The 57671-nt window shown below is 57.5% G+C and carries 47 protein-coding genes, 1 tRNA gene, 2 pseudogenes and 1 other annotated feature (1 of these 51 only partly in view); of the genes and pseudogenes, 39 read left to right on the forward strand and 11 right to left on the reverse strand.

Annotated features, from left to right (window positions below):
• Positions 1–95 precede the first annotated feature (95 nt).
• From E0E20_RS10365 to E0E20_RS10385, 5 genes and pseudogenes are all read left to right on the forward strand, one after another.
• Positions 96–1784, forward strand: a complete 1689-nt coding sequence (locus E0E20_RS10365; protein WP_130838135.1) for an alpha-galactosidase — start codon at positions 96–98, stop codon at positions 1782–1784.
• Positions 1785–1803: 19 nt separating this feature from the next.
• Positions 1804–2412 carry an AraC family ligand binding domain-containing protein gene (locus E0E20_RS10370; RefSeq protein ID WP_130838136.1) on the forward strand — a complete coding sequence of 203 codons (609 nt, stop codon included), beginning with the start codon at positions 1804–1806 and terminating at the stop codon, positions 2410–2412.
• 123 nt (positions 2413–2535) lie between these two features.
• Positions 2536–3437, forward strand: a pseudogene (locus E0E20_RS14620) (carbohydrate ABC transporter permease).
• A 15-nt stretch (positions 3438–3452) separates the two neighbouring features.
• Positions 3453–4178: a carbohydrate ABC transporter permease gene (locus E0E20_RS10380; RefSeq protein WP_242622757.1), complete on the forward strand. Its 726-nt coding sequence runs from the start codon at positions 3453–3455 to the stop codon at positions 4176–4178.
• Positions 4179–4233: 55 nt separating this feature from the next.
• Positions 4234–6453, forward strand: coding sequence for an alpha-galactosidase (locus tag E0E20_RS10385; RefSeq protein WP_130838137.1), 2220 nt, complete (start codon positions 4234–4236; stop codon positions 6451–6453).
• 95 nt (positions 6454–6548) lie between these two features.
• On the opposite strand, the gene E0E20_RS10390 is transcribed toward E0E20_RS10385, so the two are convergent.
• From E0E20_RS10390 to E0E20_RS10400, 3 genes are all read right to left on the reverse strand, one after another.
• A complete protein-coding gene (locus E0E20_RS10390) occupies positions 6549–7574 on the reverse strand; it encodes an NAD(P)H-dependent amine dehydrogenase family protein (protein ID WP_442911483.1) in 1026 nt (341 codons plus the stop codon).
• Between the two features lie 111 nt (positions 7575–7685).
• Entirely contained in the window at positions 7686–8537 is an 852-nt protein-coding gene (locus E0E20_RS10395; RefSeq protein WP_130838139.1) for a MerR family transcriptional regulator, read from the reverse strand.
• A gap of 141 nt (positions 8538–8678) precedes the next feature.
• Positions 8679–8752 (reverse strand) — tRNA-Val (locus E0E20_RS10400).
• A gap of 315 nt (positions 8753–9067) precedes the next feature.
• On the opposite strand from E0E20_RS10400, the gene E0E20_RS10405 reads away from it, so the two are divergent.
• Both E0E20_RS10405 and E0E20_RS10410 read left to right on the forward strand, forming a co-directional pair.
• Positions 9068–10453 (forward strand): extracellular solute-binding protein, encoded by a 1386-nt coding sequence (locus E0E20_RS10405; RefSeq protein WP_165444071.1) that lies wholly within the window; start codon positions 9068–9070, stop codon positions 10451–10453.
• Between the two features lie 28 nt (positions 10454–10481).
• Positions 10482–12062: a helix-turn-helix domain-containing protein gene (locus E0E20_RS10410; RefSeq protein WP_130838141.1), complete on the forward strand. Its 1581-nt coding sequence runs from the start codon at positions 10482–10484 to the stop codon at positions 12060–12062.
• Positions 12063–12319: 257 nt separating this feature from the next.
• Here the strand turns inward: E0E20_RS10410 and E0E20_RS10415 are convergent, their stop codons facing one another.
• Positions 12320–13534 carry a DUF5067 domain-containing protein gene (locus E0E20_RS10415; RefSeq protein WP_130838142.1) on the reverse strand — a complete coding sequence of 405 codons (1215 nt, stop codon included), beginning with the start codon at positions 13532–13534 and terminating at the stop codon, positions 12320–12322.
• Between the two features lie 285 nt (positions 13535–13819).
• Between E0E20_RS10415 and E0E20_RS10420 the strand changes: the two genes are divergently transcribed.
• The 3 genes from E0E20_RS10420 to E0E20_RS10430 all read left to right on the forward strand — a co-directional run bounded on the left by E0E20_RS10420 (position 13820) and on the right by E0E20_RS10430 (position 17222).
• Complete coding sequence (locus E0E20_RS10420) at positions 13820–15196, forward strand: MATE family efflux transporter (RefSeq protein WP_242622758.1); 1377 nt, start codon at positions 13820–13822, stop codon at positions 15194–15196.
• Positions 15197–15276: 80 nt separating this feature from the next.
• Positions 15277–15651 (forward strand): hypothetical protein, encoded by a 375-nt coding sequence (locus E0E20_RS10425; protein ID WP_130838143.1) that lies wholly within the window; start codon positions 15277–15279, stop codon positions 15649–15651.
• A 14-nt stretch (positions 15652–15665) separates the two neighbouring features.
• A complete protein-coding gene (locus tag E0E20_RS10430) occupies positions 15666–17222 on the forward strand; it encodes an ABC-F family ATP-binding cassette domain-containing protein (RefSeq protein WP_130838144.1) in 1557 nt (518 codons plus the stop codon).
• A gap of 219 nt (positions 17223–17441) precedes the next feature.
• Here the strand turns inward: E0E20_RS10430 and E0E20_RS10435 are convergent, their stop codons facing one another.
• Both E0E20_RS10435 and E0E20_RS10440 read right to left on the reverse strand, forming a co-directional pair.
• Entirely contained in the window at positions 17442–18077 is a 636-nt protein-coding gene (locus E0E20_RS10435; protein ID WP_165444072.1) for a CPBP family intramembrane glutamic endopeptidase, read from the reverse strand.
• A 37-nt stretch (positions 18078–18114) separates the two neighbouring features.
• Entirely contained in the window at positions 18115–19686 is a 1572-nt protein-coding gene (locus tag E0E20_RS10440; RefSeq protein ID WP_130838146.1) for a DUF6056 family protein, read from the reverse strand.
• Between the two features lie 280 nt (positions 19687–19966).
• On the opposite strand from E0E20_RS10440, the gene yfbR reads away from it, so the two are divergent.
• A complete protein-coding gene (gene yfbR, locus E0E20_RS10445) occupies positions 19967–20575 on the forward strand; it encodes a 5'-deoxynucleotidase (protein ID WP_130838147.1) in 609 nt (202 codons plus the stop codon).
• A 23-nt stretch (positions 20576–20598) separates the two neighbouring features.
• Here yfbR and E0E20_RS10450 read toward each other — a convergent pair whose 3' ends face one another.
• From E0E20_RS10450 to E0E20_RS10460, 3 genes are all read right to left on the reverse strand, one after another.
• On the reverse strand, positions 20599–21993 hold the full coding sequence (locus E0E20_RS10450; RefSeq protein ID WP_130838148.1) for an MFS transporter: 1395 nt from the start codon (positions 21991–21993) through the stop codon (positions 20599–20601).
• Positions 21994–22027: 34 nt separating this feature from the next.
• Positions 22028–22606 (reverse strand): TetR/AcrR family transcriptional regulator, encoded by a 579-nt coding sequence (locus E0E20_RS10455; RefSeq protein WP_130838149.1) that lies wholly within the window; start codon positions 22604–22606, stop codon positions 22028–22030.
• A 333-nt stretch (positions 22607–22939) separates the two neighbouring features.
• Positions 22940–24235, reverse strand: a complete 1296-nt coding sequence (locus E0E20_RS10460; protein WP_130838150.1) for an O-acetylhomoserine aminocarboxypropyltransferase/cysteine synthase family protein — start codon at positions 24233–24235, stop codon at positions 22940–22942.
• Between the two features lie 271 nt (positions 24236–24506).
• Here E0E20_RS10460 and E0E20_RS10465 point away from each other — a divergent pair, with 271 nt between their 5' ends.
• Positions 24507–25274 (forward strand): ABC transporter permease, encoded by a 768-nt coding sequence (locus E0E20_RS10465; RefSeq protein ID WP_130838151.1) that lies wholly within the window; start codon positions 24507–24509, stop codon positions 25272–25274.
• On the opposite strand, the gene E0E20_RS10470 is transcribed toward E0E20_RS10465, so the two are convergent.
• Positions 25192–26334, reverse strand: a complete 1143-nt coding sequence (locus E0E20_RS10470) for a helix-turn-helix transcriptional regulator (RefSeq protein ID WP_130838152.1) — start codon at positions 26332–26334, stop codon at positions 25192–25194. The genes E0E20_RS10465 and E0E20_RS10470 overlap by 83 nt on opposite strands.
• Before the next feature lie 116 nt (positions 26335–26450).
• On the opposite strand from E0E20_RS10470, the gene E0E20_RS10475 reads away from it, so the two are divergent.
• From E0E20_RS10475 to tuf, 22 genes are all read left to right on the forward strand, one after another.
• Entirely contained in the window at positions 26451–26678 is a 228-nt protein-coding gene (locus tag E0E20_RS10475; protein ID WP_130838153.1) for a FeoA family protein, read from the forward strand.
• Positions 26678–28687, forward strand: a complete 2010-nt coding sequence (gene feoB / locus E0E20_RS10480; RefSeq protein WP_130838154.1) for a ferrous iron transport protein B — start codon at positions 26678–26680, stop codon at positions 28685–28687. The genes E0E20_RS10475 and feoB overlap by 1 nt, the downstream gene beginning before the upstream one ends.
• 80 nt (positions 28688–28767) lie before the next feature.
• On the forward strand, positions 28768–28899 hold the full coding sequence (locus tag E0E20_RS14355) for a hypothetical protein (RefSeq protein ID WP_278045073.1): 132 nt from the start codon (positions 28768–28770) through the stop codon (positions 28897–28899).
• Between the two features lie 73 nt (positions 28900–28972).
• Entirely contained in the window at positions 28973–29578 is a 606-nt protein-coding gene (locus E0E20_RS10485; protein WP_130838155.1) for an ATP-binding cassette domain-containing protein, read from the forward strand.
• On the forward strand, positions 29575–30177 hold the full coding sequence (locus E0E20_RS10490) for a hypothetical protein (RefSeq protein WP_130838156.1): 603 nt from the start codon (positions 29575–29577) through the stop codon (positions 30175–30177). Before E0E20_RS10485 ends, E0E20_RS10490 begins: the two co-directional genes overlap by 4 nt.
• A 20-nt stretch (positions 30178–30197) precedes the next feature.
• On the forward strand, positions 30198–31559 hold the full coding sequence (gene trkA, locus E0E20_RS10495) for a Trk system potassium transporter TrkA (protein ID WP_130838157.1): 1362 nt from the start codon (positions 30198–30200) through the stop codon (positions 31557–31559).
• A 38-nt stretch (positions 31560–31597) separates the two neighbouring features.
• Complete coding sequence (locus E0E20_RS10500; protein WP_130838158.1) at positions 31598–33058, forward strand: TrkH family potassium uptake protein; 1461 nt, start codon at positions 31598–31600, stop codon at positions 33056–33058.
• A gap of 17 nt (positions 33059–33075) precedes the next feature.
• Positions 33076–34329, forward strand: a complete 1254-nt coding sequence (glf, locus tag E0E20_RS10505; protein WP_130838183.1) for a UDP-galactopyranose mutase — start codon at positions 33076–33078, stop codon at positions 34327–34329.
• A gap of 88 nt (positions 34330–34417) precedes the next feature.
• Positions 34418–34582 carry a 50S ribosomal protein L33 gene (rpmG, locus tag E0E20_RS10510; protein ID WP_278045075.1) on the forward strand — a complete coding sequence of 55 codons (165 nt, stop codon included), beginning with the start codon at positions 34418–34420 and terminating at the stop codon, positions 34580–34582.
• 23 nt (positions 34583–34605) lie between these two features.
• On the forward strand, positions 34606–34818 hold the full coding sequence (gene secE / locus E0E20_RS10515) for a preprotein translocase subunit SecE (RefSeq protein ID WP_130838160.1): 213 nt from the start codon (positions 34606–34608) through the stop codon (positions 34816–34818).
• 252 nt (positions 34819–35070) lie between these two features.
• Positions 35071–35592, forward strand: coding sequence for a transcription termination/antitermination protein NusG (gene nusG, locus E0E20_RS14260; RefSeq protein ID WP_278045076.1), 522 nt, complete (start codon positions 35071–35073; stop codon positions 35590–35592).
• A 150-nt stretch (positions 35593–35742) separates the two neighbouring features.
• Positions 35743–36168: a 50S ribosomal protein L11 gene (rplK, locus tag E0E20_RS10525; protein ID WP_130838162.1), complete on the forward strand. Its 426-nt coding sequence runs from the start codon at positions 35743–35745 to the stop codon at positions 36166–36168.
• 68 nt (positions 36169–36236) lie between these two features.
• The gene (rplA, locus tag E0E20_RS10530) at positions 36237–36926 is read left to right on the forward strand and encodes a 50S ribosomal protein L1 (protein ID WP_130838163.1); all 690 of its coding nucleotides are present in this window, start codon (positions 36237–36239) and stop codon (positions 36924–36926) included.
• Between the two features lie 120 nt (positions 36927–37046).
• On the forward strand, positions 37047–38492 hold the full coding sequence (locus E0E20_RS10535) for a CapA family protein (RefSeq protein ID WP_130838164.1): 1446 nt from the start codon (positions 37047–37049) through the stop codon (positions 38490–38492).
• Between the two features lie 104 nt (positions 38493–38596).
• Positions 38597–38729, forward strand: a sequence feature (ribosomal protein L10 leader region).
• Between the two features lie 31 nt (positions 38730–38760).
• Positions 38761–39306, forward strand: coding sequence for a 50S ribosomal protein L10 (rplJ, locus tag E0E20_RS10540; RefSeq protein ID WP_130838165.1), 546 nt, complete (start codon positions 38761–38763; stop codon positions 39304–39306).
• A 98-nt stretch (positions 39307–39404) separates the two neighbouring features.
• The gene (gene rplL / locus E0E20_RS10545; protein ID WP_207302860.1) at positions 39405–39770 is read left to right on the forward strand and encodes a 50S ribosomal protein L7/L12; all 366 of its coding nucleotides are present in this window, start codon (positions 39405–39407) and stop codon (positions 39768–39770) included.
• A gap of 364 nt (positions 39771–40134) precedes the next feature.
• Positions 40135–44019, forward strand: a complete 3885-nt coding sequence (gene rpoB, locus E0E20_RS10550; RefSeq protein ID WP_130838167.1) for a DNA-directed RNA polymerase subunit beta — start codon at positions 40135–40137, stop codon at positions 44017–44019.
• Positions 44020–44036: 17 nt separating this feature from the next.
• Positions 44037–47732 carry a DNA-directed RNA polymerase subunit beta' gene (gene rpoC, locus E0E20_RS10555; RefSeq protein ID WP_130838168.1) on the forward strand — a complete coding sequence of 1232 codons (3696 nt, stop codon included), beginning with the start codon at positions 44037–44039 and terminating at the stop codon, positions 47730–47732.
• Between the two features lie 119 nt (positions 47733–47851).
• The gene (gene rpsL, locus E0E20_RS10560) at positions 47852–48271 is read left to right on the forward strand and encodes a 30S ribosomal protein S12 (protein WP_130838169.1); all 420 of its coding nucleotides are present in this window, start codon (positions 47852–47854) and stop codon (positions 48269–48271) included.
• A 150-nt stretch (positions 48272–48421) separates the two neighbouring features.
• Positions 48422–48892 (forward strand): 30S ribosomal protein S7, encoded by a 471-nt coding sequence (gene rpsG, locus E0E20_RS10565; protein ID WP_207302856.1) that lies wholly within the window; start codon positions 48422–48424, stop codon positions 48890–48892.
• 108 nt (positions 48893–49000) lie between these two features.
• Positions 49001–51124, forward strand: coding sequence for an elongation factor G (gene fusA / locus E0E20_RS10570; RefSeq protein ID WP_278045074.1), 2124 nt, complete (start codon positions 49001–49003; stop codon positions 51122–51124).
• Positions 51125–51238: 114 nt separating this feature from the next.
• A complete protein-coding gene (gene tuf / locus E0E20_RS10575; protein WP_130838171.1) occupies positions 51239–52432 on the forward strand; it encodes an elongation factor Tu in 1194 nt (397 codons plus the stop codon).
• A 332-nt stretch (positions 52433–52764) separates the two neighbouring features.
• Here tuf and E0E20_RS10580 read toward each other — a convergent pair whose 3' ends face one another.
• Positions 52765–54195, reverse strand: a complete 1431-nt coding sequence (locus E0E20_RS10580) for a hypothetical protein (RefSeq protein WP_130838172.1) — start codon at positions 54193–54195, stop codon at positions 52765–52767.
• 244 nt (positions 54196–54439) lie between these two features.
• Between E0E20_RS10580 and E0E20_RS10585 the strand changes: the two genes are divergently transcribed.
• From E0E20_RS10585 to E0E20_RS14790, 5 genes and pseudogenes are all read left to right on the forward strand, one after another.
• Positions 54440–54844: a DUF3592 domain-containing protein gene (locus tag E0E20_RS10585; RefSeq protein WP_130838173.1), complete on the forward strand. Its 405-nt coding sequence runs from the start codon at positions 54440–54442 to the stop codon at positions 54842–54844.
• Positions 54845–54884: 40 nt separating this feature from the next.
• On the forward strand, positions 54885–55274 hold the full coding sequence (locus E0E20_RS10590) for a DUF5684 domain-containing protein (protein WP_242622759.1): 390 nt from the start codon (positions 54885–54887) through the stop codon (positions 55272–55274).
• 49 nt (positions 55275–55323) lie between these two features.
• On the forward strand, positions 55324–56079 hold the full coding sequence (locus E0E20_RS10595) for a hypothetical protein (protein ID WP_130838174.1): 756 nt from the start codon (positions 55324–55326) through the stop codon (positions 56077–56079).
• A gap of 1 nt (position 56080) precedes the next feature.
• Positions 56081–57577, forward strand: a complete 1497-nt coding sequence (locus E0E20_RS10600) for a zinc ribbon domain-containing protein (RefSeq protein ID WP_130838175.1) — start codon at positions 56081–56083, stop codon at positions 57575–57577.
• Positions 57578–57627: 50 nt separating this feature from the next.
• A pseudogene (locus E0E20_RS14790) lies at positions 57628–57671 on the forward strand (zinc-ribbon domain-containing protein); its annotated part runs 25 nt beyond the window's last position; the annotation flags it as partial.

A 57671-nucleotide genomic window follows, 5' to 3' on the forward strand; every position in this document is an offset into this window, starting at 1 on the left:
GAGGCCGGGGCGGGTCTCTCGGATGTCCTCAGAATGCCTGTGCGTAGCCCGAAAGGCTGCGCACAGGCATTCTGCTGTCTGCAGGAGATGCTATAATGAAAAAATATGAAGTCATGACGGCTGCTCTCGCGGAAGCGGGCGGAAAGGGGAAGCATGGTATGAGAAAGCAGGAGCTGTCGCTGGGAATGCCTCACTGGATTGAAGTTCATACGGAGAAAGAGCATATCTCGGAGCATTTTCAGCCGGACAAGGCCTATGGGGCGCGCCGGAGAATCCGCGTTTGTTTAGAGGGAGAACCGGATACTACGGTCCGTGTGTCGGCTCCGGGAGAGGAGCTGCGCTTTGTAAGGCTCCGCTGGCAGACGAATCAGGCGAACGAGTCCAGAATACTCGGAGACGCGTGGGAGCGCAGCTACTGCGATCTGGCATGGAGAGGAGTCAGCGCAAGACGGCCTCTCCCGTGGTACTTTCTCATTTCAAAATATGAGGATGTCTACGGCTGCGGCGTGAGGGTGCAGCCGAATGCGTTCTGCTTCTTTGAGGCGGACCCGAAAGGGATTACGCTCTACATGGATCTGCGCTGCGGGGGCGACGGCGTTTCTCTCGGGAACCGGACGCTTGACGTCTGCACCATCATCTACCGGGAATACGGAGAGAGCGGAAGCTACGAGGCGGGACGGGATTTCTGCCGTGAGCTGTGCCCGGCGCCTCTCCTCCCAGATCGCCCGGTGTTTGGCGGCAACAACTGGTATTATGCCTATGGAGAAAGCTCGCGGGAGGAGCTGCTCCGGGACACGGATTATCTCATGGAGCTTTCCGCCCGCACCGTGCTTCCGCCCTATATGGTCATCGACGATGGCTGGCAGATTCGGCACGGCGCCGATTACAACGGCGGGCCATGGAGAGCCGGCGGCGCAGCCTACGGCGATATGGAGGGGCTTGCGGCAGACATCGCGGAAAGGGGAGCGATCCCCGGCATCTGGTTCCGTCCGCTGCATAACAGGGATGCGGCGGTTCCGAAATCGGGGCGGCTTGATACAGGGCACCTTGATCCCTCCGTTCCCGGAACGCTGGACTATATCCGGGAGGATATCCGGACGCTCTGCGGCTGGGGATATCGCCTGCTGAAGCACGATTTTTCCACCTATGACCTTTTCGGGAAATGGGGATTTGAGATGCATCCTCTTGTCACGGACAGCGGCTGGCATTTTCACGACCAGAGTCTTACCGGGGCGGAGATTGTAAAGCGTCTTTACGCGGCTGTCCGGGAGGAATCGGCGCCTTTCGGCGCTCTTGTGCTGGGGTGCAATGCGGTCGGACATCTCGGTGCCGGGCTTATGCATATCATGCGCACGGGAGATGACACCTCGGGACTTAGCTGGGAGAGGACGAGGAGTGTGGGCGTAAACACGCTGGCGTTCCGTCTGATTCAGAACGAGACTTTTTATATGGTCGACGCGGACTGCGTCGGCATCACGGAGCAGGTGCCGTGGCGCTTTAACCGGCAGTTTGCGGATGTGATTGCAAGGAGCGGGACGGCGCTGTTCCTTTCGGCCAAGCCGGGAGTGCTCTCCCCGGAGGAGAAGAAAGAGCTGTCGGAAATCATTGCGATGGCGGCCGAGGGGAAACGGCGGGCATATCCGTTTGACTGGATATTGAACGACTGCCCGGAACTCTGGCAGGACGGTAATAACCGTCGGATCCATTATGACTGGTACGAGGAGACGGGGACAAATTTTGATTCCGGGAAGCGGTTTGACACGCCGTTTATGGCGGGCGTCTGAATGACAGGAGCGGAAATATATGGAAATCATGGAGTGCAGTCTCGATGACATCAACGAACTGAAGCGCCGGTATTTTACCGGCAAGGTGCATCTGGCATACAGCGGGATATCGACCTGCGGCTCCGGTCACTCGTGGAACGAGAGGAGAAGCTTTTACATCATTCATATCATCCTCAGGGGAAAAGGAACCCTGATGAAAGGGAAAAAGCTCTGGCATCTCCATGCCGGTCAGGCGTTCGGGCTGTATCCCGGCGAGAGCTATGTGTATACCGCGGATATACAAAAGCCGTGGAAATACTGTTGGGTCGGCTTTCAGGGCTCGGAGGCGGAAAAGATCATGTACGAGATCGGCTTCTCACGGGACAATCCGGCGATCCGCCTGACGAGTGTGTCCCGTTACAGCGAGGTGATCCGGGAGATCGCCGAATATCGGGGCTTCGGCTACGCCGACGAAATGCATCGGACGGGTCTTCTCATGGGGCTGCTGACGGACATGATGGAGGGAAAGGCGGAGGATGCGCCGCAGAAGATCGTCGTTCCGGGAAAACTGCAGGAGAACAGTGGGGCGGCGCCGGAGAACGAGAAGATGAACGCCGATATTGCGAACGAAGCGGCAGCCAGCAACTGAACTATTATGACCGGGTAATATCCGGCGGAGCGCGTGGGAAAATGCCGCGCGGAGCGGAGCAGTCGGACAGGGTTCCGGCTGTTTCTCCGCTGCGGCTCCCGCCACCCCGCCATGGAGAAAGCTATGGAAAAACACAGTATCAAACGGAAACGTACGCCGTGGGAGCGCAGTCAGAACCGCTGGGGATGGATCTTTGTCCTTCCGACCATTGCGGGGCTGATGATTCTCAATATTATCCCGATGTTCATGTCCCTGTATCAGACGTTTTTCAAAACAGGAGATTTCGGGCGGGAAAATATCTTCATCGGGGGCAAGAATTACGAGACGCTGCTCCATGATTCCGAGGTGTGGCAGGCGGTGCTGAACACGTTCAAGTATACGGTCGTGGAGGTTCCGCTCTCGATTGCGCTGGCGCTGGTATTTGCCGTTCTTCTGAACAGGAAGATGCGCGGCCGGGGAGTGTACCGGGCGGTTTTTTCCTGCCGATGGTGGTGGCGCCCGCCGCGGTGGCCATGGTGTAGCGCTGGCTGTATAATTCGCAGTTCGGTCTGATCAATAACATGTTCCACATCAACGTGCAGTGGATATCGGATCCCCGGATCGCGTGGTTTTCCATCGGGATTATCGGCGTGTGGTCCGTCGTCGGCTACAATATGATTCTGTTTCTCGCAGGACTGCAGGATATTCCGAGGGACTACTATGAGGCGGCGCAGACGGACGGGGCGAGCGGCGTGTTCACCTTTTTCCACATCACGCTGCCGCTGCTTTCGCCGACCATCTTCTTTGTCCTTGTGACAAGAGTGATCGGAGGAATGCAGGTGTTCGACCTCATCTATATGGTCGAGGACAGGACGAGCCCTGCGCTGAAGCAGACGCAGTCCATCGTCTATCTGTTCTACCGCTATTCCTTTATCAATCAGAATAAGGGCTACGGGGCGACGATTGTGATTCTTCTTCTCGTCATCGTTTTGATTATGACGGCGGTGCAGATGTATCTTCAGAAGAAATGGGTATTCTATTCATAGGGGAAAGGGGTAAGCATGACGAACAGTATGAAGAAAAACAGGCTGCTGGTATCGCTGCTGATCCATGTCTTCCTGCTTGTATTTTCGATTGTGATGATTGTGCCGTTCGTGTGGATGGTGCTGACGTCGTTCAAGTCCATTACGGAAGCGACCTCCGTCAATCCCTTTGTGATTTTTCCGTCGGAGTGGCGGACGGCCTCGTTTTCCACGGTGTGGAAGAACATGAGCTTTCTGAGGCTGTACCGGAATACGCTGCTGCTGATCTTCTGGCGCGTCGTCTGCGCCTGCCTCACGGCGACCTTTGCGGGCTATGCGTTTGCAAGGCTCCGCTTCCGGGGAAAAAATCTGGCGTTCGGCGTGGTTCTGGTGCAGATGATGATACCGACGCAGATCTTCGTTATCCCGCAGTATCTCATGATCTCGCGCCTCGGGGCCAACAATACGATGTTCGCACTGGTGTTTCCGGGACTGGTCACGGCGTTCGGAACCTTTCTCCTCCGGCAGGCATACATGGGGCTGCCCGGAGAGCTGGAGGAGGCGGCGCGCCTCGACGGCTGCAATATTCCGCAGACCTTTATCTTTGTTATGGCGCCGCTTGCCACGATGCAGGGCCAGTATTCCACAAAATATCCGGAGCTTATGGCGGCGTCTTTGATCGCCTGCCTGCCGATGGTGGTGCTCTATCTGCTTTTCCAGAGACAGTTCATCGAGGGCATCGCCACCTCCGGAGGAAAATTATGACGCGGGATTTTTGATGTTTTCCGCACATCAACACAATGAGAGGTCAGGGACCGATATGTCGATACAATATTTTTCTGATACGCATATTTTTAAGCTGGACACGGAGCGCACAAGCTACGGGATCGGCGTGACGGAGGACGGCTACGTGGGGCATCTGTACTACGGCCCGCGGGTCCGGCGCCTTTCGGCGAGAGAGGGGCTTCGCCTCCATGAAGCGCCGCCGCCGGCTGAGCTTGGGAGGGAGAAGCTCGCGTTTCTGGCGTCGTTCCCCTTTGAGTATCCCACAGGGGGAGCGGGGGATTTCCGGGAGAGCTGTCTGGATGTCATCAGTGAACAGGGAAAGCCCGGCTGTGAGCTGTTTTACCGGGATTACCGGATCATGGACGGCAAACCGGGGCTGCCGGGACTGCCGGCAGCCTTTGGGACGGAGCGGGAGGTGCAGACGCTGGAGCTTGATCTGGAGGATCCGGTGCTGGGTCTTCTTGTGACGCTCCGCTACTCGGTCTTTGCCGCGGAGGATGTGATTGTAAGAAGCGTTCTCGTCCGGAACGGGGGAACACAGAGGCTCCGTCTCGGGCGCGTTCTCAGCGCGTCCATGGATATGGACAACCGGGGCTTTTCCGCGCTCGGCATGTTCGGCGCATGGGGACGGGAGTGCCACAAGGAGAGCATTTCGCTTCATCACGGAAGACAGGTGATCTCCTCGGAGCGCGGCGTGTCGAGCCCGCAGGCACATCCGTTCATCGGCCTGACGACGCCCGGAACCGACGAGGAAAAGGGCGAAATCTATGCCATGAATTTTATTTACTCCGGCGGCTTCCTTGCAGAGGCGGAGCTCTCGATGTTTGATCAGCTCCGCGTCGTCATGGGGATACAGCCGAGGGGCTTTCTATGGAGGCTTGCGCCGGGGGAGACATTTGCGGCCCCCGAGGCAGTGCTTACCTATTCGGCGGAGGGAACCGGGCGGATGACCCGGAATCTGCACCGCTTCTACCGGGAGCATCTGATCCGGAGCCCTTGGAAAAACCGGACGCGTCCGATTCTGATCAATCACTGGGAGGGAACGTTCTTTGATTACGACAGCAGCAGGCTCATCCGGATTGCCGCCGCGGCGCGGGAGTGCGGAGCGGAGATGTTCGTCATGGACGACGGCTGGTTCGGCGCGCGCGACAGCGACAACGCAGGGCTCGGGGACTGGTTTGTCAATGAGGAGAAGCTGGCCGGCGGGATCTGCGTGCTGGCGGAGAGCATCCGCGCTCTTGGCATGAAATTCGGCATCTGGGTGGAGCCGGAGATGGTGAATCCGGATTCGGAGCTTTTCCGGGCGCATCCCGACTGGGCGATTCAGCTGGACGGGAGAGAGCCGTCCCGCAGCAGGAATCAGCTGGTTCTCGATATCACGAGGCGCGAGGTCCGCGACGCGGTGATGGAGCCGATACTGAACGTTCTGCATGAGGCGGAGGCGGACTATGTCAAGTGGGATATGAACCGGTATCTCTCTGACCTTGGGAGCGCGGCGCTGGATGAGGAATCGCAGGGCGAGCTGCTGCACCGCTACGTGCTCGGCATGTATGAGATGCAGGAGAGGCTGCTAGCGGAATTTCCGGAGCTGCTCTTTGAGAACTGCTCCTCGGGAGGGGCGCGTTTTGATCCGGGGATGCTCTATTACAGCCCGCAGATCTGGTCCTCGGACGACACGGATGCCATCGAGCGCCTGCGGATTCAGGAGGGACTGTCCATGCTGTACCCGATGACCTGCATGGGGGCGCATGTGTCAGAGGTGCCGAACGATCAGGTCGGCCGCGTAACGCCGCTTGAGACACGGGCGAACGTCGCGATGGCGGGGAGCTTCGGTTATGAACTGGATATTACGCGGACACCGGAGGAGGAAAAGGAACTCATGCGGGCGCAGGTCGGGCGCTACCATCGCTATCATCCGCTGTATGAGAGAGGAGAGTATTATCGTCTCCGCTCATGGAGCGAGGCGGAGCCCTTTGACTGCTGGATGGTTGCTCTGCCGGACGGGTCGGAGGCGCTCATTACCTATGTTCAGGTGCTTGGAAGACCCAACGTCGGGGGAAGAAAAATTTATCCGAGAGGGCTGGATCCGGAGGCGGAATATCGGATCGCTCTGGTTTCGGGAGAGGGCGGAGAACAGAGGGAGCCGGTGCGCAGCGGAGACGAGCTGATGCGGGCAGGGCTTCTTATGCCGCCGCTTCGGGATTTTGAATCCCGGGTGCTCCATCTTGTCCGCAGCTGGGAAGACCGCATCTAGGAAGAAACGGGGCTGTGACCCGAAAGTCACAGCCCCGTATTGACTGCAGTCAAATCCACCCGGTTCATTGCCCGCGGGAATAGACGGACAGGCGATTAAAGATACAGCTCCATCGGGTAGGTGAGATAGCGGAGCTCTTCGAGCGCGTCCGCTGTCACATATCCTGCCGGCGCCCGCAGAATCGTGGGAATGCGGTTCACGATGGTCGCGCAGGTATGCTCAACCGTCGCCGGCTTGACGACATGGTACTCCACATTCGGGGTTCCCTCGATCTGCCAGTCGCACATGTCTCCGTCGTCGGGGCCGTAGACCTTGCCGATGGTTTCTTCTTCAACGGTAATGCCCTGCATTGTTTCGGCGCAGACGACTGCTGACATGCCGATGCAGCGGCCTGCCCGGATCTCCTTGCCCAGCGTTGCGCTGTACAGATTATGATCGATCACATACGGCACATGCTTCTGGGTAATCGAGGTGATGGTAAGGCCGAGCTTGCTGCAGATGCCCTCAACGGCATTCCAAGCATACGAGGGCTCAAACTCGGCCGGGTGCGCGATGTTCTCTTCAAACTCTTCCGGCGTCAGGTCGCAGCCGTGGGCCTTTGCCAGAGCAATTCCGTACTCATCCACGTTATAGCTGTAAGCGCCCTTGATCTTCTTGATGGAATGGCAGCCGGCGCAGGCCTGCGCCACCATATTGACCCAGAAGATATCCTGCATTCCGGAGCCTGTAATGGTGCAATGGTTCTCCTTTGCCAGCGCATCGAGACGATTCACCTGTCCTGCGTCCGTCGTCCACGGATACAGAGCCTCCTCGCATGTCGTGATCACGTTGATCCCGCGCGTCACACACTTCTCGACATGCGGATAGATATCCTTTACAAAGCTGAACAGTGTGACGATCGCGATATCCGCATCGCACTCGTCCAGCACCCGGTCTGCGTCGTCGGAAATCAAAACGCCGGTCTTCACCCCGAGCCCGGCAAAGTCTCCGACGTCCATGCCTACCACTTCGGGATTCACGTCAATCGCGCCGACGATCTGCGCGCCATGCTCATAGGCGTACCGAAGCGTGTACTTTGCCATCTTGCCGCAGCCATACTGAACAACTCTGATTTTTTCCATCATGATGTTTTCTCCCCTCTTTCTTTTTGGTCGGAAACGGTTCCTATAAATAATGTACAGCCTCCTCCAACAGGAGAGTCAAGCCCGTTCCGCTCCGGCAGGGATAAGCTTTCAGCTTTTCTCAAACCGAAGGGGAGCCTGCAGGCGCATGAACATCCCTCGCTGATTCTCATCAAATACATTGAACTCCGTCAGAATCTCACAGATATAGTCTCCGGCAATCACATATCCGTTCTTCTGACACCATGTATACAACTGATACGCGTATTCCTGCTCCCGTGCAAAATCGTCCGCGTAAATACATCCGTACATCCCGCTTTCCACAATATGAACGTCGCTGCGGGCCGCGCTCTGCGCATGTTCCACAAACACAAATACCCGGTCTGCGGAAAATCTCCCCATGGAAAAGAGCTCCTGCTTCACCGAAGTGCCGATATTATACGAATGGATCTGGCCGAAAGAATGCTTCAGCAATTCCTGCCGCAGGCGCGCCACATCCTTTTCAAAGCATTCCAGCCCGCCGGAATAAAAATCATTCGAGCATGGGATGCCCCAGACATACCTCTGCTCAATAAACTCGAGCGAAATCATGCCCGTCACCGGCGACTTCCGGAACCGTTCGATGCTCGTGATCGCACGCTGCACCGACTCCTGCCGCTCTTTCAGAGTCCTGCGCTGTTCATAGAGCTGTTCGTTCTTCCGGACGAGAATTTCTTCAATCAGGGCAATTTTTTTCTGCCTGAATATATCCCGGATTTCCTGCAGCGTCATGCCCAGCTCTTTCATATAAGCAATCATATCCAGACGGGCATTCTGCCCCCAGTCATAGTAGCGATACCCGGTATCGGGGTCTACATACCGCGGCTTCAGAAGACCCTTTTCATCATAGAGCCGCAGAGCAGCCACGGTGATGTGATTTATTTCTGCCATCTTTCCGATCGGAATCAGATCTGACTTCTCCATCTGCCGTCTCCTGTATGAAAACTCTCACGTATGATCAGGCTTTCTTATAAGCCTATTGTACCGCAGGAGGGGCTGCCCAGGTATTCGATTGCAACGAAAAAGGCTGCTGCACTTATATCAAAAAGTGCAACAGCCTCTTTATGGGACCAACAGGGATCGAACCTGTGACCTCCCGCACGTCAAGCGGACGCTCATCCCAGCTGAGCTATGATCCCAACAAAGGAAATTGTAAAGGATAGGTGAGGGTTTGGCAAGTCTTTTTTGAATTTTGATTTTACGGGTTGCTTTACGTGTTTGATGCCCGGAGCGTGTCCGCGAGCCGCCCGGCCCGTTTGGCGGGGCGAAACTGGCGGAATCCGCCGAAGTTTGCTATTCTGAATTTGATATCGGATCAGTCTGGTTGAGAGATGTTTCGCTCATTTTGGCAGGCGCCGTATACGCTGCGCGCTGCCGCGGGGGCATACGGCAGCTGCCGACTCGGGTGACTGCGCCGCGCGCCTCGCACAAAAATGCTTCGGAATGGGGATGCTATGAGATTTGGAAAACGAACGGAGAAGCCGGGCGCTCCGGCACGGAAAAAGAGACGGGAGGCAGGCCTTTTCTTTCGGCTGGCGCTTGTCTCCATGCTGCTTTGCGCTGCGGCGCTTACCGCCTGCGGTCGGGAAAACGCACTGGATCCACAGGAGCCTGTCACGCTGACGCTCTGGCATATTTACGGCGAGCAGGCCGATTCGCCGATGAATCGTCTGGTACAGGAATTCAATGAAACGGTGGGGCTTCAGAAAGGAATCATCATCGATGTGGCGCTGATGTCGAACTCCTCGACGATCGGGGAGCAGCTTCTTGCCGCGCAGGCAGACAAGCCGGGCTCGCAGGCGATGCCGGATCTTTTTTTCTGCTATCCCAGTACGGCGGACGCGCTGGGCAGTGATCAGCTTGTCGACTGGAATGACTGCTTTACGCCCGGGGAGCTGGAAAATTATGTGGGCTCCTTTTTGGAGGAGGGCGTGATAGACGGCAGGCTGGCGGTCTTTCCGGTGTCGAAATCGACGCGTCTCCTGTTTGTGAACGGCACGGAGTTCGGCCGCTTCTGTGAGGCGACCGGGGGGGCCTATGAGGATCTGGCTGATTGGGACGGCTTTTTTGCCACGGCGGAAAAGTACTATGACTGGTCGGGTGGAAAAGCGTTCTGTGCGTTTGACTATATCATTCAGAATGTTGATTTCTGCGCGCGTGCGAAAGACCCCGGCATCTGGAGTGAGGACGGCTGGTATGACACGGACAATGCGGTTCTCCGTGATACATGGATGCGCTTCGCCGAGGCGCTCGCAAAGGGGCATATCGTGATTTCCGAGCTGTATTCCAATACGCAGGTCATGACGGGCGATGTTCCGGCGGGAATGGGCTCCAGTGCGGCCATCCTCTATTATAATGATGTCGTGACCTATCCGGACAACACCTCGGAGCCGATTGATCTCCATGTGCTGCCGCTGCCGGAGGGAGAGGGGACAAGCCTTGCGCCGCAGACCGGAGCGGGTCTCTGTGCGCTTCGCACGACGGAGCGCAGGCAGGAAGCCGCGGCGGTGTTCGTGCGCTGGCTCACCGAGGGAGAGCGGAATCTCGTGTTCTGCGCGGAGACCGGATATATGCCGGTCAACAATGCGGCGCTTGCGTCGATGGAAGTCTATGAATTTGAGGATCCGGGCTACGCGGCGGTGTTCCGTGCATTGAAACAGGTGTGGGAGAGAGATGAGCTTCTCGCGCTTCCCTCCGATGCCGGTTATATTGAAAGGACCAATGCGGTCTATGACCGCTTGAAAGCGCTGCAGAGCGAGTTCTCTGCCCGGCTCCGGGCGGGGGAGAGCGCCGGGGAGCTGGCGGAGGAGACATGGGAGATCTTCCGGTCTTTCTCCTGAGGCCTGCTGCAGCCGGGAGAACGCAATCATGATGCTTCGCAGAACCGCACATGCAGAAAAATCAATGTACCGGAAGCTGGTCGGCTATATGATGGCGCTGGCGCTTCTGCTGCTCGCGTCCGTGGTCGCCGGTCTGTTTTTCTTCGGGCAGTTTTCCGATGCGAAAAAGAGTATTTACGAGAATCTCGATCTGCAGATGGATTTTTTTGAAAAGGATGTCGTCTCGCATTACGAGAGTCTTGCGTATATGGGCATCCTCCTCTCGGAAGATATGGCGGATGTTCTGGACCGCTACCTGAAAGAGAACGACATGCGCTTTTCCGATCTGGAAAACTCGGGCGAGCATATCTATGCCGTAGAGAAGCTCATGGTTGAGCCGCTGCGGCAGAAGCTCTTTCAGGCCGGCTGCTCCGGCGCGTTCGTCCTGCTTGATACGACGGTAAATACCTCGGTGGAGAACGCGGAGCTGTCGCGGAGCGGGCTGTATTTTCAGGTCAACGAGTACAATGCGGAGAGGCAGAATATGCTGCTCTACCGGGGAATTTCCGAGATCGGGAGAGAGTCCGGCATCATGCCGCACCGCAAATGGCGTCTGGAGTATCGGAGCGATGCGTTCCCCGGCTTTGACCGTCTTGCGAAGAGCGCGGAGCTCCCTCTGGAACGCGCCTATTATTTCACGGAGGTCTTTACGCTGCCGGGAACCTCGGAGCGGGCCATGCTGATGGAGATTCCCGTTGTTTCTGCGAACGGGACGATATACGGTCTGTGCGGCTTTGAGATCAGCGCTGCGTATTTCAGAAATATTTTTGCACAGTCCTCGAAGCTTCAGCGCCTGATCTGCCTTGCCGGAACCGGAACACCGGCCTCGGTCAGCTCGATCGATCTGCTGAGTACCGGAATCAAGGACGGATATTATTTCCCTCCGTCCGGAGTGCTCCGGCGCATCGGCGGGAGGGGAGGTCTTGCCTCTTATGCCGACGATCTGATGAAGTATGTGGGAACCGCCCGCTCGATCAGTATATCTCCGAATAATCCGAGATTTACGCTGATTGTATTGATGCCCCGGGATGATTTTGACCGCGCGATTTTCCGGAACACGCTCCAGCTTGTTCTGCTGCTGCTCCTCCTGCTGGCCTTTGCCGTATGGTGCTGCCTGCTGTTCAGCCGCCGGTATCTTTCGCCGATCATTTTGAGCCTTGAGCAGATGAAGACGGATGCCGGACATGCCAAAGCCTCGAATCTGCAGGAGATCGACAATCTGTTCGCGTTTCTTGCCGAGAAAGACAAGGCGCACGAAAAGGTTCTTCAGGATTATGAGAATGCGCAGAGGGAGATTGCGCGTCTTGCCTACTCGCGGATGAAAGAGGTGGATCCGGACAATTACGAACAGTTTCTTGCAGGTCTCGGCTCGCTGACGCCGACGGAAAAGGAGATCTTTGATCTGTATCTGGAGGGGAAAGGGACGAAAGATATCATGGAGATTGAAAATATCAAGGAGAGCACGCTGCGCTACCACAACCGCAATCTGTACAGCAAACTGGGCATCAATTCCCTGAAGCAGATGCTCCGTTACGCTGCTCTGATGAAGCACAGCGACGCCGGGGATTAAGCTGTGCCGGCTGGAGAAAACATATTCTTGATGAAATCGGTCAGCCAGTCCCTGCCGCCCCCGACGCCGGGTATCTCCTCCGGCTCGGGGGCAATATAGTCTTCCACCGGCTGATCCGCAAGAATCGCCTTGATGGTATCTGTGACCTTGTCGACATATTCGCCGCGGAGAACGGGGAGCTCGGCTGCGCCGCGGATACCCTTGCGGAGAACGCTGTTTTTGCTGACATCGATGCCGTCGGCGTCGTAGTTGACGCCCTACTCTCTGCCGGAAGCGGATGCATCGGAGGAGGCGCCGTCCATAGGATCCTCGCCGTCAAAGACCTCCGGCATCTCTCCGCCGTCCTCGATGAGGGGAAGATACCAGTCCTCATAGTAATAGGGAAGATTGTTCGGCTCGTCCTCCATGACGTCGTCCCAGCGCATGCCCCACGGGCGGAGAACAATTTCGTAATCAAAGGAACCGTCGCCGGCAGGGTCGTCATAGTGCCCCTCGATGTCGATTATGTGATCCCATTTGGAAAAATAGCATTCTGCGGCATCCACGGTCCATTCTTCGGGATTGATCGGCGCGTCAATGAAGTAGCCGCTGCCCCCGGCGATGGCCCCGTTTTCCGAGAAACCCTCCGTCACGTTGAGTGTGAGCATGGCCAGAGGAGAGGCCTTGGTATGGTTCTCATCCCATAAGACGAGAGCGCCGGAGCCGTCGGGGCCGACATCGATTCGGGCGAATGCGTCCCACCAGCTTCCGCTGGCATCCTCCCATGCGTCCTCTGCATCGCGGATGATCCACCAGCCGTACCAGTCGCCGCGCCAGAAGCTGACCGCCGTATCGCCGCCGGAAGGAGCCTCGGATTCCGTATCGTCCGAATCGGTGTCGAGGAGCTCTGCCCTGTCGGAAACAGGGGCTGCGGACTCGGCCCTTTCTACGGTGGACAGATCAATCGTGTGACTGTCCTTTTCATCTCCGATGAGGGCTTCAAAGCGCACCTCCACTGGCGTCGTAAGGTCGTTCAGCGCATAGGTGAGAATGACCTCCTTTGTCCTTCCGGGATCGATGTCGAGAGAGTTGTCCTCGCCCAGAATATCGTAGGAATCCTCACTGACAAAGAGCGGGGCGTACTCCAGCTCCTCTCCGTTCTGGAACACACTGTAAAACATGGACCACTCGAAGCTTGCCGCCTCTTTGCTGTTGTTGGTGTACTGATAGTAGATCGCGATGGCATCGTTCCCGTCGGAATCCGTCATGATCCGGCTCCCTGTGTACAGAGCCTCATGCTTGCCGACGGTGATGAGATTCGGGTCCTCCGGCTCTTTTTTGCCGCCGCAGCCGGTGAAGAGCCCGGAGAGGATAATCATCAGACTAAGAAGCAGGGCAAGTCTGTGGAAATGGTGAAAGCGGCGTTTTTTTTCGCGCTTTCCTGATACGATGAAACGCTCCTCCGCGGGAGTGTTTTGTGTTTGTCTGTTCATAAAGTAAGCTCCTCCTTGGCGTATTATGGCAGACGTTTCATGCTCCGTAGGTGGACCGATATCCGGATATGGAATGGGGCCGTCTGTGAATTTATCTTAGACATCAGAGAAAGGTTCCGCCCCGTCAGAAACGGAAAATTGAGGGCGGCCGTAAATTTTTTTTGCTTTTCCCATCAAATCAGGAGAAACAGATGGGATTTTCGCGGGTAAAATGAAACGGCGGATGCTATACTACTATTTGTTACGGAAGCGACTTTCGCAGGCGTTTCCGGCGTGGAGGAAAAAATGATGCAGAGCGTACGGGCAGGAGAGACAGAGTCAGAGGAGAGCCGGGCAAGGCTGGCCACCGTATTTCAGATCGCGTGGCCGGCGGTTCTTGAATCCTTTTTTCTGAGTCTTGCCGGAATGATCGATACGCTGATGGTGTCGTCGATCGGTTCTGATGCGGTGGCGGCGGTCGGGCTGACCACGCAGCCGAAATTTCTGGGTCTTGCCTGTTTTTTTGCGATGAATACAGCTGTAGCGGCACTGGTCGCGCATCGCAGGGGAGAGGGCAACCGGCAGGGGGCGAATGAAACGCTCGCTGCGGCGATGCTGCTCACGGCGGCTCTCGCGGCTCTGATCACCATCCTGTTTGTGAGCGGCGCGTCGGCCATCATGCGCTTCTGCGGCTCCAATGCGGACACGCATGATGGCGCGGTGACATATTTCCGCATCATCATGGGCGGAACGGTTCTGAATGTATTCGGCATGGTCATCAATGCGGCGCAGCGCGGTTCGGGGAATACTCGCGTCGCGATGGTCTCGAACGTGGTCTCCTCGCTCGCGAATATTTTCGGGAACTGGGTTCTCATCGGCGGTCATCTGGGCTTCCCCGCACTCGGGATTACGGGCGCTGCTCTCGCCACGGTGGGAGGAACGGTATTTTCGCTCATGATCAGCGTGCATTCGCTGTTCCGGAAAGATTCATTCCTGAGCTTTCCGTTCATTCTGGCCAACCAGTGCTGGCGCCGCTTTTCCGTGATCCGTTCCATCCTGCATCTGTCGGTCAGTACCTTTGCGGAGCAGGTTCTGATGCGCATCGGCTTTATGTCGACGGCCATCATGGCGGCGGATATGGGGACGGAGGCGCTGGCCGCGCATCAGGTCGGCATGAACTGTCTCGGACTTTCATTCAGCTTCGGGGACGGGCTCCAGCAGGCCGCGGTCTCCCTGATCGGGCAGAGTCTCGGGGAGGGCTCCCGGACGAAAGCAAAACGCTACGGCTGGCTCTGCGAGGGCATCGCGCTGTGCCTTGCGGCGATGATGTTTCTTGTCTACGGGTTCGGCGGCCGGTCGATCTTCGGGCTGTTTTTCGAGGAGGCGAGCATTGTGGAGATGGGGGTCGGGATCTCGCGGATCATCATGGTCACGGTGCTGTTCCAGATCTGTCAGGTGGTCTTTACGGGGTGCCTGAGGGGTGCGGGCGATGTGGTGTACACCATGCTCACCTCCATGATTTCCGTCACCTTTATCCGGACGCTGGTTTCCTATGTGTGCTGCTATATTTTAGGCTGGGGAATTTACGGGATCTGGATCGGCATTCTGGCGGATCAGTTCTGCCGTCTGAACATGTCCGGCTGGCATTTCAAGAGAGGAAAGTGGATGGAGATCCGCATCTGAGCCCGGCGGACGGTTCCGCGGCGTGAGAGGCGGGGCGGAGGGCCGGCCCGGGGGCACAATGCGGCGGCAGGAGAATGCGTATGGAAAACGATCGTATTACGGAAAGCAGTCATAATATGGAAAACAGTCATATCATGGATAATCAGCTTAATAATCAGTTTAATATCGAACAGTCGGTTCGGCTCCAGCAGGCGCTTTCGCTGATGCTGATTCCGGTCGTCGCCATGCTCGTGCTGTCGCTTGGCCTGTGTTCCGGCGGTGTGATACCGGCCTTTGTGTTCTGGATTCTTGCGGGAATTGCCTTTGCGACGGCGCTGGCTGGAATTATTCTGGCGGCCTGCGAGCAGCTCGGCGGCGTGAACTGCCTGACTGCCGCACTGATTCTGCAGATCATCTGCGCGGGGCTGATGGTCGTCCAGATGATTGTCGGAACGATTGCGTTTGCGCTTCGGTAAAAAGGGAAGAGCGTATGAGTATACTTACGGTTGAACATCTCTCTCACGGCTTCGGGGACCGCGCCATCTTCGAGGACGTTTCGTTCCGCCTGCTTGCGGGGGAGCATATCGGGCTTGTCGGGGCGAACGGCGAGGGCAAGTCGACCTTTATGAACATCATCACCGGGAAGCTCCAGCCGGATGAGGGAAGGATTGAGTGGGCGAAAAACGTGCGCGCGAGCTACCTTGACCAGCATGCAGTCCTCGAAAAGGGCATGACCGTCGGCAGCGTGCTGCGGAGCGCCTTTGATCCGCTGCTCGCGATGGAGACGCGGATGAATGAGCTCTGCGAGCAGATGGGAGAGGCGGAGAAGGCGCAGCTCGAAGCCTGTATGGAGGAGCTCGGCACCATACAGGATCTTCTTGCGGCGCACGATTTCTATATGATCGACGCGAAGGTCGAGGAGGTGGCGCGTGCGCTGGGGCTCATGGACCTCGGGCTTTCACGCGATGTCACGGAGCTCTCGGGCGGGCAGCGCACGCGCGTTCTTCTGGGAAAGCTCTTTCTCGAGAAGCCGGATATTCTTCTTCTCGACGAGCCGACAAACTATCTGGATGAGGAGCACATTGCGTGGCTCCGCCGCTATCTTCAGGAATACGAGAATGCCTTTATCCTGATTTCGCATGATATTCCGTTTCTGAACAGCGTGATCAATCTGATCTATCACATGGAGGATCGGAAGCTCACGCGCTATGTCGGAGACTATACGAAATTTCAGGAGGTCCATGCCATGCAGAAGGCGCAGCGCAGGGCCGCCTATGAGAGACAGCAGCAGGAAATCTCGGAACTCCGGGATTTTGTGGCGCGCAACAAGGCGAGGGTCGCGACCCGGAATATGGCCATGTCGAGGCAGAAAAAGCTCGACAATATGGAGCGGATCGAGCTGACGGCCGCGCGTCCGAAGCCGGAATTTTCGTTCAGAACAGCCCGTACGCCGGGGAAATTTCTTTTTCTTACGAGAGAGCTGGTGATCGGCTACGACGAGCCGCTCTCCGCGCCGCTTGACCTCTCGATGGAGCGGGGGAGCCGGATCGTCATGACGGGGGCCAACGGCATCGGGAAAACGACGCTCTTAAAGAGTCTTCTGGGGCTTTTGCAGCCTCTTTCCGGGAACGTAGAGCAGGGAGAATTTCTGGAGATCGGCTATTTCGAGCAGGAGACTCCGCCCGATATCGAGACGACCTGCATGGAGGAAATATGGAAAGAATTTCCCTCGTTCACCCAGTATGAGGTGCGCTCCGCCCTCGCGAGGTGCGGGCTTACGACGAAGCACATCGAGAGCCGCGTCCGGGTGCTTTCCGGGGGAGAGCAGGCGAAGGTGCGGCTCTGCAGGCTCATGAACCGGGCGTCGAACCTCCTCGTTCTGGACGAGCCGACGAATCATCTCGACCCGGAGGCGAAAGAGGAACTGAAGCGGGCGCTGCAGGAGTACAAGGGCTCGATTCTTATGGTCTGCCATGAGCCGGAATTTTATCAGGCTGTTGCAACGGAGGTATGGGACTGCACGAAGTGGACGACAAAGCTGGTGTGAGAAAATTTACGGGATGGCGGATCTGTTTTCAGCGCGTGCGGAAAGTCGCTGTTTTCTTTTCTTCACAATATGATTTCAATTGCGGCGGTGAGAATACCGGGCGCGTATCTGGCGTCGGTTTTCTTCCCTGAGACGCTGTATCCGATGAGACTTGCGGCGCCGATGGGGTCGCTTCTCTCGGCGCTGATCTGCACGGCGCTGTTTCTGTGGCCCCGGCGATCAGCTGTACGAGATGCGAGCCAGTGAGTACAGCACGTACTCGAGATTCTGCCAGAGGCACCAGATGAAATTGACGGTCATCGGGACATAGATGTTCCGGGTCCGGATATAGGCGACGACCAGCGGGAGCTGGATGAGGCAGACCTCGAGGATGCCGAGCGGGCTGTGCACCTGAAGCACCGCGCAGAGCAGCATGCCGCAGACCGCGTCAAAGATCATGAAATTCCGCTCCTTTGCACAGAGCCGTATCATGGCGCCCCGGAAGTACAGTTCCTGCGCGACGGGGGCGAGCAGAATGCAGACCAGAGTGTAGAGGAGCATGCCTCGGACGTCGTTTTCGGTCCAGATGGCGGTCACACCCTCGCTGGCGATGCCGTCGAGCAGGCGGGAGAGAAGAAGCTTTGCGCCGTATGCGAGCACAAGCCCCCCCGTGGCCGCGCCGACAGGAACCCAGAAGCCGCGGACGTCGGCGAGACTCTTTTTCAGCAGCCGGAAGTCAAGCAGGCGGCGGAAATAAAGAATGACAAAGAGATAGAATACGAGCATGGCAAAAAGCGTATGCTTCGGTTCGATATAATAGATGACAAGCAGTGCCGTTTCGGCAAGAAACGGCGGAAGCAGATAAAGCAGTGACATTTCTGATATCCTGTATGTATTCTGTTCAGCAGGTTTTCTATTCAACGCTCCCATTATACACGATGTATCCGGACTGGGAAGACTGATTTTGCACAGCGCGGCTCCATTCCTCTCTGGGGATGGCAATGACGCTTTTTTTGCCGTAAAATTCCGCGGTCACAAAATTGGTGAAGCGATGCGGATCATCGGTCACTGGCATGTGCATGAGCGGGCCCTGCCGGTCGTTGATCTGCGGAAGAACGATATCCTTTGCGGCGCTGCCTGTGAGCAGGGCATGCTGCTCCTGCATCTGGTTGTAGTAGTCGGCCGCCTCACCGCTTGCGATATAGGAGCATACATTATAGAGCGTGGTGCTTTTCAGCGTGCGCCGGAGACTGAAAAAGAGGAGCAGCAAAACGGCGCAGGAGGAGAGCCAGACGGCCCGGCGGCCGATCAGGCGGCCTCCCCGGGTCACGGCCCATTCGCCCCAGTACAGAACGGCGGCGCCAATCCCAAGCATCAGAATATAAAAATAGGTGTCATACACGCCGTTTGAAACATCCACCGCGGAGTAGATCTCCGGGGCAAAGGACGCCGCGTAGATGAGATACAGCAGCGCGGTGAAGAGGAGCGGGCGCATCCGGCGGGCGGGCAGAGCGGGAGCCGGCAGGGCGGCGTTCTCCCGACATTGCAGGTGAAGCAGCGTAAGGCCGGTTCCAAGCAGCAGAAGAAACGCGCCGGGCCTCCCGCGCAGATGCCCCGCGAGATTGGCGGCGGAGTGCGGAAAGCAGGCCAGAACCGTCATGGCGGCATCGGAAGCATGAAAGCCGAAGTGCTCGCCGCCCCGGATGAGATTTCCGGGCGCGCGCATGCTGATGATAAGCCCCGTCAGTTCCGCGGCAAGCGGGACAAGGAGCGGGAGCCGGGCGCGGAACGCGGGGAGACGGCGGCCTTTTTCCGTGCGGAACACGAGCCGCCAGAAAAAGAGAACGGCAATGATGAGCGGCGTAAGGAGCGCCGACTGGTAGCTGCAGCCGCCAAGGCAGGTCTGGGCGAGGAGCAGAGCAATGAGATCGCGGGCGTTCCGGCGGTCCATGAAGCGGTCTGCGGCCGTGACGGCGCACAGGCCGAGCGAGAACGGCAGCATGTAATGGATCGCTCCGGTCCACCAGTAGACGGAATACTTCGGATTGGGCGTGAACTGCACGAGAACGAAAAACAGCGCACAGAAGCAGGTGAGCTGAAAGCTCCTGCTCTTTCCCATGCGTCCGCAGAGAAAATGATGCGTGAAAAAAAGAAGCGCGGCCGCCTGCATGGCGAGAACGATCCACGGGACGAGCCGATAACTGTTGAATGCAAAGGTCTCGGGGTGAAGCTGAAACCAGAACACGGTAAACCATGTGCCCTGCCAGCTCCGGTATACCTGTGCTGTCCTGATAAAAGCGGTATGGAGCACGGCCGGGAGAGAATGTGTCCGGAGCCATGATAAATGCGCCTGTGCGGCGTAGCCGAGATCATCGCCGCTGGCAAAGTCGGCGGGGGACAGGGCAAGGAGCGGCAGGAGAGAGAGGACAAGGACGGAGCAGGCTCCGAGAAGAAGAAACTGTTTTGATGCCGCTGCCTTTTTCATGGTCGGGATCCTCGCGCTGTCCGCTGTGCGGAATTGCCGTTTAATGTTTTCATTCTAGTCTATTTTGCCCGCTGCTTCCAGCCTGTCTGTTTTTGGCAGGCTTATCGCCCGTTCCGGCAGCTTTGCTGTCCGTTTCGGCAGGCCCGCGGTACGTTTCGGCAAGGGCGCGGCCGGCACAGGCTGTTCTGCGCTGTGGGCGCGGCCGGGAGAGGATTATGCTACAATAAAAATTACGTCAGACATAAGAATATTTTTTGAAACCGGAGGAGCGGAGGAAAGAATGAGCTACAATTTTTTTGCAACGGTTTCCCGGATGAAGTATATCCAGCGCTGGGCGCTGATGCGCAGCTCCCGGGAGGAGAACGTGAGCGAGCATTCGCTGGAAACGGCGATGATCGCGCATGCGCTGTGCGTCATCGGAAACGTGCGCTACGGAAAAACACTGGATGAGCGGAAAGCCGCGCTGATCGGCCTTTATCATGACGCCTCGGAGATCATCACCGGAGACATGCCGACGCCGGTCAAGTATTACAGCGAGGAGATCCGGGACGCCTACCGCCGCGTCGAGACGGTCGCGCAGGAGCGTCTTCTCTCACAGCTCCCGGAGGACCTGCGCCCCGCGTATGAGACGGTATTCCTCGGCGGGGAAGACGGGGAGGAGAAATATCTGCGCCGGCTGGTCAAGGCGGCGGACAAGCTGTCCGCGCTCATCAAGTGCATCGAGGAGGAGCGCTCGGGCAACACGGAGTTTTCCACGGCGAGGAGCAGCATTGAGCGGGGCCTCGCCGGGATGCTGGAGGAGCTGCCGGAGATCCGGGATTTTATGGAGGAATTTCTTCCGCCCTACGGCCGCACGCTGGATGAGCTGTCGGAGACGGAGAAAAAGTAAATCCACATGGGGCTGCGGATTACTCAGGTCCTGTCCGCGGGGAGAATGATCTGCAGCACCTTTTTTTCGTTATAGCGCGACAGAACCACAGCTCCGAAAAGACAGATCGCCATGGCGGTGACGGCGGCGATGCGGTAGCCGAGTCCCGTCTCCGGACGGATGGACGCGAACGAAGTGAAGAGGAGCATGGAGACGCTCTGCCCCATCTTGAACGCAAAGGTACGGGCGGCAAAGAACATGCCCTCCCGGTTTTCCCCCGTCACGATGGCGTCCGCCTGCGCGATATCCGCCACAATGGCCTGCGGCAGAATGCCCAGAATGGCCATCGGGAAAGCGGCGAGAAGTATGATGGCTAGGCCCCATGCGTTGCCGAAGACGGCGCCGATCACGCCGGGGACGCTGCCGCGCACGCCAAGAAGTCCGGAGAGCGCGGTGATGACATAGACGACGGCCAGACCGCAGAAGCCGAGGAGCACCAGCCTTTTCTTCTGCAGCCGGCGCGCCAGCGCGTTGACCAGAGGATAGCAGGCAAAGGAGAGGAGCGTCATCAGGATATACAGCGTCGTGTTGTAGGTTTCCGCGAGCCCCATAAGACTTGTGATGAAGAACGGGAGACCGGTCTGAAAAATCGTCAGCGCGATGAAATACAGGACGTCAGAGCCGACAAAGACGCGAAAATCCCGGTTTCGGAACGTTTTTGCTAGGGAGGCGAACGCGTTGTCGTTCGTGGGAACGGCGGTCACGTAGTCTTTCTCACGGATGGTGAACGTCGGCACGAGGAGAGCGACCAGACCGACCGCGGACAGGATCGCAAAGGTGAGCCGGATGGCCGTGACGCGGCCGAACGAGGGCGCGAGCGCGTTCCAGATATACGGCGCGGCATAGCCCACGGCGGAGCCGAAGAGGAAGGTGCAGGAAATATAGGTGGAAATGCTGATGCGGCTGTCCTGCGTCGTCCCCAGCTCGGAGATGAGCGCGTTGTAGGGCGTGCAGTAGGTCGTCATGAAGAGGTAGAACAGGAGAAGCGCGGCAAGAAGCCACACGCCGCTTAGAGCGGACTGTCCGGCAAAGGGCGTCCAGTACACGAGCACCGTGATCATGGCAAAGAAAGGGGCAATTCTCTGCATGAACGGGATGTGGCGGCCGCGGGGGTTTTTTGAGCGGTCGGAGAGGTTTGCGATCAGGGGATCCGTGACGGCGTCAAAGATACGGCCCAGCGCCGCGATGCCGCCGATGATGGTGGCGACGCCGAATATGACCCGTCCCTGCGGGATAAAGAGCGTCTGCCCCGCGGCGATGGCGGTCTGATCCGGCGCGTAGAAATAGACCAGCCAGTTGGTGATCAGGGCGGACAGCAGGGACCAGCCGAACTGTCCGATTGCGAAGCACCACATTTTTCCCTTTGTCAGTGTTTTCATGAATGAAATCCTTTCTTTCAGAAACAGCGCCGGATCACGGCTTTGCCGCGATGCCGTCCACGAGAATATCCACGACCTGCTGCAATCCCTCGCTGTAAGAAAGCTGCTCCCGGATCAGAATATCGCGCTGGAAGAACTGTTCGACGGCGGCCTCGTACATCGCCTTGAACAGCGGAATCGAAACGGGGCGGATGACGCCCTCCTCCATGCCCTTTTGGAGCAGCTCGATGGTCGGCTCCCAGTCGTTGCTGAGACGCTTCTCGACATGGCGGAAAATTTCCGGATATCTGTCCCGAAGAACGTAGAGCTGCCGGAGATCGATTTCCCGATAGCGGCCCGGAAGAACGGCGAGCAGAGCCCGGAGACGCTCGAGAGTGGAAAGACCGGGGCGTTCCAGAACCTCGCGCTCCGCCTCCTTTACCTGATTGAAGCAATAGTCGGCGACAGAATAGAAGAGCTCCTCCTTGCTCCGGAAAAACGTGTAGATCGTCTTCTTGCTGATGGAGAGCTCGGAGGCGATGTCGTCCATCGTGAATTTCAGGCTTTTTTTGTTGAAGATCCGGATCGTGGCTTCAAGGATCCGGGTCCGGGTTTCTTTTTTTGAAGCGCTCATATCTTCTCCTCTGCCGCGCTTTTGCGGCACTCGCGGGAGCATTTCGCGCAGGCGAATTCTCCTCTGCGATCAGGGCCGGAGACGTACGACAGTGATGAAGGTGCCGTCCGGGTGCTGCCGGCTTGCGTGGAAAAATCTGTCGGAAACTATCATAGATCAGATTGGTTTCCTGCGTAAAGAAACTAAAACAACAAAAATCGTTTCGGAATTTTGTGAAAAATGCCCGCAAAAAATGCACCGCCCTGACGGCGGACCGCGGCAGCCCCGACGTTCCGGGCTGTACGCGGCCGGCATCCGGGCGGTGCAGGAAAAATTGGTCTGTGCGGGGAGAAATCAGCTTTCGCAGCTGCGGTCCAGCGCGTTCCGGATATCGCCGATCAGATCGGCCGCATCCTCAAGACCGCAGGAGTAGCGGATGAGATCGGCGCCGATGCCGCAGGCCGCGAGCTCCTCGTCGTTCATCTGCCGGTGCGTTGAGCTCGCCGGGTGCAGGCAGCAGCTCCGCGCGTCGGCGACATGCGTTTCGATGGCGGCGATCTTGAGCTCTCTCATGAAGCTCTCCGCGGCGCTCCGCCCGCCCTTTACGCCGAAAGAGACGACGCCGCAGCTTCCGTCCGGCAGATATTTTTCCGCGAGCGCGTGGTAGGGATCGCCGGGAAGTCCGGGATAGGAGACCCATGCGATGCGGGGATCATTCTGCAGGAACTCCGCCACGGCAAGGGCGTTCTCGCAGTGCCGCTTCATGCGGATATGGAGACTCTCAAGCCCCAGATTCAGGAGGAAAGCGTTCTGCGGGGACTGGATGGCTCCGAAATCCCGCATGAGCTGTGCCACCGCCTTGGTGATGTAGGCGCCCTCTTTTCCGAAGCGCTCGGCGTAGGTGATGCCGTGATAGCTCTCATCCGGCGTGCACAGTCCCGGGAAGCGGTCGGCGTGCTCCAGCCAGTCGAAGCGCCCGGAATCGACAATGGCTCCGCCGACGGCCGCGCCGTGCCCGTCCATGTACTTGGTCGTGGAGTGGGTGACGATATCGGCGCCGAAGAGGAACGGCCTGCAGTTCACCGGCGTGGCAAAGGTGTTGTCGATGATGAGCGGGACGCCGTGGGCGTGAGCCGCCGCCGCGAAGCGCTCAATGTCGAGAACGGTCAGCGCCGGGTTGGCGATGGTCTCGCCGAAGACGGCCTTTGTGTTCGGGCGGAATGCCGCCGCAAGCTCCTCGTCCGTGCAGTCGGGCGGGACAAAGGTGAATTCAATCCCCATTTTGCGCATGGTGACATGGAACAGATTATAGGTTCCGCCGTAGAGCGAGGAGCTTGAGACGATGTGGGAGCCGGCCTCCGCGAGGTTGAATACGGCAAAGAAATTGGCGGCCTGACCGCTGGAGGTCAGCATGGCGGCGCTTCCTCCCTCGAGCTCGGCGATTTTCGCAGCAACCGCGTCGCAGGTGGGATTCTGCAGGCGGGAGTAGAAGTAGCCCGACGCCTCGAGGTCAAAGAGCTTTCCCATGGCCTCGCTGGTCTCATAGCGGAATGTGGTGCTCTGAATGATGGGGATTTCCCGCGGCTCACCGTTCCCCGGATGATAACCGCCCTGTACGCAGCGTGTACCGATTTGCAATTCGTCCGACATAGTGTATGCTCCTTCCTGAGCTGTATTTGATACAGTATAGCAGAACTCCGGGGCAGAGGAACAGACGGTTTTGATGTGAAATGGAATAGAATGTCACCGCACCGGCTGCCGTTGATTTTCCTGCGGATCTGTTCCATGATATCGTTACGGAGGGCCGGGCCGGGTACGGGAGCTCCCCCGGCTGTGTGAAATATCATTTTCACCGGCGCGGAAGCTGCCGCTGCCATGGCGGTATCATTTGTGTTCGGAGCGCGGACAGAGGAAACGGGAGATGCAGAGACATAGAAAAAAAACAGGGATGCCCATTCGTCTCTGGGCGGTGCTGCTCTGGCTTCTTGTGTGGCAGATCGCGGGGACGGCGGCGGGACAGCCGATTTTCTTCGTGACGCCGTCTCGCGTGCTTGCACGCTTTCTGGCGCTTGCGGTCAATCCCGCATTCTGGGGAGCGATCCTGTATTCCTCGCTCCGCATCGTGCTGGGCTTTGTTCTTTCGGCGCTGCTGGGGGGAGGGCTCGCGCTTCTCTCCTCGCGCCAGAGGAGAGCGGAGGAACTGCTTGCCCCGCTCATGCTTGTGATCCGCGCCGTGCCGGTCGTCTCGTTCATTATTCTTGCGCTGATCCTGTTCAGTTCGGAGCGTCTTTCGGTGCTGATCTCGTTTCTGATGGGACTGCCGGTCTTTTATCAGAACACACTGGAGGGAATACGGAGCGCCGATCCGCTGCTGGAGGAGATGGCGGAGCTGTTCCGGATTCCGCCGGGACGCAGGTTCCGTTACATTGTGTTGCCGCAGATTCTTCCGTATTATGAGGCGGCGCTGCTCACGGCGGCGGGCCTTTGCTGGAAAGCGGGGGCGGCTGCAGAGGTCATAGGGATGCCGGATGGCTCGATCGGGGAGCGGCTTCAGCAGGCCAAGGTTTATCTGGAGACGGCGGACCTCTTTGCATGGACGCTGGGGATCATTCTCTGCGCGGTGCTTCTGGAGAAGCTGTCTTTGCAGGTTCTGCGCGCGGCGGGAAGATTTCTCGCCCGCATGCCGTGAGGCGCGATTCCGGTTTGGGTATGTCTTCGGCCTGTCTCCGGTAATCCAGCGGATTCATGCCGGAGTATTCCCGGAACAGACGGGAGAAACGGCCCTGATTGCCGTACCCGCAGGCCGCGGCGATGTCGGAGACCGGTGCGGAGCTGCCGGCGAGGAGTGCGGCGGCATGTTTCAGCCGCTGTTCTTTCCGGTATTCGGAAATGGATTTGCCGTAGACTTTTGAAAAATAGCTTTTTATGCTGGACTCGCTGAGACCGTAGGCTTCTGCCATGGACCGCACAGAAATATGTGAGCTGATGTCACGCTCGATGAGGGAACAGACGGATTTTGCGATATCGTTCTGTTTTTTTGCGAGAAAACCGCTGACCAGTTCGGTCAATTCCTGACCGCTCTGCATGAGATAGAGAATTTTCAGGATATTCAGCCTGGTGAGCGCGGTCTGTCCGTGACCCCGGATATACAGCTCCAGCCACAGACTTTGCATCGCCCGGCCGCAGGTTCCGAGATAGAAGTCGGAGGAAGCGTTGTATTTTTCCGTCAGCGCTTTCCACTCTATGCCGAATATGCCGAGTGTGCGCTGCGTCTCGGCGCTTACGCTTATCATGGAGGGGACGATCAGAATTTCAAAGCCAAGATAATATCCGGAGGGATAGACGAAGCCGCCGGAGACTCTGGCGGATCCGAAAGACAGGCAGCCGTTCCGGAGGCAGTTGAAGCGGCCGCCGCAGAGAGAAAACTCGCAGCTTCCCTCGATGCAGTAATTGAGGAGAATGACCTTCTCATCAGAAAATACCGGCCATATCGGAACGGAGAGCGCGTGCACCTCACGCAGCAGGACATAGAAGCCGGGTAGGAACGGATAAGCGGTTATTTCATAATAACCGTGCTCCGCCTCATACCGGCAGCTTCCGCCTTTCTTCCAATTTATTTTCCAGTCCTTTTTTATTTCCCAGTCCTTTTCCCGGCAGCTCATGGTTTTTTCGTTCATGGCATCGGCGTGATTTTTCCCCGGCTCCGCTGTCAGAATGTCCTTTTCTGTCAGAATGTCATGGATTCCCATCAATAGTTAGCGTAAAATAACTCGCGGTAAATGGCAAGACTTTCGGCAATATTCAGGTAAATATCCGGGCAATTTGTTCCGACAGGCTGCGCAGGAAGTCAAAGGGGAAAAGAGAAATGGTGGCTTTATCAAAGGTGAGAGACGGTGAAGAGGGCGTCATCATGGATGTATCCGGTGATAAACGGTATCTTTCAAGGATCATGTCCGTGGGATTGAACATCGGATGCAGAGTAAAGATGCTTCAGAATATAAAGTGCAGGCCGCTGCTGGTGTATGGGAGAGACACGATGATCGCTCTGAACCGGGAAGAGGCGGAGCATATCAAAGTGGAGGTGCGGGCCTGATGGAAAAGCTGATCACAATCGCTCTGCTGGGGCAGCCGAATTCGGGGAAGTCGACGATTTTCAACACATTGACGAGGATGCGTCAGCATGTGGGAAACTGGCCGGGAAAGACGGTGGAGAAGAAAGAGGGCTTTTTTGTCCGGAACGGGGTCCGTTACCGCGTCACGGATCTTCCCGGCTCGTACTGTCTGTCCGCCAATTCGGATGAGGAGATCGTCACAAGGAATTATATTGCGCAGAATGATCTGGATCTGGTCTGTGTGCTCGCCGATGCGTCGCAGCTCGAGAGGAGCATGTACATGCTGGCTGATTTTGCAGGTATCCGCACGCCGGCGGTTCTGCTTCTGACCATGATGGATGTGGCGCAGGCGCAGGGAAAATGCATCGATACAGACGTGCTGTCCGACCGGCTCGGGATCCCCGTGCTTGGCCTCAACGCATCCGATGAAAAAGCCTACGACGGCCTCAAAGAGCTGCTGGAGCGGGCGGCCGCAGAGGGGAAAACACTCGCTGCCTCGAAGCTCTGGACCGCCATGGAGGAGGGCGAAAAGGGGGAGGAGTTCGAGGCGTGTCTGCGCCTTGCAGAGCGCATCACGACCGAGCGGCTCCCGGCCTGCTGGCTTGCCGGCAAAATGCTGGAAGAGGATGCCTCGGTGCTCCGCCGTCTGAAAGAAGCGGGTGCGGAAGCCGTCCGCCCGGACGGGAGAGGCGCCCTGTATGTCAGCGGCATCCGTTTTGACTGGATCGGGGAGCTGCTGGACGGCGTCGTGACGCAGGAAAGGAATGAGGATAAAATCCTCAGCCGCTTTGACCGGATCGCGATCGGTCCGCGAAGCGGCCCGTGGCTGGCGTTCGGCATGTCGGTCGCCGCGCTGCTGGGCGCGATGATCGTTGCCGCGCCGCTCATGGGTCTCGGGAGCGCGATTCCGCTGCTCCTCAATCCGCTGCTCGACCGAACGCTCGGCCCGGCGGGGGTATCGGCGGGGACGATTCATTTTGTAAAGGCGACGCTTGTCACGGCGCTCGGATGGGTTGTCGCCATGACCGGCTTTGTTTTTGCAATGAGCTTTGTGATGGGCGTTCTGGAGGAGGTCGGATATATGGCGAGAGTATCCTACGTGTTTGACCGCTCCATGAGCCGGATCGGGCTGCAGGGCAAGGCGATCATGCCGATGTTCATGGGACTGGGCTGCACCATGGGGAGCGCCTCGGGCGCAAGGGTGATCGATTCGTACGGGCAGAAAATTCTCACCATCGCCGTCGCGTGGGCCGTGCCCTGCGGCGCGACGTTCGTCGTGATCCCGACGCTCGCGAACGCTTTTTTCGGCGGCGTGGGCGGCGTGCTCGTCATGCTGCTCATCTTTGCCGTCATGTTTCTGCATATCATCGTGACGGCAAAAATATTCGGGCGCCGGCTCAATCCGGCAAAGCAGAGAACCGGTATCATCATGGAGCTGCCGCCGTATCACCGGCCCAGACTGGGCTTTATTTTCAGAAATTCGCTCATGCGCATGTGGGATGTGTTCCGGAGAGCGTTTTCGGTGGAAATCGTTGTGTGCGTTATTTTCTACCTCCTCAGCGCTTCGCCGTCGGGGATTGAGGGGAGCATCCTGTATAAGGCGGGGATATGGATCGAGCCAGTATCGCGCTTTTTCGGCATGGGCTGGCAGACGTTCATGTCCTTTGCGGCGGCGACGGTTTCCAAGGAGGCCGTGCTGGGCGTGCTCTCGGCGATTTTTGCGAACAGCGGAAGCGTGATCGACACGACGATGGGACTCACGGGAGCCTCCGACAGCGTGGCGCAGATCGCGGCCTCGATGATCCCGAGAGCGGAAGCGCTGGCGTTCATCGTTGCCGTTACATTCAATATTCCCTGCCTGCAGGCGGTGGTTTCCACGTATCATGAAACGCACTCCGCAAAGTGGACGGCGAAGATCGGGACCTATTATGTGGCGTCTGCGCTGCTTCTGTCCTGTCTGACCTATCACATTGCCGGCCTGTTTATGTGAGTGCGGCCGCTTTTTTCGGACTGTGCCGCCGTGCTCTGTGCGGGCTGCGAGTGTGCGGACGCTGCCGCTGCAGGATGCGGATGTATTTCTTTTCGGAATTGCGTTACAATAGTCGGGAGCACAGCGTGCCGGAGACCGGCGCGGCGGTGCCCGGCTTTTTTATTCCCGCGAGCAATGAGCCGGACGAGCGTATCTGCGCGTTTACCCGGTAAGTGCCGCGAAACATCGGATGATCCGCTCTGCGCATGGACGGCGGCGCGGAATGTAGGGAGGGGCTGTGCCGGCATGATCTGCAGTCAGCTGGTGAAAAGATACGGCGGAATGGACGTGCTGCGCGGCTTTACCGCCGAATTTCCCGAGGGGAGAACGACTGCGGTTATGGCGGCCTCCGGGGCGGGGAAAACAACGCTGCTCCGGATTCTGGCGGGGCTTGAGAAGCCGGACGGCGGCGAGCTGCGCGGCCTCTCCGGGAGACGTCTTTCGATGGTGTTTCAGGAGGACAGACTGTGTATGGGTCTTGGCGCTTCCGCCAACATCCGCCTCGCGAATCCGGGACTTACGCGGCAGGAGCTGCGGGAGGCGCTTGCTGCGGTGGGACTCCCGGCAGACGAGAGGCCGGTGAGCGAATACTCCGGCGGGATGCGGCGGAGGGCAGCCATTCTCCGCGCGGTGCTCTTTGACGGGGATCTGCTGCTTCTCGACGAGCCGTTCCGCGGACTGGACCGGGACACGAGGCAGAAGGCGGTTGATTATATTACCGCGAAATGGAAAGGACGGACCGTGATTCTTGTTACGCACGACCCAGAGGAGCCGCGGCTGATGGGAGCGGATTCCGTGATCGATATGACAGAGCACGAACGCGTATGGCATAAGGGGGAGGGACAGCTTTGATCGGAGACAGACTGAAACGACGCATTGGCGTCATGCGGGAGCTGATGAAGAGACTGGATCAGACCGAACTCGGACTGAAATACCGCAGCGGGGGAAGAATGGATTTTCTCACCTCTTTTAACTGCGATATGCTCATGTACGTGCTTTTTCTGTCCGGAAGCGACGGCCGTGTGAATGAGAAAGAGGCATCTGTCATCCGGCGCTATCTGGGCTACGGCGTCACGGCGGAGAGTCTGGAGAGCTACATTGAGGAACACCGCCTTTCGGTGGACAGCTTCACACTGGAGACGCCGCTCACTTTGCAGGGGCTCTGCCATGCGGACCGTGCGATCCGCGCGGAGCGCTATGAAAAGGAGCGGCTGGGAGAGGACGGAGGGCAGGACTATATTCCGGCCAGCATCATACTGCGCGAAATTTATCACGATCTGGGTGAGGCGGTCGTGTACAGCGATGAAAGCGTGGACGAATCCGAAAACAGGGATTATACTACGTTTCTGGCGCAGGTGGACGAATATATTCTGGATGCGCTCAATATGACAGAGGAAGAGCTGCGCGCGGGACAGGAGTTTCTCCTCCACGACGACGCGCGGGATGACTGACGGGAACAGAGGACAGAAAAATGAAAATACTGATTGCCGGGGACGGCAAGGTCGGCTCCACGCTGACAAAGCAGCTGTCGCGGGAGGGCTATGATCTCACGCTGATCGATCCGGATGAACAGGCTCTTGAGAATACCATGGAGCAGTTTGACGTGATCACCGTGCGGGGCAACGGAGCGACTATGGAAACGCTCCGGGCGGCCGGCGTCGAGGATGCGGAGATTCTGATTGCCGTCACCGGCAAGGACGAGGTGAACCTCCTGTGCTGCATGACGGCGCATGCCATGAACCCGAGACTCCACACCATCGCGAGGATCCGCAACCCCGAGTACGCGGAGCAGGCCTACATGATGCGCTCGAGCTTTGCGCTGTCGCTGATCGTCAATCCGGAGAAGCAGGCGGCGCATGAGATCGAGCGTCTTCTGCGCTACCCCGGAACGCTTAAATGCGATATGTTTGCCAAGGGACGGGTCGAGATCGTGGAGCTTCGGATCGCCGGGAACAGCGTGCTGTGCAATGTTCCCCTCAGCCGTCTGGAAAGCATTACGGGGGTGCGCGTTCTGGTCTGCGCCGTGCTCCGTGGGGGACGTATGATCGCGCCCGATGGAAATTTTGTGCTGATGGAGGACGACAGCATCTTTATCACGGCCACCACGGATACGCTGGCGGGGCTGCTCCGGAGCATCGGCATGCCGGGGCGCAGGGTCCGCAGCGTTCTGATCGCCGGCGGAGGCAGGCTCAGCTATTATCTTGCGCAGCGGCTGTGCAAGTCGGGAATTTCCGTCGAGATCATTGAAAATGATGAGGAGCGCTGCTGTGAGCTGACGGGGCTTCTCCCGGATGCCACCATTGTGAAGGGGGACGCCAGTAAGCCGGCCTTTCTTGAAAACGAGGGGCTTGAGGAGGCGGACGCGCTCGTCACGCTGACCGGCCTCGATGAACTGAACATTCTGATTTCTCTTTACGGCCATAAGAAGAACGTGCCGCAGGTCATCACCAAGGTGGGGCGCTTCGACTATGCGACGGTGCTTGACGATCTCCCGGTGGGCAGCGTTATCAGTCCGAAAGAGCTGTGCGGCAGCAGCATCGTCCGCTATGTCCGCGCCATGCACAATCAACAGGGGGCGGCGGTCACCATCCACAAGATTGCCAATGATCAGGCGGAGGCCATCGAATTTATTGCGGACGAAACGACGCGTCATCTGAACACCCCGCTGAAAGACATTTCTCTTAAGAAAAATATTCTGATCGCCAGCATTACAAATGGAATGAAAACCGTGATTCCGGGCGGCTCCTCGAGTTTCGGCCCGGGGGATTCGGTGGTGGTGGTCTGCAATGGGGATACCGTGCTGTATTCTCTGAATGATATCTTTGTCGATTGACGGCGCGCCGCGGTACGTGAGAGGGAGATTTTCCGGTTATGAATTTCAAGCTGATGGGCCGTATCATCGCCTATATTCTGGCAATCGAAGCGGTGTTCATGGTTCCGGCCGAGTTTGTGGCCCTGTATTTTCACGAGTATCCGGCGGCGAAAGCGCTGACGCTCACGATGGTGATTCTGCTGACGGCTGTCGGAGCCCTGTTTCTTGCGACCCGCGGGACGTCCCGGAAGTTTCATGCCAAGGACGGGCTGGTCTGCGTGGGCGTGGGCTGGATCCTCCTCTCCGCGTTCGGGGCGCTGCCGTTTGTGATCTCCGGGGAGATCCCGAACTACATTGACGCGCTGTTCGAGACGGTGTCGGGCTTCACGACGACAGGCGCCTCGATCCTGACGGATGTCGAGGCAATGTCGCACGGTCTGCTCTACTGGCGGAGCTTCACGCACTGGGTCGGCGGCATGGGCGTGCTGGTCTTCATGCTGGCCATCGTGCCGCTCAGCGGCCGGAACAGCGGCTTTACGCTGCATCTGCTCCGCGCAGAATCTCCGGGACCCAATGTGGGAAAAATCGTTCCGAGAATGCGGGAGACGGCGGAGATCCTCTATATTATTTATATCGTCCTGACCGTCCTCGACGTTGTGCTTCTGCTGGCGGGAGGCATGCCGGTCTTTGATGCGGTCTGTACGGCGTTCGGCACGGCGGGAACCGGCGGCTTCGGAATACGGGGGGACAGCATCGCCTCGTACAGCCCCTATCTGCAGGGCGTGTGCACGGTGTTCATGATCCTTTTCGGCGTGAATTTCACCTGCTATTATCTTCTGCTCCGGCGGGAGTGGAGAGAGGTGCTGCGGGACGAGGAGCTGCGCTGCTATGTGGTGATCATTCTGGCGTCGATCGCGCTGATCACATGGAATGTGCACGGCTCCTTTGACAGCCTCCTCTCGGCGGGACATCACGCCGCGTTCACCGTAGCCAGCATCATCACGACGACCGGCTTTGCCACAAAGGATTTCAGCCAGTGGCCGACCTTTTCCAAGGCGATACTTCTCTTCCTGATGTTTGTGGGCGCCTGTGCGGGCAGCACGGGCGGCGGGATAAAGGTGTCCCGCGTGCTGCTTCTGTTCAAGGGGCTGCGCCGCAACATTCATCAGGTGCTTCACCCGCAGCGGATGCAGTCGATCCGCGTGAACCGGCAGAACATGAGCGAGCAGGTCATGGCGAACACGAACGCCTATCTCTCGGCCTATGTCGTTATTCTGATTCTGAGCTTTCTTGTGATTTCGCTGGAATCGGACTTCTCGTTCGAGTCGAATTTCTCGGCGGTGATGTGTACGTTCAACAACATCGGTCCGGGGCTGGATCAGGTTGGCCCGGCCTCCAACTTCCACGCATACGGCGTGCTGTCGAAGCTGGTGCTGATCGGGGACATGCTGCTCGGACGTCTGGAAATCTTCCCGATTCTCGTGCTGTTTTCTAAGAGCACGTGGCGCAGGCTCAAGTGAGCGGAAAGACGATTACTATGCAGTATGATTATCTGATTGTGGGAGCCGGGCTCTTCGGCGCGGTTTTTGCACGGGAAAAGAAAAAGCAGGGCAGGAGCTGTCTGGTCATCGACCGGAGGGAGCATATCGCCGGCAACATTTACACCGAGGAGCGGAATGGAATCCATGTGCACCGCTACGGCGCGCATATTTTCCATACGTCGGACAAAGAGGTCTGGGATTACGTCAGACAGTTCGCCGTCTTCAATCACTATGTCAACGCGCCGGTTGCGCGGTGGAAGACGGAGCTTTACAATCTTCCGTTCAATATGAACACTTTTTCGCGCATGTGGAATATCCAGACGCCGGCGGAGGCGCAGGCCATCATCGACGCGCAGAGAAACGAGGAGAGGAAGCGCATCGCGGGCGGCGCTGCGGGCTATGAGCCCCGGAATCTCGAGGAGCAGGCGCTGCTTCTTGCAGGGCGCGATATTTACGAAAAGCTGATCCGCGGCTATACGGAGAAACAGTGGGGGAGACCCTGTACGGAGCTGCCGGCTTTTATTATCCGGAGGCTCCCGTTCCGCATGATCTATGACAACAATTATTTCAATGATCTGTATCAGGGGATTCCGATCGGCGGCTACACGGCGATGGTGGAGAGGATGCTGGAGGGGATCCCGGTCAGGCTCGGCGTCGATTTTCACACGGCGGCGGAGGAGCTCTCCGGGGAGGAAACGCCAGACGGCGCTTTGCAGAGTGCGGGCGCGGCCGCCGGGTGGCGCATCGGCGAAGACACGTTCCGCCGTCTGGTATATACGGGGACGATCGACGCGTTTTTCGATTTCTGCTTCGGCCCGCTCGAATACCGGTCGCTCCGCTTTGAGACGGAGGAGCTGCCGGGCACGGACAATTATCAGGGAAACGCCGTTGTGAACTATACGGAGCGCGAGGTCCCGTTCACGAGGATCATCGAGCACAAATTTTTTGAGTTCGGAAAAGATTCCCGCACGGGGGAGGCGATTCCCGGCACGGTCATCACCCGGGAATACCCCGCGGCGTGGCGGCCGGGAGAGGAACCCTACTATCCCGTCAACAGCGAGCGGAACGATGCGCTCTTCGCGCGCTACCGAGAGCTCGCCGGGGAGAGGAAAAACGTCCTGTTTGGCGGACGGCTGGGGCAGTACCGCTACTATGATATGGACAAGGTGATCCGCGCCGCACTGACGGCGGCCCGGCAGGATGGCCCGAGGTGCGCCCCGGACGGCTCTTTTCCGCGGAAAACTTCTTGACGGGAGTGGAGGAACTGTGCTAAAGTGGCTCATGTGGAGCCGGACGGCTCTTTTGTTTTGCGTGAAACCGCGAGCAATTTATCACTGCATGGAGGACAATAGAATGCGTACCAAAATCACTCTTGCCTGCACTGAGTGCAAGCGCCGCAACTACGATATGACCAAAGAGAAGAAGAATCATCCGGAGCGGATGGAAACCATGAAGTACTGCAGATTCTGCAGAAAGCACACTCTTCATAAGGAAACGAAGTAATTCTGGTTCCGGAAGGAGATCACATGGCTAAAGTCGATAGTAAGGCCGGCGAGTCCAAAGTCAGGGAATTTGCGAAAGGCGTAAAGGCGCAGTTCCGCAGAATCATCTGGCCCTCGAAGGATACCATCTGGAAACAGCTTGCTGCGGTGCTGACCGTCAGCGTCATTGCCGGACTTCTTATAGTGCTGATCGATTTCGGCTCCCAGAAACTGATCGACTACCTTCTGAGCATCTGAGAGGAAACTGCAGTCAGTCAGATTCAGTAGAGGAGAGCAGGATCAATGGCGGATAAAAAAACGGGAAAGACAGCCGGGGTTCGCGTGAAAGCGGGCGTTCTCCCCGAGGTGAGGGAGATCAGGCGTCCGGATTTCACAAAGAAAGCGGCGGATATTGAAAAGGCGGAGGCAGAGCGCGTTCTGACGCAGGGGGAGGAGACTCCCGCTGTCCGCGAGGAGGCCGAGGGAGAGGAGACGCTCGATGCGTCGGCGGTGACGACCGAGGCGAAGTGGTATGTTGCGCATACCTATTCCGGCTACGAGAACAAGGTCATGGCCAATCTTCTCACAACGATCCAGAATCGTCATCTGGAAGATCAGATCTTTGAAGTCATGATTCCGATGCAGGATGTGATCGAGGTGAAAAACGGCCTTAAAAAGGCGGTGCCGAAGAAGATGTTCCCGGGCTATGTTCTGGTCAGGATGATCATGAACAACGACACGTGGTACGTCGTCCGGAACACGCGGGGGGTCACGGGCTTTGTCGGGCCGGGAAGCAAGCCGGTTCCGCTGTCCGAGAACGAGATGAAGCCCCTCGGCATCCGCACGCAGAATGTCACGGTTGATTTTGAGATCGGCGATATGGTTGCGGTGGTCGCGGGTGTCTGGAAGGATACGACCGGCGTCGTGCAGAAAATCGATTACGGCAAGCAGACGGCGACGATCAACGTCGAGCTCTTCGGGAGAGAGACGCCGGTCGAGATCAGCTTTGCCGAGGTGCGCAGAACCAATTAACGGTATCGGAGCGTCCGCCGCTTTGGGGATGCTTTTGCATACACGGGCAGCTTCTGCCCGGAAACGTGGGAGCGGCGCAGGCCGCGCTTGACCACATAAATGCGTGGGAGCAGCCCTCTGGGCTGCGCATGACCACAGAGGAGGAAATTCATGGCCAAAAAAGTAACAGGTTACATCAAACTGCAGATCGCAGCCGGCAAAGCGACTCCTGCGCCGCCGGTAGGACCTGCTCTCGGACAGCACGGCGTTAACATCGTCGAGTTTACGAAGCAGTTCAATGCGAAGACCGCAAACATGGGAGACACCATCATTCCCGTTGTTATCACGGTCTATGCAGACAGAAGCTTCAGCTTCATTACCAAGACTCCGCCGGCAGCGGTTCTTCTGAAGAAAGCCGCCAATATCCAGAAAGCGTCCGGAGCTCCGAACAAGGATAAGGTCGCCAAGGTGACCAGAGCTCAGGTCAAAGAGATCGCTGAGACGAAGATGCCGGATCTCAACGCCGCATCCATCGAGGCAGCGATGAGCATGGTCGCCGGCACGGCAAGGTCCATGGGCATCGAAGTCGTCGACTGAGCGCCGCACAGGACCGGAAACGTGGGAGGCTGCAGGAAGCCAATGACCACGAATGGAGGAGACAGATAATGAAACGTGGAAAGAAATATCAGGAAGCGGCAAAGCTTGTCGACCGCACCAGACTTTATGAAATCGAAGAGGCCGTGCCCGTTCTGAAAAAGACGGCTGTGGCAAAGTTTGATGAGACCATCGAGCTCAACATCCGCACAAGCTGTGACGGACGTCATGCGGATCAGGCGATCCGCGGCGCGGTCGTCCTGCCTCACGGAACCGGCAAGACCGTCCGGGTTCTCGTTTTCGCCAAGGGCATCAAGGCGGATGAGGCGCAGGCTGCGGGAGCGGACTTCGTCGGCGGTGAGGAGCTGATCCCGAGGATCCAGAACGAGGGCTGGCTTGATTTTGACGTTGTCGTCGCGACCCCGGACATGATGGGCGTGGTCGGCCGTCTCGGTAAGGTGCTCGGCCCGAAAGGACTTATGCCGAACCCGAAAGCCGGAACGGTCACGATGGATGTTACCAAGGCCGTCAATGATATCAAGGCAGGTAAGATTGAGTACAGACTGGACAAGGCGAACATCGTTCATGTTCCGATCGGCAAGGCGTCGTTCACGGAGGAGCAGCTCGTCGACAACTACAACGCTCTGATGGCGGCAATCGCAAAGGCGAAGCCGTCCACCGTCAAGGGCCAGTATCTGAAGAGCATCTCGATTGCGTCCACCATGGGGCCTGGCCTCAAGCTGGTCTGCAACAAGTATTGATTGCCGCCCGCTCCGGCGGGAACTGACATCATGCACAGATATTCAGGAGGCGTCCGCAGGACCTAAATGATCCTGCGGGTGTCTTTTGCGTGCGGCGGAATATCGTGTTAAGATTTCCTTATGAAATTCAAGAGCCGCCGGCAGACAGAATATTATTATGATGAGGATGAGGACGAGAGGCTTCCCGTCCGGGAAAGAGATGGGCATTTTTCTTCCCGGAACCGTGGGAACGCCTCCCGGAGCAGCCCTCTGCGCACGTCGGGCAGGGAAGCGGCGGGCCGGCGGCGGGAGCGGAACACGTCCCGTCCGGTGCAGAGCTTTTTTGCTGCGCTCGCGCTGTTTCTGGGCGCGGGGTTTCTGTTCCTTTTTGCCGGCGCGTGGATCCGGAGCGCGGATGCGAGAGCGGGCGGCGCCGGGGTGATCCCCGCGGTGATTGAGGAGCTGATCCCCGAGTCGGTTCAGAAAGCCGTATCCGGAGAAGCGGGGGACGCGCTGCCGGAGGGGGAACAGGTCGCCGGGGAAGACCCTGCGGCGCCCTTTGTCGCATCGGAAAGCATTTCATACATTTCACCGGGGCATTATCTGCTGCGGGAGACGCAGGCGCCGGATCTTGTGACCTTTTCCTTTGCCGGAGACATTCTGTTCGACGAGCGTTACGCCCCGGCGGCCTTTGCCCTCCAGAACGGCGGAGACATCACGGCGTCCTTTGATGCGGCGTCGCTCGCCGTGATGCGCACGGCGGACGTCATGTTTGTGAACAACGAGTTTCCGTACAGCGACCGCGGTGAGCCGACGGAGGGAAAGGCCTATACATTCCGGGCGTCGCCGGCCCGCGCCCGCTGGCTGTCTGCGCTCGGCGTCGATCTGACGGGGCTTGCGAACAATCATGCCTATGATTACGGCGAGGCGGCGTTTCTTGACACGCTTGACACGCTGGATGAGGCGGGCATCCTCCGCGTGGGAGGCGGGCGCAACCTCGAGGAGGCGTGCCGCCCCTGTGTCTTTGAGGCGGGCGGCTTCCGGATCGCGGTGATCAATGCCACGCAGATCGAACGACTCGACAATCCCGATACCAGGGGGGCGGGAGAGGATACGCCGGGAGTATTCCGCTGCTTTGATGATACGAGGCTTCTTGAGGTGATCCGCCGCAGCGGGGAGGAGGCCGATTTTGTCATCGTGACGATTCACTGGGGGACGGAGAGCACCCATGAGGCGGACTGGCTGCAGACGAGCCGGATACAGGCGATGGCGGAGGCCGGCGCGGATCTGGTGGTGGGGGCTCACCCGCATGTGCTTCAGGGGATCGATTATGCCGGCGATATGCCGGTGGTGTACAGTCTCGGCAACTATCTGTTTTCCTCTTATACAACAGATACGGGAATACTGCAGGTGACGTTCCGGCCGTCGCAGAAGCGGATGACGCAGCTCCGCTTTGTGCCGATGCTGCAGAGCGGCTGCCGGGTCGCGGCGCTGGACGGCGGAGAGAAAGCGCGGGTTCTGGAGGAACTGAGAAGCTGGTCCCCGAACGCGTCCGTGGACGGAGACGGAATCATCACAAAGCGGTGAAAAGGAGCAGACGCGGGGCGGCAGAATCTTCAGGCGGAATGCGCGGATGAATGCAGAATGCAGGAAATCCGCATTCACGCATTGACAGTCTGTGTGTCCTGTGGTATTGTTCCATATGTTGGCCGAAGACAGCAGGTGCCGCAAGGCATAAGTTCCGCGAGGACGCCTGCCGAGGAAAGAGAGATAAGACCTTATCGCCTCCTGTCTTTTGGGACAGGGGGCTTTTTTCGGACCTCTTTCGGCAGAATTCTGATAAGGAGGTAAAGTAATGGCAAAGGTAGAAGAAAAGCAGCCCGTCGTTAAGGAAATTGCAGAACGTGTGGGCGGCGCGCAGTCTGTTGTGCTGGTAGACCACAGAGGTCTCACCGTCGCGCAGGATACGGAACTTCGTAAGGCTCTTCGCGCCGAGGGGATCAGCTACAAGGTCTACAAGAACACCATGATGACCCTTGCGTTCAAGGGCACGGAGTTCGAAGGCCTCGGCGAGTTCCTCGCAGGCCCGAGCGCAATGGCGGTTTCCAAGACGGATGCGACTGCTCCGGCGAGAATTCTTGCGAATTTCGCAAAGAAAGCTCCCAAGCTGGAGATCAAGGGCGGTATTGTCGAGGGTTCCGTGATGGACGCGGCGGGGATCGGTCAGGTCGCGAGCATCCCGTCCAGAGAAGAACTCCTCTCTAAGTTCCTTGGAAGCATCCAGTCGCCTGTGACGAATTTTGCCCGCGTGATCAAACAGATCGCGGAGAAGAATTCGGACGGGAGTGAAGCTCCTGCGGCAGAGGCCCCTGCCGAAGAAGCGCCCGCGGCGGAGGCGTAAGCGCTGCAGCCGGTCCGTGTGCGAGGAGAATGCAGGGTAAGCTTCTAAAACAGAAATTTTGTGAAAATTATTTATGGAGGTAAATTAAAATGGCTAAGATGTCCACTCAGGAAATTATTGATGTGATCAAGGAGCTTTCCGTTCTGGAGCTGAATGATCTTGTGAAAGCCTGCGAGGAAGAGTTCGGTGTTTCCGCTGCGGCCGGTGTTGTTGTTGCGGCTGCCGGTGCGGGCGCTGCGGTTGAGGAAGAGAAGACCGAGTTCAATGTTGAGCTGACCGAGGTCGGCCCGAACAAGGTCAAGGTGATCAAGGTTGTCCGTGAGATCACCGGACTTGGCCTGAAAGAGGCAAAGGATCTGGTTGACGGCGCTCCGAAGATGGTCAAGGAGGGCGCGACCAAGGAAGAGGCTGAGGAGATTCAGAAGAAGATCGAGGCTGAGGGCGCAAAGGTTACTCTTAAGTAATCGGCTTTCAAATAATCGGCTTTCTGCGGATTCGGAATGACATTGGGGCGGTGCGGCGGAATTTTCGCTGCGCCGCCTTTCTTCATTCGCTTTTTATCATTCCGCGCTTTTCTCCAGCCGGACTTTTCTTCATTCAGCGGAAAGTGCTTGACGTACATAGTTGCTCTGCGGTAAAATGTCTCTCGCATATCCTCGGAGTTACTATGCGCTTTTTTGCGTGCAACGTTTTCCGAAAAGGCATAAAAAGGCAGAAAAGCGGGCTTTACGGTCCTGCGGTTTCTGTCCCGGACGGGCTTTGTCCGGCCCGTGAGCTTCGGCGGATCTGCAATGCGGCGTGTTATTCTAAGAAAATCGGGGTGAAAAGATGGATAAAAACAGGATGCGTCCAATCAGCACAGGAAAGGGCGTTCGCATGAGCTTCTCCCGCCAGAAGGAAGTTCAGGAAATGCCCAATCTGATTGAGATCCAGCGGTCTTCGTACCAGTGGTTTCTCGAGCAGGGACTTCAGGAGGCGTTCGACGACATCAGTCCCATCGAAGATTTCAGCGGACATCTGAGCCTGTCCTTCGTCAGCTACAAGCTGTGTGAGGACGAGAAGAAATATTCCATTGAGAAGTGCAAGGAGCGCGACGCCACCTACGCGGCGCCGCTCAAGGTCAAAGTGCGCCTGTACGACAAGGACAATGCGCAGGAGCTCAAGGAACAGGAAATTTTCATGGGCGATATGCCCATCATGACCCGCACCGGCACCTTTGTTATCAACGGTGCGGAGCGTGTCATCGTCTCCCAGCTCGTCCGTTCCCCCGGTATTTATTACAATATTGATAAGGACAAATTCGGCAAAAAGCTGTTCTCCTGCACGGTGATCCCGAACCGGGGAGCGTGGCTGGAGTATGAGACGGACGCCAATGATATCTTCTGGGTGCGCGTCGACCGCACGAGAAAGGTGCCGATCACGGTTCTGATCCGTGCGCTCGGCTTCGGAACCGATGAGGAAATTCTCGACCTCTTCGGAGAAGAGCCCAAGCTCATGAATTCTCTGGCAAAGGATCCCTCGGACAGCTATGAGAACGGTCTTCTCGAGCTGTATAAGAAGATCCGCCCGGGCGAGCCCCTCTCGGTGGAGAGCGCGGACAGCCTGATCAATGCGCTCCTGTTCGATCCTCGGCGCTATGATCTTGCAAGGGTGGGACGCTATAAATTCAATAAGAAGCTCGCGCTTCACAACCGCATCAAGGATCATGTCCTCGCGGAGGATGTGGTGGATACGGCGAACGGCGAGATCCTCGGCAGCGCCGGCGAAACCGTCACGAAAGAAATGGCCGACGCGATTCAGAACGCGGCGGTTCCCTATGTCTGGCTCCGGGGCGAGGAGAGAAATATCAAGGTGCTGTCCAATCTGATGGTGGATATCACTCACTTTGTGGACTGCGACCCTGAGGAACTCGGGATCAGCGAGCAGGTCTACTATCCCGCGCTGCGCGAAATCCTGATCCGCTATCAGGACAACGAGGATCCGGAGGCCCTTGCCGATGCGATCCGCAAGAGCGTTCACGAGCTGGTGCCGAAGCACATCACCAAGGAGGACATCCTCGCGTCCATCAACTACAATATGCACCTTGAGTACGAGGTGGGGAGCGATGACGATATCGACCATCTGGGCAACCGTCGCATCCGCGCGGTCGGAGAGCTGCTGCAGAATCAGTACCGCATCGGCCTCTCCCGTCTCGAGAGAGTGGTGCGCGAGCGCATGACCACGCACGATCCGAATCAGGATCTTACGCCTCAGTCGCTCATCAATATCAAGCCGGTGCAGGCGGCGGTCAAGGAGTTCTTCGGCTCCTCCCAGCTCTCTCAGTTCATGGATCAGAACAACCCGCTCGGCGAGCTGACGCATAAGCGCCGCCTCTCCGCGCTCGGTCCCGGCGGCCTGTCCCGTGACCGCGCGGGCTTTGAGGTCCGTGACGTTCACTATACGCATTACGGGCGGATGTGCCCCATTGAGACGCCTGAGGGACCGAACATCGGTCTGATCAACTCGCTGGCCTGCTATGCCCGCATCAATCAGTACGGCTTTGTGGAGGCCCCCTACCGCATCGTGGATCGCACGGATCCTGAGAATCCGCGCGTCACCGACGAGGTTGTCTACATGACCGCGGACGAGGAGGACAATTACCACGTGGCGCAGGCTTCGGCGAAGCTCGACGATGAGGGACATTTCATCGAGAGAACTGTATCGGGGCGTTACCTGACGGAGACCTCGCAGTATCCGAAGTCGATGTTTGAATATATGGACGTCTCACCGAAGATGATCTTCTCGGTCGCGACGGCCCTGATTCCGTTCCTGCAGTCGGACGACCCGACCCGCGCGCTGATGGGCTCCAACATGCAGCGGCAGGCGGTTCCGCTTCTTACGACCGAGTCCCCTGTCGTGGGAACCGGCATTGAAGTCAAGGCGGCGGTAGACTCCGGCGTCTGCATTGTGGCGGAGAAAGACGGCACGGCGGAGATGGTGGACGGCACCATGATCCGCGCGAAGTATGATGACGGGACGAAGGAGGAGCTGCACCTTACCAAGTTTGCCCGCAGCAACCAGAGCAACTGCTATAACCAGAGACCGATCATCTCCACCGGCGAGCATTTCAAGGCGGGACAGGTGCTGGCGGACGGTCCCTCGACCAGCGGCGGCGAACTCGGCCTCGGCAAGAACCCGCTTATCGGCTTCATGACATGGGAGGGCTACAATTACGAGGATGCCGTTCTGCTCAGCGAGAGGCTGGTCAAGGACGATGTCTATACCTCGGTGCACATCGAGGAGTACGAAGCGGAATCGCGGGACACCAAGCTCGGACCGGAGGAGATCACGCGCGATGTCCCCGGAGTCGGAGAGGATGCGCTCAAGGATCTGGACGAGCAGGGCATCATCCGCGTCGGTGCAGAGGTCCGCGCCGGTGATATTCTTGTCGGCAAGGTCACGCCCAAGGGCGAGACGGAGCTCACGGCGGAGGAGCGGCTTCTGCGCGCGATCTTCGGAGAAAAGGCGAGAGAAGTCCGCGATACCTCACTCAAAGTGCCGCACGGCGAGTACGGCATCGTCGTGGATACCAAGGTGTTCACGAGAGAAAACGGCGATGAGCTTCCGCCCGGCGTGAATCAGGCGGTTCGCATCTACATCGCCCAGAAGAGAAAGATTTCCGTCGGCGACAAGATGGCAGGGCGTCACGGCAACAAGGGCGTCGTGTCCCGCGTGATGCCGGTGGAGGACATGCCGTATCTTCCGAACGGAAGACCGCTTGACATCGTGTTGAACCCGCTGGGCGTGCCGTCCCGTATGAATATCGGGCAGGTGCTGGAGATTCATCTCTCACTGGCGTCGGCGGCTCTTGGCTTCAAGGTTTCCACGCCGGTGTTCGACGGAGCGTCCGAGGAGGATATTCAGGATCTTCTGAACATGGCGAACGATTACGTCAACAATTCCTACGGAGACGAGGGCTGGAAGTCCTTTGTCAATAAGTGGGGAGCGCAGGCGGGCCCCGAGGTGATCGATTATCTCTGGGAAAACCGGGATCACAGGGCGGTCTGGAAAGGCGTGCCGCTTGACAGAAGCGGCAAGGTGGCGGTCCGCGACGGCCGCACGGGCGAGCTGTTCGACGGCCCGGTTACGGTAGGGCACATGCACTATCTGAAGCTCCATCATCTGGTGGACGACAAGATTCATGCCCGCTCCACCGGCCCCTACTCTCTGGTCACGCAGCAGCCTCTGGGCGGCAAGGCGCAGTTCGGCGGACAGCGCTTCGGAGAGATGGAGGTCTGGGCGCTCGAGGCCTACGGCGCAGCCTATACGCTGCAGGAGATTCTCACGGTCAAGTCGGACGACGTGATCGGCCGTGTCAAGACCTACGAGGCGATCATCAAGGGAGAGAACGTCCCCGAGGCGGGAATCCCCGAGTCGTTCAAGGTGCTTCTGAAAGAGCTGCAGGCGCTGGCGCTCGATGTCCGCGTCCTCAAGGACGACGGCTCCGAGGTGGAGATCGCCGAGAACATTGATTACGGCGGAGATTCCGAGTACGCCCGCGAGATGCAGAATAATTTCCGCGATTACGGCAGCTACGACGACCGCGAGGCGTCGCAGAACGGCTTTGCCAGCAAGGAGTTTGACGAGAGCGGCGAGCTGCAGGACAGCGAGCCCGCGGAGACGGAGGATGCTCCGGAGTACGCGGACGAAGACACCGTGGATAATGAGCAGTAAGAAATGTGAGGATAAGTATGCCTAATAGACAGCAGAATTATCAGCCGATGACGTTCGACGCCATTCAGATCGGTCTCGCTTCCCCCGAGAAGATCCGCGAGTGGTCCCACGGGGAGGTGACCAAGCCTGAGACGATCAATTACAGGACCCTGAAGCCCGAAAAGGACGGTCTTTTCTGTGAAAAAATCTTCGGGCCCAGCAAGGACTGGGAGTGCCACTGCGGCAAGTACAAGAAGATCCGCTACAAGGGCGTCGTCTGCGACCGCTGCGGCGTCGAGGTCACAAAGTCCAGCGTGCGCCGTGAGAGAATGGGCCACATCGAGCTGGCGGCCCCGGTTTCCCATATCTGGTATTTCAAGGGAATTCCGAGCCGGATGGGGCTGATTCTGGATCTTTCTCCCCGGATTCTCGAGAAAGTCCTGTACTTCGCCTCTTATATCGTGCTCGACAAGGGAGATACGGATCTGGAATATAAGCAGGTGCTTTCCGAGAGAGAGTATCTGGATGCCCGCGACAAGTGGGGGACAAAATTCCGCGCCGGCATGGGGGCGGAGGCAGTCAAGGAGCTCCTGATGGCGATCGACGTCGAGAAAGAGCACGACGAGCTCCTTGTGGAGATGCAGGAGGCGACCGGACAGAAGAAAGCCCGCATCATCAAGAGATTTGAGGTGGTGGAGGCGTTCCGCGAGTCCGGGAACGAGCCGAGCTGGATGGTGCTGGACTGCGTTCCGGTCATTCCTCCGGACCTGCGCCCCATGGTGCAGCTTGACGGCGGCCGTTTTGCGACCTCCGATCTCAATGATCTGTACAGAAGAATCATCAACCGTAACAACCGTCTGAAACGGCTGCTGGAGCTGGGCGCGCCGGACATCATCGTCCGCAATGAAAAGCGCATGCTGCAGGAGGCGGTCGACGCGCTGATCGACAACGGCAGAAGAGGCCGCCCCGTCACCGGACCCGGCAACCGGGCGCTGAAATCCCTGTCCGATATGCTCAAGGGAAAGAACGGCCGCTTCCGCCAGAACCTGCTCGGAAAGCGTGTTGACTATTCCGGCCGTTCCGTTATCGTCAACGGCCCGGAGCTCAAGATCTATCAGTGCGGTCTGCCGAAAGAGATGGCAATCGAGCTGTTCAAGCCCTTCGTGATGAAGGAGCTGGAGCAGCGCGGCCTCTCGCAGAATATCAAGAACGCCAAGAAGCTGGTCGAGAGACTCGATCCGGTTGTCTGGGATATTCTCGAGGATGTCATCAAGGAGCACCCGGTCATGCTGAACCGCGCTCCCACACTGCACCGCCTCGGTATTCAGGCGTTTGAACCGACGCTGGTGGAGGGCAAGGCGATCAAGCTTCATCCGCTCGTGTGTACGGCGTTCAACGCGGACTTTGACGGCGACCAGATGGCCGTTCATCTTCCGCTCTCGGTGGAGGCGCAGGCGGAGTGCCGTTTCCTGCTCCTGTCTCCGAACAACCTGCTCAAGCCCTCGGACGGCGGCCCGGTCGCGGTTCCCTCACAGGACATGGTGCTCGGCATCTATTATCTGACGCAGGAGCGCGAGGGGGTCATCGGAACCGGCAAATATTTCCGCAGCATGAACGAGGCGATTCTCGCCTATGAGAACAAGGAATGCACGCTCCACAGCCGCATCCACATCCGCGTGAGCAAGAAGAACGCGGCCGGCGAGACGGTCACCGGGACGGTGGAATCCACGCTGGGACGCTTCCTCTTCAACGAGATTATCCCGCAGGATCTGGGCTTTGTGGATCGCTCCGATCCGGAGAACCTGCTTAAGCCCGAGGTGGACTTCATCGTCACCAAGAAGCAGCTCAAGAAGATACTGCAGGCGATCATCGACACGCACGGCACGTTCAAGACGGCGGAGGTTCTTGACCTCATCAAGGCGATGGGCTACGGCTATTCCACGAAAGCGGCGATGACCGTATCGATTGCGGACATCATCGTTCCCTCAAAGAAGCAGGAGCTTCTGGACAGAGGGCAGGATACCGTCGACCAGATCACGAAGAACTTCCGGAGAGGCCTTATCACGGAGGAGGAGCGCTACCGCGCGGTCGTTTCGACATGGACCGAGATCGACAACGAGCTCACCGACGTGCTGCTGAAGTCTCTCGACAAGTACAACAATATTTATATGATGGCGGACTCCGGAGCCCGCGGCTCCAACCAGCAGATCAAGCAGCTTGCGGGCATGCGCGGACTGATGGCGGACACGCAGGGACGCACCATCGAGCTGCCGATCAAGTCCAATTTCCGTGAGGGCCTTGACACGCTGGAATACTTTATGTCGGCGCACGGAGCCCGCAAGGGTCTGTCCGACACCGCGCTCCGCACGGCCGACTCCGGGTATCTCACCCGCCGGATGGTCGATGTCTCGCAGGAGAACATCATCCGCGAGCAGGACTGCGCGGAGGGCAGGGATGTCATTCCGGGAATGACGGTCTCCGCATTCATGGACGGCCGCGAGATGATCGAGAGCCTCAAGGACCGCATTACCGGCCGCTATTCCTGTGAGGATATCCGCGACCGGGACGGCAACATCCTTGTGAAGAAGAACCACATGATCACGCCCAGCCGGGCAAAGGCGATTCTTTCCGTCGGCGTCGATGAAAAGGGCGGGCCTGTCGAGAGCGTGAAGATCCGCACCATTCTGACATGCCGCTCGCATATGGGAATCTGCGCGAAGTGCTACGGCGCCAACATGGCGACTGGCGAACCGGTACAGGTCGGCGAGGCGGTCGGTATCATTGCGGCGCAGTCCATCGGCGAGCCCGGCACACAGCTCACGATGAGAACGTTCCACACCGGCGGCGTCGCGGGCGGCGATATCACACAGGGTCTTCCCCGTGTCGAGGAACTGTTTGAGGCGAGAAAGCCGAAAGGACTCGCGATCATTGCGGAGTTCGGCGGCACGGTGCAGGTCATCGACAACAAGAAGAGCCGCGAGGTCGTCGTCACCAACGACGAGACCGGGGAATCCAAGAATTATCCGATCCCCTACGGCTCCCGCATCAAGGCGGTGGGCGGCAGCACCATCGAGGCCGGCGACGAGCTGACCGAGGGCTCCGTCAATCCCCATGATCTTCTCAAGATCAAGGGCGTGCGTGCCGTTCAGAACTATCTGCTCCGCGAGGTGCAGAGAGTGTACCGTCTGCAGGGCGTTGACATCTGCGACAAGCACGTCGAGGTGATTGTCCGCCAGATGCTCAAGAAAGTACGCATCGAGGTGCAGGGAGATTCCTCGTTCATGCCGGGAAGCCTCATCGATGTTCTGGATTTTGAGGATGTCAATGAGAAGCTGGTTTCCGAGGGCAGGGCGCCTGCGGAGGGCAAGCAGATCATTCTCGGCATCACGAAAGCGGCGCTTGCAACCAACTCGTTCCTGTCGGCGGCCTCGTTCCAGGAGACTACCAAGGTTCTGACCGATGCGGCGATTCACGGCAAGGTCGATCCGCTGATCGGCCTCAAGGAGAACGTTATCATCGGCAAGCTGATTCCTGCGGGAACCGGGATGAAGCGCTACCGCAGCACGCGGCTTTCCACCGACGCCATGATGGACGCGATGCTGGAGGCGGCGGCAAACGGAATCCCGGAGGACGGGGGGATCCCGAACGACGACCCGAATGCGCAGGAGCCGGCGGAGGAGAACGGAGAGCCCGTCGCTGCGGCTGCAGCGTCCGGCGAGCCGGAGGAAGCGTGAAGAAAGCGCGAAAGTGGAAATCTTTCGTTGACAAGTGCATAAGACGTTTCTATAATAGTATGGTGTGGCTTTGCGGTCACACCGTATTATTTATCATAAAAGAAGGAGGTGAATATAGAATGCCAACATTTAACCAGTTAGTCAGAAAGGGACGCGAGACATCTGCGAAGAAGTCCGCGGCGCCGGCGCTGCAGAAAGGCTTCAACTCTCTGCACAAGAAAGCGATCGACGTCAGCGCTCCGCAGAAGCGCGGTGTCTGCACCGCGGTCAAGACCGCTACCCCGAAAAAGCCTAACTCCGCACTTCGCAAGATCGCCAGAGTGCGCCTCTCCAACGGAATAGAAGTGACTTCCTACATTCCGGGCGAGGGACACAATCTGCAGGAGCACTCTGTGGTTCTGATCAGAGGCGGAAGAGTTAAAGACCTGCCCGGCACCAGATACCACATCATTCGCGGAACTCTGGATACTGCCGGCGTTGCCAACAGAAAGCAGGCTCGTTCCAAGTATGGCGCAAAGAGACCGAAAGCTGGTAAGTGATAGTTATTCGTGATTGAACCATGCCGAGTGTTGGAATTCTATTTTGACAGTAATTAGTTATAAGTAGGAGTCGACACGAACACGCTATTCATTCGTGAGTACCTGTGAATTATCCAGACGATGAAATCGTATGATAAGGAGGGAAGTAACGTGCCACGTAAAGGACATGTACAGAAAAGAGAAATTTTAGCAGACCCCTTATACAACAACGCAGTCGTTACCAAGCTGATCAACACCGTCATGCTTGACGGTAAAAAGTCTGTGGCGCAGAAGATTGTGTATGGAGCGTTTGCTAAGGTAGAAAGCAAGGCAGGCAAGCCTGCAACGGAGATCTTCGAGGGGGCCATGAACAACATCATGCCCGTTCTCGAGGTCAAGGCGAGACGTATCGGCGGCGCGACCTATCAGGTTCCGATCGAGGTGAGACCGGAAAGAAGACAGGCGCTGGCGCTCCGCTGGCTGGTCGATTTCTCACGCAAGCGCGGCGAGAAGACCATGGAGGACAGACTGGCAGGCGAGCTTCTCGATGCGTTCAACAACACGGGCGCTTCCGTCAAGAGAAAAGAAGACATGCATAAGATGGCCGAGGCAAACAGGGCGTTCTCTCATTACAGATTCTGATTATGGGGATCTGAAAGGAGCAGAGCCTGCGAAAGCGGCGGCCCGGCCGCCGCGGACGCATGTTTCCGAAAGCTGCTGCGTGCGATTCATTTTTAGGAGGAAAAACCTGTGGCTGAAACAAGACAATACCCCCTGGAAAGAACCAGGAACATCGGTATTATGGCCCACATCGACGCCGGCAAGACCACTCTTACCGAGCGTATCCTTTATTTTACCGGTGTGAACTACAAGATCGGTGAGACCTACGAGGGTACTGCGACCATGGATTATATGGCGCAGGAGCAGGAGAGGGGTATCACCATTACATCCGCGGCGACAACCTGCCACTGGACGCTGCAGGAGTTCGCGAAGACCAAGGAGGGTGCTCTCGAGCACCGCATCAACATCATTGATACTCCCGGTCACGTGGACTTTACGGTTGAGGTTGAGCGTTCCCTTCGCGTTCTGGACGGTGCCGTCGGCGTGTTCAGCGCAAAGGAGGGTGTGGAGCCTCAGTCCGAGAACGTGTGGCATCAGGCGGACGGCTTTAACGTTCCCCGCATGGCGTTCATCAACAAGATGGACATCGTCGGTGCGGACTATTACCGCGCGGTGCAGCAGATCCGCGACAGACTGAAGAAAAACGCAATCATGATCCAGATTCCGATCGGCGCCGAGGATGATTTCCGGGGTGTCGTCGACCTGTTTGAGATGAAAGCGTATATTTTCAATGACAACAAGGGCGAGGATATCACGGTCACGGATATTCCCGAGAGCGTGAAAGACGATGCGGAGCTGTATCACACCGAGCTTGTGGAAAAGGTCTGCGATCTGGACGACGAGCTGATGATGATCTACCTTGAGGGTGAGGAACCCTCTGCCCAGCAGATGAAGGCGGCGCTGCGCAGGGCGACCTGCGAGTGCAGGGCATTCCCTGTCTGCTGCGGCTCGGCGCACAGAAACCGCGGCATTCAGAAGCTCATCGACGCTGTGATTGAGTATATGCCGGCTCCGATTGATATTCCGGCCTGCAAGGGCACGGACATGGACGGCAACGAGATCGAGGTGGAATCCACGGACGATGGCCCGTTTGCGGCTCTTGCGTTCAAGATCGTCAGTGATCCTTTCGTAGGAAAGCTCGCGTTCTTCCGCGTCTACCGCGGGATGGCGAATGCCGGCTCCTATGTGCTCAACAGTACCAAGGACAACAAGGAGCGTCTCGGCCGTATTCTTCAGATGCACGCCAACAAGCGTTCCGATCTCGACAAGGTATACGCCGGCGACATCGCCGCGGCGGTTGGCCTGAAGAACACCTCGACCGGCGATACGCTCTGCGACGAGCAGCATCCTCTGATTCTCGAGTCCATGGAATTCCCGGATCCGGTCATTGAGCTTGCGATCGAGCCCAAGACCAAGGCGGGACAGGCAAAGCTCGTCGACGCGCTGCAGAAGCTGGCGGAGGAGGATCCTACGTTCCGCGCGCATACCAACGCGGAGACGGGGCAGACCATCATCGCCGGCATGGGCGAACTTCATCTGGAGATTATTGTCGACAGACTGCTTCGCGAGTTCAAGGTCGAGGCGAATGTCGGCGCACCGCAGGTCGCATACAAGGAGACGTTCACGGCTCCTGTGGATCAGGAATACAAGTATGCGAAGCAGTCCGGCGGGCGCGGTCAGTACGGACATTGTAAGGTCAGATTCGAGCCCATGGACGCGAACGGCGAGGAGCTGTTCAAGTTCGAGAACGCCGTCACCGGCGGAAGTATTCCGAAAGAGTACATCCCGGCAGTCGGCGAGGGTATCGAGGAGGCCATGAAAGCGGGCTCTCTCGGCGGATATCCGGTTGTCGGCATCAAGGCGACGGTATACGACGGGTCTTACCACGAGGTCGACTCGTCGGAGATGGCTTTCCACATCGCCGGCTCCATGTGCTTCAAGGAGGCGATGAGCAAGGCGGCCCCGACGCTTCTCGAGCCGATCATGAAAGTCGAGGTCACGACGCCTCAGGAATATATGGGCGACGTCATCGGTGATATCAGCTCCCGGCGCGGACGCGTTGTGAGTCAGGAGGATGTCAGCGGAAGCATGCTGATCACCGGCTTTGTTCCGCTGGCCGAAATGTTCGGCTACGCAACGGATCTGCGCTCCGAGACGCAGGGACGTGCCAGCTACTCCATGTTCTTCGACCGCTATGAGCCGGTTCCGAAGAATGTAGCGGAAAAGGTCATTGCCGCGACCAAGGGCAACTGATAAAAAGGCTTGTAAACAGCGCTGTTAGCAGATATAATTGTTAGCAACGGCGTGCCCGGAAAGTATGCGGATACGGACCGGACAGACATTAAATTCTCAAGGAGGATTAACGAAATGGGAAAGGCTCATTTTGACAGAACCAAACCGCATCTGAACATTGGAACCATCGGTCACGTCGACCATGGCAAAACCACTCTTACCGCAGCGATCACCGCTACTCTTGCCAACAGGCTCGGCATTGATCCCGCCGTTCCGTTCGATCAGATTGACAAGGCTCCGGAGGAGAAGGCTCGTGGAATAACCATCTCCACTTCTCATATTGAGTATGAGACCTCGAAGAGACACTATGCACACGTCGACTGCCCCGGCCACGCTGACTATGTCAAGAACATGATCACCGGCGCTGCGCAGATGGACGGCGCGATCCTTGTCGTTGCCGCTACCGACGGTGTTATGGCCCAGACTCGCGAGCACGTTCTGCTGGCTCGTCAGGTCGGTGTTCCGAGAATCATTGTTTTCATGAACAAGTGCGACATGGTCGACGACAGCGAGCTGTTGGATCTTGTCGACATGGAAATCAGAGATCTGCTCAGCGAGTATGATTTCCCCGGTGATGATACCCCGATCATCCGCGGCTCTGCTCTGAAGGCTCTGGAAGATCCCGCAGGCGAGTGGGGCGACAAGATTATGGAGCTCATGGATGCGGTTGACGAGTACTTCCCGGATCCGGTTCGTGAGAACGACAAGCCGTTCCTGATGCCCGTCGAGGATGTCTTCACCATCACCGGCCGCGGCACCGTTGCGACGGGCCGTGTCGAGCGCGGCGTTCTGCACCTCAACGACGCTGTCGAGATCGTCGGCGTCAAGGAGGAGACCGGCACCTCCGTTATTACCGGTATCGAGATGTTCCGTAAGACTCTGGATGAGGCGATGGCCGGCGACAACATCGGCTGCCTGCTTCGCGGCATCAACCGTGACGATATCGAGAGAGGCCAGGTTATTGCAAAGCCCGGCACCGTTACCTGCCACAAGAAGTTTACGGCTCAGGTTTACGTTCTGACCAAGGAGGAGGGCGGCCGCCATACCCCTTTCTTCAATGATTATCGTCCTCAGTTCTATTTCAGAACAACCGATGTCACCGGCGTCATCAAGCTCCCTGAGGGAACCGAGATGTGCATGCCCGGCGACCACGTTGAGATGACCATCGAACTGATCCACCCGATCGCGATGGAGCAGGGCCTTACGTTCGCTATCCGCGAGGGTGGACGTACAGTAGGTTCGGGCAGAGTTGCAAGCATTATCGAGTAATCAATAAAAACTCAGTAAGTATAAGGCCTTTCGGGATTCCCGGAGGGTCTTATTTTTGTGGTAAGACAGTTGTGAAAATTGTCTCCGGTACTGTTTTGGTACTGTTTGTGGTCGCAAAACGCAAGTGAAGTATAAAGCACTCTGGTGTTATCTTGGTACTAAAAACTCTGAGATCGTGAAATAATTGAGATAATTCTGATAAAGAAGAGACGAAAAATAAAGAAAAACCGATTATGTCCAATGAGAATTATAATCATTAAGTTCGCCAATGTGGCAGAACCGTTGGTTCCGGCCGTGTTGCGACCATCATCGAATAAAAGTCTTTCCGCTGCTCAGGACATTCTTTTCAGGTAATCCCAGAATGCGTTGACCATGTTCCGCTCGCTGATGGCAAAAGCGGATATCGGGGGATCGGCCTTTGCCATGATTACGCCGGCATCCTCCTTTACATACAGCAGCATGTCCGGGGACAGATCGTTCCGAAGCACGACCGTCAGGTTGTCGTACTTTTTCTCGAGCTTTCGCATGGCCTCGAAGTGCTGCATATACTGCTTGTGCGTGCAGCTGAATTCGGGACAGGCAAAAAATTCTGCCAGAGGCGGCCGGAATGCGGCGGGTGAGAGCGGGGCTGTCTTGGGATCGAGGATAATGAGGGTAAGCCGCTGCTTTTCTATGCTTCGACGGAATGAAAAGACGCTCTGCTTCCACAGGGGAAGCAGAAGTTCGTTTCCGCGCTGCTCCGCGAGCTTTCGGACGAGACTCTCCGGCATGGCAAAGAGAGGAGGAGCGGCGGAGCACAGGCAGGCGTCTCCCTCCGCTTCGGAAAGCGTGCGGGCGGCTTTCCGGAGCTCATCGGCGTCCTGCCCGGTGAAGAAGCGCATGAGCGGGCGGCAAAGCTGAAGATAGCGCGCATATTCAAGGCTTACCGCTTCGATTGCCGCGCGGTCTGTCAGAAAAATGTTCAGCGCGCCCTCGGCGTTCTGTTGTACGGAAGAAGAGATGACGGCCGCAGTGTGGGGCGCAATGAACATGGTGCGCTGAAAGAGGCCGTCCCGAAGCCGCGGATAATAGTAGGGCTCGATCATCCCAGTCATATAAATGGGGATCCACTTGGCGACCGCCTCCAGAAGCTCGTTCATATCCCGGGATATCGTGTGAATAACCCGTATCCGATTGCCCTTTGCGATGACGCGGGTAAAGAGCTCGCTCCAGCGCGCGGCGAATGCGGCATCCTCATAGAGCCACTCCATCGACTCGTCAGAGAACAGCAGCAGAGTCTGTGGCTTCTTTTCCTGTAGAATCATGCGGAAAAACTGTTCGACGGCCTTTCGTTTTCCTGCGTTGCCGTAGAGATAAGAGGCATATTTTTCAGGAGCCTCCTCTGCTGCGCCTCCCGCAGCAAACGAAACCGGATGGGAAGAAAAATGAGAGAACCCAGAGATCAGACGCCCGGCCGCAAGCGAGGGATCCTGTTCCGCCTCAAGGAGCCATTGCTCCAGATAGAGCGCTGTGTTCTCCGGAGAGAGCAGTGCTCCGTTCCCGATTCCTGTCAGCTTCTGCAGAGCATTGATCTGATATTCTTTTCGAAAATGCCTTGCAAGGAAGAGGCACATGGCTCCGAGATATTCGTGTTTCTTGGGGAGCGGCCTTGCTCCGCTGCGGAGCCTGCCGATGTGAGAGCTGTTCATGTGGATGGCGTTTGCAAGGAGACTGTTGGAAACCTCTGCAATATTCATCAGCGAGTCAAAACGTTCCGCAAACATAGACATGCCTCCTGCTTTTTGGTCTTTTTCATCCGGAGCTTTCTGGATTTTTTCCGATGCTCTTATGTTAACAGAAAAACATTGAATAACCAATCAAAAAGGCATATTTCGTGCCGTAATATTGGCATGATCATTTTCGCAAACCCTGACACAGGACAGGCTGCGTTTTTTATAATTATTAACAACAAAGAAAAAAGAGAATTCTCTGTACCGGCGAACGACAAAGCCTGATGGAGGGGAGAAAATGGATACCATGAAAATTGTCGCTGTATTCGGCGTGATGTTTCTCTTCGGGCTTCTTGTGTTTATTCTTGACAGGAGAAAGAAAAAACGCTGTACGATGTCTGTCATCGGAACGGTCGTCGATGTTCTCAGAGAGGAGGAGAGCGGAGAGGACGGAAACACCAGCATCTCCTATCGTCCGGTATTTGAATACCTTGCGGAGGGAGTTTCTGTCAGATCGGAGTTAAATTTCTCAAAAGGAAGCAGACGTACCTATCAGGTCGGACAGACAAGAGAGCTTCGCTATAATCCGCGGAAGAAGGAAGAATTTGTGGTGGTTGGTGAGTCCGGAGGCACAGGTGCCGGGCTGTTTATTATGGTGATCGCGGCAGTTCTGCTTATTACGACGGCAGCAGTGGGAATGTGACGATCATTCATTCCGTCGGGAACGGAGGAGAGGAGGCATAATGTACGATCAATATTCTTACGGATACGCACAGGAGGTCAGCCCCGCGCTGATGCTGTTCTATTTCGCCATACTGGCGCTGATGATCGTGTGTATGTGGAGGATTTTCCGCAAGGCGGGAAAGCCCGGCTGGGCTTCCATTGTCCCGGTCTATAACCTGTATGTGATGTTTGAAATCACTTGGGGAAAAGGCATTCTGTTTCTTCTTCTGCTGGTTCCTTTCGTTAATTTTATCATCTCCATCATGACCTGCTTCAAACTGGCCAGATCCTTTGGAAAGGGAACGGGCTTTGCCCTTGGACTGCTGTTCCTTGGCATTGTCTTCGTGCCGGTTCTTGCATTCGGTGGAGCCTCCTATATCGGGGCGGACGGTTCCGGAGAGAGAAAATAGTGCGCATGCCGCGCGTGCCTTAACAAAGTGCTTCGGTGTGGTGATTGATATGAGAATAAGCAGAGAATTGCGGATTGCTGCGGTGGTGTCTGCTGTGATTATGTGGGCAGCGGTCACGGTGATAAGCGCTATCCGTTTTTTCGGCGCGGGAAAAAGCGGTCCGATACAGGGAGAAAGCGTGGCGGGAGAAGCTGCCGCAGGGGATGATTTCTTCATGGAAGAGAACGATGCTTACGCAGACCTTGGCGCATGGGCTGTCGGGTCCGTGGAAGAAAGCGGAGGCGACACTCTCCCGGACGGAGCCACTGCGGTCGCAGACGCCGTGCCGTCAGAACTTGTCGGAGAATGGGAGGGCGAATTCCTGTTCAAAGAATTTTCGGGCTATGAGGATATGCCGGGAGCGCCGGCGGATATCAGTGAGAGGCTGGACCGCCTGCTTTCGGAGGCCGTGCCCTTTTCGGTGGAGATGGGCGATGAGGGAGATTGGAGTTTCTGGATCAAAGCGGAAATGGGAACCTCCATGAGCTCGGATGATTTGATGAATTTTCGGGGAGACGATGGAGAGATCATGGCATCGGAATCCTCGCCGCTCATTACGGAGTTGTCCGGCGGGAGTTTCCGGATTGACCAGACCATGGAGGAGGGAGGAAATTCCGGTGAGGTCCTCTTTTCGGGGACGCTCTGCAGAGACGCATCGGGAGAACTCCTTGCGGGGCAGGTGTCGGTTTCCATGTCCTCCGCCGGACAGAGCGTGTCAATGTGCGGAGAATATACCGCCCGGCCGGTACCGGTAGAGGAGGAATAACATGTTCTGTGAAACATGCGGCAGGAAAATCGGAGAGGATGACCGATTCTGTCCTTTCTGCGGGAGTCGGGTGCTGCCGGAGGAGAATGCGGAAGAAGACATCAGGGAAGACGCGCAGGAAGCGATCCGGGAGGATGAGCAGGACGCGGAGGATATGGAGCCGGAGAAGACGGCGCCTCCTGTGACGCCGAGAGGGAAAGCGCCCCGGCAGAGACAGAACTTCCGGAGGGAGGAGGCCGGAAGTCCGGTCTGGCTTGCTGTGACGGCGGGATTGCTGGTGCTCACTCTGGCGGAGCTCGTGCTTTTTATTTTTCCCGGCTTTCTCACCAAAAGGCGGGCGGCGCAGGCAATGAATGTGTCGGACGCCGCGGGAGCGTTTCCTCTGACGGAGGAACTGGAATCTTCGCCCGGGGCGGCAGGGGGCGTTCTGACGGCGGAGTTTTATGATGAAGACCGCCTGGAGAGCAGTCAGGCGGCGGTTGGGATGGACGGCCTCTATTATTGTCTCCACGAGGCGAGAGTTTATCCGGCAAAAGCGTCGGCCCCTCAGCCGGGCTATGAATTTATTAAAGTGGAATATGTCCTGATAAATATTGGCGACTATGACAGGGAGCTGCCTCCACCGGAGGCGTTCTGCACAGTGTCGCCTGCCGGAGCGGGAGGAAAGCGGCAGCTTCTGCGTATTCTGCCGGGAGAATTTCCGGAGGAGGCCCTCGCGGATAAGGATTGCTACGCAGCGTCCTGCACGCTTGCGGGAGGAGAAGAGAAAAAGGGATGGATGCTGTTTCTCGCGCCGGAGGGAGCTGAGACGGTGGACATTGATGTCTATGCGGACGGAACGGATTCGCCGCCGGCTGTGAGCTATCGCCTGACCGTGCTTGAGGGAGCGGCAGCTACGGAGACGGAATCGGGCGGGATGTCCGGCGCATCGTCTTCGGAGATCGGGACGTCCGTCCCGCCGGGGCGCTTTGACGAGAGCGAGATCGGCGGAGAGGGCTTTGCGGATATCGAACAGGGAATGGAAGAGATAGACGGCTCGCAGAGCGGTGCGGCGCCGGCCGATGCGACAGAACGTCCGGAGCTTTCGGATTTTGACTGGTATCTGAATGATGTCATGTACAACGGGGTTCCGGAAGACGCGCAGCGGCGGGAGCTGCCGGAGCTCACGGGAAGCTGGAAAGCGCTTACCGTTTACGATCCGATGATGGAATACGACAGCTATGTGCAGGAGCTATCCAGCATGGAGATCACTGTCGGAGAGAGCGGTGTGACGCTGGCGGCGAACTACTATAAGATTTTTATACCGGATGAGGGCTCGTATGAGATCGACGGCGTCTCTGTCTTTACGGGGCACCTGCGGAACGGAATGGTGTCCCTGACCGGGGCGGGGAATCTCTATATCACCGAATTTTACCGCATAGGGGACAGCGATTATGCCCTGGGAAGTCTTGTGGCGCCGGACGGCGTTCCTGCCGATGTGGCGCTGGTGAGGCCGTAACAGAGAACGGAGCTGCTGAGAGGTCGGACTGCCCAATGAGGAGGAGCGGTATGGCGGGCTTTTGCAGAAAGTGTGGAAAACCGCTGAAAGACGG

The organism is Lachnoclostridium sp. Marseille-P6806 (assembly GCF_900625025.1).
GTDB lineage: Bacteria > Bacillota > Clostridia > Lachnospirales > Lachnospiraceae > CAG-791.

What these genes read in the sequence shown, in the direction of transcription:
- tuf (WP_130838171.1), top strand. Translation starts at nt 51,239, where the DNA reads ATGGGAAAGGCTCATTTTGACAGAACCAAACCGCATCTGAACATTGGA.
- feoB (WP_130838154.1), top strand. Translation starts at nt 26,678, where the DNA reads ATGGAAAAGCTGATCACAATCGCTCTGCTGGGGCAGCCGAATTCGGGG.
- E0E20_RS10470 (WP_130838152.1), bottom strand. Translation starts at nt 26,334, where the DNA reads ATGGGAATCCATGACATTCTGACAGAAAAGGACATTCTGACAGCGGAG.
- E0E20_RS10435 (WP_165444072.1), bottom strand. Translation starts at nt 18,077, where the DNA reads ATGTCACTGCTTTATCTGCTTCCGCCGTTTCTTGCCGAAACGGCACTG.
- rplJ (WP_130838165.1), top strand. Translation starts at nt 38,761, where the DNA reads ATGGCAAAGGTAGAAGAAAAGCAGCCCGTCGTTAAGGAAATTGCAGAA.
- E0E20_RS10440 (WP_130838146.1), bottom strand. Translation starts at nt 19,686, where the DNA reads ATGAAAAAGGCAGCGGCATCAAAACAGTTTCTTCTTCTCGGAGCCTGC.
- rplA (WP_130838163.1), top strand. Translation starts at nt 36,237, where the DNA reads ATGAAACGTGGAAAGAAATATCAGGAAGCGGCAAAGCTTGTCGACCGC.
- rpsL (WP_130838169.1), top strand. Translation starts at nt 47,852, where the DNA reads ATGCCAACATTTAACCAGTTAGTCAGAAAGGGACGCGAGACATCTGCG.
- E0E20_RS10590 (WP_242622759.1), top strand. Translation starts at nt 54,885, where the DNA reads ATGTACGATCAATATTCTTACGGATACGCACAGGAGGTCAGCCCCGCG.
- secE (WP_130838160.1), top strand. Translation starts at nt 34,606, where the DNA reads ATGGCTAAAGTCGATAGTAAGGCCGGCGAGTCCAAAGTCAGGGAATTT.
- E0E20_RS10485 (WP_130838155.1), top strand. Translation starts at nt 28,973, where the DNA reads ATGATCTGCAGTCAGCTGGTGAAAAGATACGGCGGAATGGACGTGCTG.
- trkA (WP_130838157.1), top strand. Translation starts at nt 30,198, where the DNA reads ATGAAAATACTGATTGCCGGGGACGGCAAGGTCGGCTCCACGCTGACA.
- E0E20_RS10410 (WP_130838141.1), top strand. Translation starts at nt 10,482, where the DNA reads ATGATGCTTCGCAGAACCGCACATGCAGAAAAATCAATGTACCGGAAG.
- E0E20_RS10385 (WP_130838137.1), top strand. Translation starts at nt 4,234, where the DNA reads ATGTCGATACAATATTTTTCTGATACGCATATTTTTAAGCTGGACACG.
- E0E20_RS10450 (WP_130838148.1), bottom strand. Translation starts at nt 21,993, where the DNA reads ATGAAAACACTGACAAAGGGAAAAATGTGGTGCTTCGCAATCGGACAG.
- E0E20_RS10595 (WP_130838174.1), top strand. Translation starts at nt 55,324, where the DNA reads ATGAGAATAAGCAGAGAATTGCGGATTGCTGCGGTGGTGTCTGCTGTG.
- yfbR (WP_130838147.1), top strand. Translation starts at nt 19,967, where the DNA reads ATGAGCTACAATTTTTTTGCAACGGTTTCCCGGATGAAGTATATCCAG.
- rpoB (WP_130838167.1), top strand. Translation starts at nt 40,135, where the DNA reads ATGGATAAAAACAGGATGCGTCCAATCAGCACAGGAAAGGGCGTTCGC.
- E0E20_RS10390 (WP_442911483.1), bottom strand. Translation starts at nt 7,574, where the DNA reads ATGGAAAAAATCAGAGTTGTTCAGTATGGCTGCGGCAAGATGGCAAAG.
- E0E20_RS10500 (WP_130838158.1), top strand. Translation starts at nt 31,598, where the DNA reads ATGAATTTCAAGCTGATGGGCCGTATCATCGCCTATATTCTGGCAATC.
- E0E20_RS14355 (WP_278045073.1), top strand. Translation starts at nt 28,768, where the DNA reads ATGTATTTCTTTTCGGAATTGCGTTACAATAGTCGGGAGCACAGCGTG.
- rplK (WP_130838162.1), top strand. Translation starts at nt 35,743, where the DNA reads ATGGCCAAAAAAGTAACAGGTTACATCAAACTGCAGATCGCAGCCGGC.
- E0E20_RS10585 (WP_130838173.1), top strand. Translation starts at nt 54,440, where the DNA reads ATGGATACCATGAAAATTGTCGCTGTATTCGGCGTGATGTTTCTCTTC.
- E0E20_RS10420 (WP_242622758.1), top strand. Translation starts at nt 13,820, where the DNA reads ATGATGCAGAGCGTACGGGCAGGAGAGACAGAGTCAGAGGAGAGCCGG.
- rpmG (WP_278045075.1), top strand. Translation starts at nt 34,418, where the DNA reads ATGGAGGACAATAGAATGCGTACCAAAATCACTCTTGCCTGCACTGAG.
- E0E20_RS10430 (WP_130838144.1), top strand. Translation starts at nt 15,666, where the DNA reads ATGAGTATACTTACGGTTGAACATCTCTCTCACGGCTTCGGGGACCGC.
- E0E20_RS10465 (WP_130838151.1), top strand. Translation starts at nt 24,507, where the DNA reads ATGCAGAGACATAGAAAAAAAACAGGGATGCCCATTCGTCTCTGGGCG.
- E0E20_RS10380 (WP_242622757.1), top strand. Translation starts at nt 3,453, where the DNA reads ATGACGAACAGTATGAAGAAAAACAGGCTGCTGGTATCGCTGCTGATC.
- E0E20_RS10370 (WP_130838136.1), top strand. Translation starts at nt 1,804, where the DNA reads ATGGAAATCATGGAGTGCAGTCTCGATGACATCAACGAACTGAAGCGC.
- E0E20_RS10425 (WP_130838143.1), top strand. Translation starts at nt 15,277, where the DNA reads ATGGAAAACGATCGTATTACGGAAAGCAGTCATAATATGGAAAACAGT.
- E0E20_RS10405 (WP_165444071.1), top strand. Translation starts at nt 9,068, where the DNA reads ATGAGATTTGGAAAACGAACGGAGAAGCCGGGCGCTCCGGCACGGAAA.
- E0E20_RS10600 (WP_130838175.1), top strand. Translation starts at nt 56,081, where the DNA reads ATGTTCTGTGAAACATGCGGCAGGAAAATCGGAGAGGATGACCGATTC.
- E0E20_RS10395 (WP_130838139.1), bottom strand. Translation starts at nt 8,537, where the DNA reads ATGGAGAAGTCAGATCTGATTCCGATCGGAAAGATGGCAGAAATAAAT.
- E0E20_RS10455 (WP_130838149.1), bottom strand. Translation starts at nt 22,606, where the DNA reads ATGAGCGCTTCAAAAAAAGAAACCCGGACCCGGATCCTTGAAGCCACG.
- rpoC (WP_130838168.1), top strand. Translation starts at nt 44,037, where the DNA reads ATGCCTAATAGACAGCAGAATTATCAGCCGATGACGTTCGACGCCATT.
- rplL (WP_207302860.1), top strand. Translation starts at nt 39,405, where the DNA reads ATGTCCACTCAGGAAATTATTGATGTGATCAAGGAGCTTTCCGTTCTG.
- glf (WP_130838183.1), top strand. Translation starts at nt 33,076, where the DNA reads ATGCAGTATGATTATCTGATTGTGGGAGCCGGGCTCTTCGGCGCGGTT.
- E0E20_RS10475 (WP_130838153.1), top strand. Translation starts at nt 26,451, where the DNA reads ATGGTGGCTTTATCAAAGGTGAGAGACGGTGAAGAGGGCGTCATCATG.
- E0E20_RS10365 (WP_130838135.1), top strand. Translation starts at nt 96, where the DNA reads ATGAAAAAATATGAAGTCATGACGGCTGCTCTCGCGGAAGCGGGCGGA.
- E0E20_RS10415 (WP_130838142.1), bottom strand. Translation starts at nt 13,534, where the DNA reads ATGAACAGACAAACACAAAACACTCCCGCGGAGGAGCGTTTCATCGTA.
- E0E20_RS10535 (WP_130838164.1), top strand. Translation starts at nt 37,047, where the DNA reads ATGAAATTCAAGAGCCGCCGGCAGACAGAATATTATTATGATGAGGAT.
- E0E20_RS10580 (WP_130838172.1), bottom strand. Translation starts at nt 54,195, where the DNA reads ATGTTTGCGGAACGTTTTGACTCGCTGATGAATATTGCAGAGGTTTCC.
- E0E20_RS10460 (WP_130838150.1), bottom strand. Translation starts at nt 24,235, where the DNA reads ATGTCGGACGAATTGCAAATCGGTACACGCTGCGTACAGGGCGGTTAT.